Annotated in this window: 52 protein-coding genes and 1 pseudogene (1 of these 53 running past the window's edge); 30 read left to right on the top strand and 23 right to left on the bottom strand. The window is 68.7% G+C overall.

Going from position 1 to position 47400, the window contains the following annotated elements:
• Window positions 1–23: 23 nt before the first annotated feature.
• The 3 genes from HC031_RS19870 to rox all read right to left on the bottom strand — a co-directional run bounded on the left by HC031_RS19870 (window position 24) and on the right by rox (window position 3430).
• Entirely contained in the window at window positions 24–809 is a 786-nt protein-coding gene (locus HC031_RS19870) for a PhzF family phenazine biosynthesis protein (RefSeq protein WP_167926854.1), read from the bottom strand.
• A 162-nt stretch (window positions 810–971) separates the two neighbouring features.
• Window positions 972–1796 carry an IS5 family transposase gene (locus HC031_RS19865; RefSeq protein ID WP_167926853.1) on the bottom strand — a complete coding sequence of 275 codons (825 nt, stop codon included), beginning with the start codon at window positions 1794–1796 and terminating at the stop codon, window positions 972–974.
• A gap of 203 nt (window positions 1797–1999) precedes the next feature.
• Window positions 2000–3430, bottom strand: coding sequence for a rifampin monooxygenase (gene rox, locus HC031_RS19860; RefSeq protein WP_167926852.1), 1431 nt, complete (start codon window positions 3428–3430; stop codon window positions 2000–2002).
• A gap of 315 nt (window positions 3431–3745) precedes the next feature.
• Here rox and HC031_RS34825 point away from each other — a divergent pair, with 315 nt between their 5' ends.
• The 3 genes from HC031_RS34825 (at window position 3746) to HC031_RS33970 (ending at window position 5005) form a co-directional block, all read left to right on the top strand.
• The gene (locus tag HC031_RS34825; RefSeq protein WP_167926851.1) at window positions 3746–3901 is read left to right on the top strand and encodes a BTAD domain-containing putative transcriptional regulator; all 156 of its coding nucleotides are present in this window, start codon (window positions 3746–3748) and stop codon (window positions 3899–3901) included.
• 251 nt (window positions 3902–4152) lie between these two features.
• Entirely contained in the window at window positions 4153–4638 is a 486-nt protein-coding gene (locus HC031_RS19850) for a hypothetical protein (RefSeq protein WP_167926850.1), read from the top strand.
• Window positions 4639–4882: 244 nt separating this feature from the next.
• Window positions 4883–5005, top strand: coding sequence for a hypothetical protein (locus HC031_RS33970; protein WP_277349733.1), 123 nt, complete (start codon window positions 4883–4885; stop codon window positions 5003–5005).
• A 40-nt stretch (window positions 5006–5045) separates the two neighbouring features.
• Here HC031_RS33970 and HC031_RS19845 read toward each other — a convergent pair whose 3' ends face one another.
• From HC031_RS19845 to HC031_RS19835, 3 genes are all read right to left on the bottom strand, one after another.
• Window positions 5046–6239 carry a DUF4190 domain-containing protein gene (locus HC031_RS19845; RefSeq protein WP_167926849.1) on the bottom strand — a complete coding sequence of 398 codons (1194 nt, stop codon included), beginning with the start codon at window positions 6237–6239 and terminating at the stop codon, window positions 5046–5048.
• 241 nt (window positions 6240–6480) lie between these two features.
• Window positions 6481–7695 (bottom strand): globin domain-containing protein, encoded by a 1215-nt coding sequence (locus tag HC031_RS19840; protein ID WP_338090747.1) that lies wholly within the window; start codon window positions 7693–7695, stop codon window positions 6481–6483.
• A gap of 45 nt (window positions 7696–7740) precedes the next feature.
• The gene (locus tag HC031_RS19835; protein WP_167926848.1) at window positions 7741–8598 is read right to left on the bottom strand and encodes a DUF2249 domain-containing protein; all 858 of its coding nucleotides are present in this window, start codon (window positions 8596–8598) and stop codon (window positions 7741–7743) included.
• A gap of 20 nt (window positions 8599–8618) precedes the next feature.
• Here HC031_RS19835 and HC031_RS19830 point away from each other — a divergent pair, with 20 nt between their 5' ends.
• Window positions 8619–9386 carry a helix-turn-helix transcriptional regulator gene (locus HC031_RS19830; protein ID WP_167926847.1) on the top strand — a complete coding sequence of 256 codons (768 nt, stop codon included), beginning with the start codon at window positions 8619–8621 and terminating at the stop codon, window positions 9384–9386.
• Window positions 9383–10162 (top strand): YwiC-like family protein, encoded by a 780-nt coding sequence (locus tag HC031_RS19825; RefSeq protein ID WP_338090746.1) that lies wholly within the window; start codon window positions 9383–9385, stop codon window positions 10160–10162. The genes HC031_RS19830 and HC031_RS19825 overlap by 4 nt, the downstream gene beginning before the upstream one ends.
• Window positions 10163–10199: 37 nt before the next feature.
• Here the strand turns inward: HC031_RS19825 and HC031_RS19820 are convergent, their stop codons facing one another.
• From HC031_RS19820 to HC031_RS33245, 4 genes are all read right to left on the bottom strand, one after another.
• Window positions 10200–11408, bottom strand: a complete 1209-nt coding sequence (locus HC031_RS19820) for a globin domain-containing protein (RefSeq protein WP_167926846.1) — start codon at window positions 11406–11408, stop codon at window positions 10200–10202.
• A gap of 334 nt (window positions 11409–11742) precedes the next feature.
• Complete coding sequence (locus tag HC031_RS19815; protein ID WP_167926845.1) at window positions 11743–13248, bottom strand: flavin monoamine oxidase family protein; 1506 nt, start codon at window positions 13246–13248, stop codon at window positions 11743–11745.
• A 226-nt stretch (window positions 13249–13474) separates the two neighbouring features.
• Window positions 13475–14431, bottom strand: a complete 957-nt coding sequence (locus HC031_RS19810; RefSeq protein ID WP_167926844.1) for an SIS domain-containing protein — start codon at window positions 14429–14431, stop codon at window positions 13475–13477.
• 13 nt (window positions 14432–14444) lie between these two features.
• Window positions 14445–15545 (bottom strand): aminoglycoside phosphotransferase, encoded by a 1101-nt coding sequence (locus HC031_RS33245; protein WP_167926843.1) that lies wholly within the window; start codon window positions 15543–15545, stop codon window positions 14445–14447.
• Window positions 15546–15657: 112 nt separating this feature from the next.
• On the opposite strand from HC031_RS33245, the gene HC031_RS19800 reads away from it, so the two are divergent.
• From HC031_RS19800 to HC031_RS19785, 4 genes are read left to right on the top strand one after another with little or no spacing between them, the layout of a single operon-like run.
• On the top strand, window positions 15658–16770 hold the full coding sequence (locus HC031_RS19800) for an extracellular solute-binding protein (protein ID WP_205862967.1): 1113 nt from the start codon (window positions 15658–15660) through the stop codon (window positions 16768–16770).
• Complete coding sequence (locus tag HC031_RS19795; RefSeq protein WP_167926842.1) at window positions 16771–17661, top strand: ABC transporter permease; 891 nt, start codon at window positions 16771–16773, stop codon at window positions 17659–17661. It begins immediately after the preceding gene.
• On the top strand, window positions 17654–18424 hold the full coding sequence (locus HC031_RS19790; RefSeq protein ID WP_167926841.1) for an ABC transporter permease subunit: 771 nt from the start codon (window positions 17654–17656) through the stop codon (window positions 18422–18424). The genes HC031_RS19795 and HC031_RS19790 overlap by 8 nt, the downstream gene beginning before the upstream one ends.
• Complete coding sequence (locus tag HC031_RS19785) at window positions 18421–19464, top strand: ABC transporter ATP-binding protein (RefSeq protein ID WP_167926840.1); 1044 nt, start codon at window positions 18421–18423, stop codon at window positions 19462–19464. The genes HC031_RS19790 and HC031_RS19785 overlap by 4 nt, the downstream gene beginning before the upstream one ends.
• Window positions 19465–19516: 52 nt before the next feature.
• Here HC031_RS19785 and HC031_RS19780 read toward each other — a convergent pair whose 3' ends face one another.
• The gene (locus tag HC031_RS19780) at window positions 19517–20167 is read right to left on the bottom strand and encodes a TetR/AcrR family transcriptional regulator (RefSeq protein ID WP_167926839.1); all 651 of its coding nucleotides are present in this window, start codon (window positions 20165–20167) and stop codon (window positions 19517–19519) included.
• 117 nt (window positions 20168–20284) lie between these two features.
• Here HC031_RS19780 and HC031_RS19775 point away from each other — a divergent pair, with 117 nt between their 5' ends.
• The 3 genes from HC031_RS19775 to HC031_RS19765 are packed head-to-tail and all read left to right on the top strand — an operon-like array spanning window position 20285 to window position 24444.
• Window positions 20285–21583: a glycosyltransferase gene (locus HC031_RS19775; RefSeq protein ID WP_167926838.1), complete on the top strand. Its 1299-nt coding sequence runs from the start codon at window positions 20285–20287 to the stop codon at window positions 21581–21583.
• The gene (locus tag HC031_RS19770; RefSeq protein ID WP_205862966.1) at window positions 21580–23028 is read left to right on the top strand and encodes an NAD(P)/FAD-dependent oxidoreductase; all 1449 of its coding nucleotides are present in this window, start codon (window positions 21580–21582) and stop codon (window positions 23026–23028) included. The genes HC031_RS19775 and HC031_RS19770 overlap by 4 nt, the downstream gene beginning before the upstream one ends.
• A gap of 9 nt (window positions 23029–23037) precedes the next feature.
• The gene (locus tag HC031_RS19765) at window positions 23038–24444 is read left to right on the top strand and encodes an aminobutyraldehyde dehydrogenase (RefSeq protein WP_167926837.1); all 1407 of its coding nucleotides are present in this window, start codon (window positions 23038–23040) and stop codon (window positions 24442–24444) included.
• Between the two features lie 608 nt (window positions 24445–25052).
• Here HC031_RS19765 and HC031_RS19760 read toward each other — a convergent pair.
• From HC031_RS19760 to HC031_RS19745, 4 genes are all read right to left on the bottom strand, one after another.
• Window positions 25053–25604, bottom strand: a complete 552-nt coding sequence (locus tag HC031_RS19760; RefSeq protein ID WP_167926836.1) for a HEAT repeat domain-containing protein — start codon at window positions 25602–25604, stop codon at window positions 25053–25055.
• 246 nt (window positions 25605–25850) lie between these two features.
• Window positions 25851–26207: a hypothetical protein gene (locus HC031_RS19755; protein WP_167926835.1), complete on the bottom strand. Its 357-nt coding sequence runs from the start codon at window positions 26205–26207 to the stop codon at window positions 25851–25853.
• 231 nt (window positions 26208–26438) lie between these two features.
• On the bottom strand, window positions 26439–26825 hold the full coding sequence (locus tag HC031_RS19750; RefSeq protein ID WP_167926834.1) for a hypothetical protein: 387 nt from the start codon (window positions 26823–26825) through the stop codon (window positions 26439–26441).
• Between the two features lie 45 nt (window positions 26826–26870).
• Window positions 26871–27287 carry a DUF2207 domain-containing protein gene (locus HC031_RS19745; protein WP_167926833.1) on the bottom strand — a complete coding sequence of 139 codons (417 nt, stop codon included), beginning with the start codon at window positions 27285–27287 and terminating at the stop codon, window positions 26871–26873.
• Between the two features lie 10 nt (window positions 27288–27297).
• On the opposite strand from HC031_RS19745, the gene HC031_RS19740 reads away from it, so the two are divergent.
• The 11 genes from HC031_RS19740 to HC031_RS19690 all read left to right on the top strand — a co-directional run bounded on the left by HC031_RS19740 (window position 27298) and on the right by HC031_RS19690 (window position 34431).
• On the top strand, window positions 27298–27525 hold the full coding sequence (locus HC031_RS19740) for a hypothetical protein (RefSeq protein ID WP_167926832.1): 228 nt from the start codon (window positions 27298–27300) through the stop codon (window positions 27523–27525).
• A 211-nt stretch (window positions 27526–27736) separates the two neighbouring features.
• On the top strand, window positions 27737–28255 hold the full coding sequence (locus tag HC031_RS34820; protein WP_167926869.1) for a tyrosine-type recombinase/integrase: 519 nt from the start codon (window positions 27737–27739) through the stop codon (window positions 28253–28255).
• Between the two features lie 317 nt (window positions 28256–28572).
• Entirely contained in the window at window positions 28573–29250 is a 678-nt protein-coding gene (locus HC031_RS19730) for a TetR/AcrR family transcriptional regulator (RefSeq protein ID WP_167926831.1), read from the top strand.
• Window positions 29247–29918: a hemerythrin domain-containing protein gene (locus HC031_RS19725; protein WP_167926830.1), complete on the top strand. Its 672-nt coding sequence runs from the start codon at window positions 29247–29249 to the stop codon at window positions 29916–29918. Before HC031_RS19730 ends, HC031_RS19725 begins: the two co-directional genes overlap by 4 nt.
• On the top strand, window positions 29915–30412 hold the full coding sequence (locus HC031_RS19720) for an SRPBCC family protein (RefSeq protein ID WP_167926829.1): 498 nt from the start codon (window positions 29915–29917) through the stop codon (window positions 30410–30412). Before HC031_RS19725 ends, HC031_RS19720 begins: the two co-directional genes overlap by 4 nt.
• A 363-nt stretch (window positions 30413–30775) precedes the next feature.
• The gene (locus tag HC031_RS19715; RefSeq protein ID WP_167926828.1) at window positions 30776–31129 is read left to right on the top strand and encodes a hypothetical protein; all 354 of its coding nucleotides are present in this window, start codon (window positions 30776–30778) and stop codon (window positions 31127–31129) included.
• An 18-nt stretch (window positions 31130–31147) separates the two neighbouring features.
• Window positions 31148–31873 (top strand): hypothetical protein, encoded by a 726-nt coding sequence (locus HC031_RS19710; RefSeq protein WP_167926827.1) that lies wholly within the window; start codon window positions 31148–31150, stop codon window positions 31871–31873.
• 13 nt (window positions 31874–31886) lie between these two features.
• The gene (locus HC031_RS19705) at window positions 31887–33140 is read left to right on the top strand and encodes a hypothetical protein (protein WP_167926826.1); all 1254 of its coding nucleotides are present in this window, start codon (window positions 31887–31889) and stop codon (window positions 33138–33140) included.
• Window positions 33124–33786: a hypothetical protein gene (locus HC031_RS19700; protein WP_167926825.1), complete on the top strand. Its 663-nt coding sequence runs from the start codon at window positions 33124–33126 to the stop codon at window positions 33784–33786. Before HC031_RS19705 ends, HC031_RS19700 begins: the two co-directional genes overlap by 17 nt.
• Window positions 33787–33823: 37 nt before the next feature.
• Window positions 33824–34120, top strand: a complete 297-nt coding sequence (locus tag HC031_RS19695) for a WXG100 family type VII secretion target (protein ID WP_338090745.1) — start codon at window positions 33824–33826, stop codon at window positions 34118–34120.
• A 20-nt stretch (window positions 34121–34140) separates the two neighbouring features.
• Window positions 34141–34431: a WXG100 family type VII secretion target gene (locus tag HC031_RS19690; RefSeq protein ID WP_167926823.1), complete on the top strand. Its 291-nt coding sequence runs from the start codon at window positions 34141–34143 to the stop codon at window positions 34429–34431.
• A 395-nt stretch (window positions 34432–34826) separates the two neighbouring features.
• On the opposite strand, the gene HC031_RS33240 is transcribed toward HC031_RS19690, so the two are convergent.
• The 4 genes from HC031_RS33240 to HC031_RS19670 form a co-directional block, all read right to left on the bottom strand.
• Window positions 34827–35678, bottom strand: coding sequence for a cytochrome P450 family protein (locus tag HC031_RS33240; protein ID WP_338090744.1), 852 nt, complete (start codon window positions 35676–35678; stop codon window positions 34827–34829).
• A gap of 359 nt (window positions 35679–36037) precedes the next feature.
• The gene (locus HC031_RS19680) at window positions 36038–37396 is read right to left on the bottom strand and encodes an MAB_1171c family putative transporter (RefSeq protein ID WP_167926821.1); all 1359 of its coding nucleotides are present in this window, start codon (window positions 37394–37396) and stop codon (window positions 36038–36040) included.
• Entirely contained in the window at window positions 37389–37994 is a 606-nt protein-coding gene (locus tag HC031_RS19675) for a hypothetical protein (RefSeq protein ID WP_167926820.1), read from the bottom strand. Before HC031_RS19675 ends, HC031_RS19680 begins: the two co-directional genes overlap by 8 nt.
• A 7-nt stretch (window positions 37995–38001) precedes the next feature.
• Window positions 38002–38538: a hypothetical protein gene (locus HC031_RS19670; RefSeq protein ID WP_167926819.1), complete on the bottom strand. Its 537-nt coding sequence runs from the start codon at window positions 38536–38538 to the stop codon at window positions 38002–38004.
• Window positions 38539–39358: 820 nt separating this feature from the next.
• Here HC031_RS19670 and HC031_RS19665 point away from each other — a divergent pair.
• Window positions 39359–40027, top strand: coding sequence for a GGDEF domain-containing protein (locus tag HC031_RS19665; RefSeq protein ID WP_167926818.1), 669 nt, complete (start codon window positions 39359–39361; stop codon window positions 40025–40027).
• Window positions 40028–40232: 205 nt separating this feature from the next.
• A complete protein-coding gene (locus HC031_RS19660) occupies window positions 40233–40979 on the top strand; it encodes an AfsR/SARP family transcriptional regulator (protein ID WP_277349732.1) in 747 nt (248 codons plus the stop codon).
• 64 nt (window positions 40980–41043) lie between these two features.
• On the opposite strand, the gene HC031_RS19655 is transcribed toward HC031_RS19660, so the two are convergent.
• The 4 genes and pseudogenes from HC031_RS19655 to tvaA form a co-directional block, all read right to left on the bottom strand.
• On the bottom strand, window positions 41044–41469 hold the full coding sequence (locus tag HC031_RS19655; RefSeq protein WP_240942716.1) for an enediyne antibiotic chromoprotein: 426 nt from the start codon (window positions 41467–41469) through the stop codon (window positions 41044–41046).
• 110 nt (window positions 41470–41579) lie between these two features.
• Window positions 41580–42434, bottom strand: a complete 855-nt coding sequence (locus tag HC031_RS19650) for a hypothetical protein (protein WP_167926815.1) — start codon at window positions 42432–42434, stop codon at window positions 41580–41582.
• Between the two features lie 87 nt (window positions 42435–42521).
• The gene (locus HC031_RS33235; RefSeq protein WP_240942697.1) at window positions 42522–42893 is read right to left on the bottom strand and encodes a hypothetical protein; all 372 of its coding nucleotides are present in this window, start codon (window positions 42891–42893) and stop codon (window positions 42522–42524) included.
• A gap of 118 nt (window positions 42894–43011) precedes the next feature.
• Window positions 43012–43149: pseudogene (tvaA, locus tag HC031_RS34815) on the bottom strand (thioviridamide family RiPP peptide); the annotation flags it as partial.
• A 545-nt stretch (window positions 43150–43694) separates the two neighbouring features.
• Here tvaA and HC031_RS19640 point away from each other — a divergent pair.
• The 5 genes in view from HC031_RS19640 to HC031_RS19620 are tightly spaced (at most 37 nt apart) and all read left to right on the top strand, a layout consistent with a single transcriptional unit that may run on beyond the window.
• Window positions 43695–44147: a helix-turn-helix domain-containing protein gene (locus HC031_RS19640; protein WP_167926813.1), complete on the top strand. Its 453-nt coding sequence runs from the start codon at window positions 43695–43697 to the stop codon at window positions 44145–44147.
• Window positions 44148–44156: 9 nt separating this feature from the next.
• On the top strand, window positions 44157–44690 hold the full coding sequence (locus HC031_RS19635; RefSeq protein WP_240942696.1) for a hypothetical protein: 534 nt from the start codon (window positions 44157–44159) through the stop codon (window positions 44688–44690).
• The gene (locus HC031_RS19630) at window positions 44687–45799 is read left to right on the top strand and encodes an MAB_1171c family putative transporter (RefSeq protein WP_167926812.1); all 1113 of its coding nucleotides are present in this window, start codon (window positions 44687–44689) and stop codon (window positions 45797–45799) included. The genes HC031_RS19635 and HC031_RS19630 overlap by 4 nt, the downstream gene beginning before the upstream one ends.
• 28 nt (window positions 45800–45827) lie before the next feature.
• Window positions 45828–46301: a PNPOx family protein gene (locus HC031_RS19625; protein WP_167926811.1), complete on the top strand. Its 474-nt coding sequence runs from the start codon at window positions 45828–45830 to the stop codon at window positions 46299–46301.
• A 37-nt stretch (window positions 46302–46338) separates the two neighbouring features.
• A protein-coding gene (locus HC031_RS19620) for an amidohydrolase family protein (protein WP_167926810.1) crosses the window boundary here: on the top strand, window positions 46339–47400 show its 5' portion. 156 nt of this gene lie beyond the right edge of the window; the window shows 1062 of its 1218 coding nt (coding positions 1–1062); the start codon lies at window positions 46339–46341; its stop codon lies beyond the right edge, outside the window.

Here is a 47400-nt window from a genome sequence, read left to right as displayed (position 1 = left end):
TGGACGCGCGACCGGCCGGGGGGTCAGAGCTCGATGTGGCCCTCGAGGTAGAACGCGCACGAGCCGTGCAGCTGCACCCGGTCGCCGACGAGCCGGCAGGCCAGCTCACCGCCGCGCCGCGACGCCTGGTACGCGAAGAAGGTGTCCTTGCCCGTCCGTGCCGCCCAGAACGGCACGAGCGCGCAGTGCGCTCCGCCGGTCACCGGGTCCTCGGGGATGCCCTTCGCCGGTGCGAAGTACCGGCTGACGAAGTCGTGCATGCCGTCGCCGGCGGCGGTCACCACGACTCCGGTCCGGTCCAGACGGGCGATCGCGGCGAGGTCCGGTTGGAGGGACCGGACGTCGTCGGCCCCGGAAAGCAGGGCGAGGTAGTTGTTCCCGTCGATCGCTGTCTCCACCGGTGTGACGCCGAGCGCGGCCGACAACGCCAGCGGCGGCGGCACGGCGCGCACCGTGCGAACGGGCAGTTCCATCCGATACGCGGTGTCCTCGCGGTCGACCGTCAGCGGCCCACTGGCGGTGTCGAACACGACGCTGTCGCGGCCGGGCTCCAGCCGCTCGACGACAACGGCGCCCGCCGCCAGCGTCGCGTGCCCGCACAATGGCACTTCCACTGTCGGCGTGAACCAACGCAGCCGGTACCGCCCCTCGGACGGCACGACGAACGCCGTCTCGGCGAGGTTGTTCTCCGCGGCCACGGCCTGCAATAGAGCGTCATCAAGAAACCGGTCCAGCACCACCACGGCGGCCGGGTTGCCGGCGAAGCGGCGAGTGGTGAAGGCGTCGAGCTGGAAGATCGGGACCCGCATGGCCGCATGGTACGGACGCGACATCCGCGGGCCCGCGACGGTCGCCGTCCGCCCCGGCGATGCGGGACCGAGTGATCGGTGCCTCCCCGGCTCACACCCACGCCACCGGCGCACTGGGCCACCGGTTCACTCATGCCGCATTCCGCTCGACGATCCCCCCGGTCACGCTGCGAGCGGGAGTGCACGCTGGGCACGTACTCGTGACAGGTGGCGCAGGGTGGTCGCGATGCAGGCGACCTGGAGCCAGCCGGTTGCCGAGGTGGTGGTGTTCTCGAACGACTTCGCAAGACGGCGGGAGCGTCCGAGGCGGCCGTGGGCGACCTCGACGCGCCAGGCGTGCCGGATGGGTCGCAACACCAGCTGCTTGTCGTCCCACCCGACTCGGCGCAGCTCGAGGTCGTGGTGCCTGCCGAGCGTGCGGGCAGTGGCCGCGCTGACGCCCCGGTCCACCAGGACCAGTTCAAGCCGCCCGGTGACGCCCTGACGAGTCAGGTGCGCCAGCATCAGCTCACTGGCCCGGTTCTCATGGGTGGAGGCCGGCACGACCAGCGCACCCACAGGCAGCCCGGTCACGTCGACCGCCACGACGCGCTTGGCGCCTTTGGTGTGGCCGTAGGGGCCGCCGCGGTCGTGGAAGGTGAACCCGCCGTTGGACGCCCCGCGGGCGAGGTGAGTGTCGATGACCACCATCGACGGCGTCGGCTCGGCGCGGCCATCCGCCTCCCGTGCCGCCTTGTGCAGCACCGTCAACGCTCGCGTCCAGGTGCCGTTGCGCGACCAGCGGCGGAACTGCGACCACACCCGCGTCCAGGGCTTGAACGACTCGGGCAGGAACCGCCACCGGCAGCCGGTGTGGGAGATGTAGAGCATCGCGTCCACCATGCTCCGCAGGTCGGGTGCGTGCCTGGGTCCCCGCTTGCCCGGCGCGTTGAACACCGGTTCCAGCAGCGCCCACTGCTCGTCCGCCAGGTCACTGGCGTACGTCATGCCGCACACGGTGCCGACCAAGCCGACGTCGGCAGTCACACCCAAATGGGACACACCCAGTGAGTCCATCAGCGACAGCCGAGCCGCCAGAGACGGTAAGCGCTGCCTCAGCGTTTATGGGATCCGCCACGACCGCAACACGATGCCGACTCGTTCCACCCAAGGTGGATCGCCGTCACGGCAAGCTCTGCCACCTGGACCGGTCAGAGACGACGAGCGGCGCCGAACCACTTGGGCAGCTGGCTGAGCAGATTCTGCTGATCTTCACCGATCCACGCCACGTGGCCGTCCGGCCGCAGCAGCGCAGCGGGCACGTCCAGTTCCTCGCTGACGTCGACGACGTGGTCGACCCGATCCGCCCAGCCCGCCACCGAAAGCCGGCCGGTCTGGTCGAGCAGCAGTCCGCGTCCGCCGTGCATCAGCTCGTACAGACGCCCCTGCTTCAGCCGCACGTCCCGCAACCGCCGGCCGAGCAGGTCATGCCCCTCGCCGAAGTCGTAGCGGACTCCAATCGCGGTGATCTTTTCGATCAGGTACCGGTTCACGTCCTCGAAGTCCATCAGCTCCGACACGAGGCGGCGCACTGCCTGGGGACCCGGCTCAGTGGACATCAGCTCCATCTGCGCGCGGGTGTTGTTCAGCACGTCGGCGGCCACCGGGTGCCGTTCGGTGTGGTAGCTGTCCAGCAGACCCTCCGGGGCCCAGCCGCCGACCTCGGCGGCCAGTTTCCAGCCGAGGTTGAACGCGTCCTGGATGCCGAGGTTGAGGCCCTGCCCGCCGGTCGGCGGGTGGATGTGCGCCGCGTCGCCGGCCAGCAGCACCCGGCCGACCCGGTAGCGCTCGGCCTGCCGGGTGGCATCGCCGAAGCGGGAAAGCCAACGCGGGGAGTGCACGCCGAAGTCGGTGCCGGCGATCACCCGCAGCTGCTGTTTGAACTCCTCGATGGTCGGTGGGACCGTGCGGTCCTCGGCCACCCCCTCGGCGGGCACGACGACGCGGTACACCCCCTCCCCGAAGGGCCCGACGCCGAACCGCTTCTGGGTCTTACGGACTTCGGCCACCACGGCGGCCACCGTTTCCGGTGGCGCGGCCACCTCCATCTCGCCCAGCAGCGTCTCGACCCTGGTGGGCTCACCGGGGAAGCCGACGCCGAGCAGCTTGCGCACCGTGCTGCGGCCGCCGTCGCAGCCGACGAGGTAGCGCGAGCGCAGCCGCGTGCCGCCGGCCAGCTCGGCGGTCACCCCGTGGTCGTCCTGGCTCAGCCCGACCAGCTCGCAGCCACGCCGGATCTCGGCGCCGAGCTCGGTGGCGTGCTCGGCCAGCAGGCGATCGGTGGTGGTCTGCGGGATGCCGAGGACGTAGGGGTGCGCGGTGTCCAGCCTGCCGGGTGCGGGCTTGTCCATGCCGGCGAAGAAGCCACCGACCGGGTACTGCCGGCCGAGCGCGAGGAACCGCTCCAGCAGACCGCGCTGGTCCATCACCTCGATGCTGCGCACGTGCAGACCGAGCGCACGGACATACCTGGTCGGCTCCGCCTCCTTCTCCAGCACGACGGTATTTACGCCGTGCAACCGCAACTCACTCGCCAGCATCAAGCCCGTCGGTCCGCCGCCGACAACGATCACGTCAATCATGAAAACCCCCAACGTTTCTCGGCCAGCCGCTCCGCGCAGTCCAGCGGTACGCACCCCCGCACCTGCGCGCCGGGTGCCCGCAACCGCACCGCGAGCCCCACCGACGGTTCAACGTCCCGTGTGATCCATACGAGATTTCCCATAGGTTCTGGGCTCGGCCGACGATTCTGCGCCACGACCCGGGCCTTGCCGCAAGACCCCCGGTGCGGTATATGTTGAGAGTGGCAGGGAGTAGGTCCTCTCCTTGCCTTTGTTGTCCGCTTTGGACGGACATTCTCCGCTGGAAGCAGTGACGCGCCGCGTACGGGGACGCCGGTGGTCCGGGAGGATCTCGCGCGGGCCTGCGGATGCAGCCGCAGAACGAAGAGGTTCTTCGCGGATCGCGAGGCACTCAAGGCCTACCAGAGGACGCGGCACACGCTCCGCCGTGAACTCGGCGTCGATCCACACCCGACGCCGTACCAGCGGTAGCCTGCCGATTCCTGCACGGGAATGGTGCGAACGGTGGTGCCGGCGAGTTTGGCCGGCTCGCTGATCCGTAGCATCGGCCGATCTTCCTGCCCGCCCCACGTCTGCGCCATCGTAGTTTGCTGCAGGGCCATTCGCGGTGGTCCTCCCGCAGCCCACAAATATCATCACGGCGGCGATCTTGGCCCGAGTCGCTCTACCCACCTTTGTGCCGAGAGTATGCCGCCCACCCCATGTTTGTAAGGAGCCCCCAAATGCGACGTCTCATCACAGGTGTAGCCTGCGTAGGCGTTCTCCTGCTGGCAGCCTGCGGTAATTCTTCCCAGAGTGGGTCCAGCTCCCACGACGCCGCTACCACGACTCCGACCGCCACTGCCGCGGCGAGTCCAACCACTGACCTGGCCGCGAACACCTCGCAAGTGTGCGATGCCGTAAAGCAGCTCAACACCGACTACCCCGCAAAGTTCACGACCCTGTTCAACCAGATCCTGCAGCTGGCAGCGCAGGGCGCCGACGAGGCGAGCGGGCAGAAGTATGTAGACCAGATGAACGCGCTAACCAAGGAATGGGCCAATAGCCTGCAATCAGAGGCAGCCAGGGCGAGCAACCCCGAGCTACAGAAGACGGTCAATAGCCTCGCCGCGGAAGTAACCAAACTGGAGTCCGGTGACGCCAGCATGAATGACATGAACAACACCGTCCAGAGCGGCAACGCCAACTTGGCCAAGGTCTGCAGCTGAATATCGCCTCTTCCGTTATCGCACACGTCGACGATCCGCCTTGGCGGGAAACCTTGCGCCTGGGCACTGGATCCGGTGAGCCAGCGTGGACCGCAACAGTGGGCACGGACCCAGCCGGATGGCTCGCCACACCGCCCCGTCCCCGCACCGGTGCCAGGATCCTCGACACACGGCCGGGGTCCAGGGTGGCCGAAGGCCATCGGCGTAGCCGACGCGAAGCGCCCTGGACCCGGGGCGGGGTGGCGTGAACGATCAGGCACCCACCCGGATACAGCACCCGGTCCACGCCTCCACCCTGCGGCATTTGCGCGCGCATCTGGGCCCGGCCGCCCCGCTCGCCGCGCTCGAAGAGCCGGACTCCGCCTAGCCGACGACAGCGCTCGTCCCGCGGGCACGGCGCCGGGGAGCTACGGCCGGTGGGCCGGCTCCCCCTGGGTGGTGGACAGACCGAGCGCACGGCGCACCGCCAGCACATCGTCGCGCCCGACGGCCTGGTATGCCCGCACCGCCAGAGCCTGGACCTCCGCGTCGGTCGCGGCAGCGCCGACCTGGTGCCACAGCCCGATGGCCGCATCCTGGTCGGCGACGAGCCGGTCCACCGCCGGCTGCACCGCGCTCGACCAGGGCGCCGAGATCAGCGTCGCCCGCTCCGCAACCTGCGCCGACGCCACCCAGACGGCGAGGGTACGCACCTTCGACCATGACCCGGTCGACACCGCATCGCCCATCTCGGCTATCTCGATGTTGTACTGGTTGACGGCCCGCAGGTACCGCTGCTGCTCCATGGTCAGCGTGGTGTCGTCCTCCCGTAGCGACCTCGTCACCGACTGCTGCTCGGAGGCGAGGAAGCACGTGACGTCGTGCAGACCCAGCCGCCACCTGGACTCGAGCGGGAAGTACCAGCGCACGCCGGTTTCGGCCGGCAGCGACAGCAGGTCGAACACGTACGAGTGCAGTTGCTCGTCGCACAGCCCCTTGGCCCGCTGGCCGAGCGCGTCGCTGCCGGGGTACTCGGCCTCGTCGCCGGCGGACACCAGTCCTATCACCTCGGCGTTGTGCGACTGCGTACACGGGACCACGGTGACCCGGGCCGACGCGGTACTCGTGCCGTCGGTGAACGGGCCGTGCCGAAAGCAGTCACCGGCCCTGAGCGTGAAGATCCCCACGACGCCGGGCCGGGTCACAGCACGCGCCGCGTTCCGGTCGCTCCGGATGGCGGTGGCCACGCCGATGACGACCACGAGTGCGATGACCAGTAGCCACACCCCGGCCAGCGTCAGACCAGCGATGGCGAGGCCCTTGCCCCGCTGTCCGGTCTTTCTGATCTTGACCAGGGCGACGACACCGAACACGACGCTGAGTAGCACGCCGCCGACCAGGCCGAGCACGAACGAGGCGATCGCGAAGCCGTTCCAGTCGGTGCGCCGGACCGGCGGCTGGGGGCCGTACGCCCAGTACCCCGCCGGCGGAGCACCCAGGGTCGGCGCCGCAGCCTGCGCAGCCGGAGCACCCGGGACCGGCACCATCGGCGGCGCGATCGGGGCTCCCTCCCCCGGCTCACCGGCCGGCTCGGGGCCGGACACCGGTTCCTCGACGGTCACGCGCACCCTCCCGGCAGATCCATGACGATCAACAAGATCGGCAGACTAGCGCCAATGCCAGGACGGGACAGTCAATCTAACGGCTGATCTTGGCTGTTGGGTTGGTCAGTTGTCGGCCGGGGCGAGTCGCGTCACCGACGCGGCCGGTGCCAGTGACGGCTGAACCGTGGCCGGGGATCCCGATCCGGGGCCGCGACGCCGCCGGCCGGGCGCCCGATATCCGGCCACTCCGGGCCTGTGCTCAATTGTGGTCGTGGCGCAGCATCCCGGGACCGAACACCTCGTACGCGATGTTCTCGGCCGGGACGCCGCGGGCGACGAGTCCGCGGCGGACGCCCGCCATGAAGGCCACCGGTCCGCACAGGTGCGCCCGGACCCCGGGAACCAGCGGGATGAGATCCGGGTCGACCAGGCCGGCCTTGACCTGCGCGCCGGGCAGCCCACAGTCCGAGACGACCTCTTCGTACCAGAGCTGGACCGCGATCTCGGGCAGCTCGTCGATCAGCCGCCCCAGCTCGTCGCGCAGGGCGTGGGCGGACTCGGTACGGTCAGCGTGTACCAGGGTCACCTGCCGCTGCGGTGCGGTCGCGGCGAGATGGTCCAGCGCCGACATCGCCGGGGTGAGCCCGATTCCCGCGCTGACCAGCAGCAGCGGGCCGTCGCCTGAGACCGCGTTCACCTCGCCGAACGGCGGGCTGAGCCGCAGCGTGTCCCCGACCGCGACCCGTTCGTGCAGGTAGGTGGAGACCGCACCGGCGGGGGCGTCGGGGGTGCTGCGGACGCGCTTGACGGTGATCCGCAGGCTGTTCGTGCCGGGGCGACCGGACAGGCTGTACTGGCGGATCTGCTGGTCGTGCGGGCCGCGGTCGACGGCGACCGACACGTACTGTCCAGGGGTGAAGGCCGGCACCGGGCCACCGTCGGCGGGTGCGAGGGTGAGCGAGACGATGTCGGGGGTCTCTTCGATGCGACCGGTTACCCGCCAGCTGCGCCACACGTTGACCTCGGGGCCGACGCCGGCGCTGTGGTAGAGCCGCCCTTCGCGGGCGATCAGCTCGCAGGCCATCAGCCAGTACACCTCGTCCCAGGCGGCGGCGATCTCCGGCGTGACGGCGTCGCCGAGGACCTCGGCCACGGCGGCGAGCAGGTGGCGCCCGACGATCGTGTACTGGGCCGGGGTGATGCCCAGCGAGGCGTGCTTGTGGGAGATCCGGTCGAGGATGGCGTTCCACGGCAGGTCGGTGGCACCGGTGAGGTGCTCGGCGTACGCGACGACGGACGCGGCGAGTGCCTGCCGCTGCGCACCAGTGGCCTGGTTGCCCCGGTTGAACAGATTGAGCAGCTGCGGGTGGGCGGCGAACATACGGTCGTAGAAGGTGCCGGTCACCTCATCGCCGTGCGCCGTCACCAGCGGCAGCGTGGCGGCAATGATTGATGCTGACGACGCCGAGAGCACGTGTGTCTCCTCAGATCTGGTAGGGCTTGCAGCGTGGTGCGCAGGTCAGCCGGGCATGACTACCCGTTCCAGCCGTACCCGCCAGAGCTCCGGGCCGGACTGCAGCCACTGCGTCTCGATCTGGCCGGGCAGGTGGGCGTCGACCTGTGCCAGTACCGGTCGCGGCGCGTGGTCGGCGACCAGGACCACCGCCTCGCCGGGCGCGAGGGACTTCACGGTGGACAGCACCAGTGCGTGCCGCTCGTTGTGTGGCGCCTGTCGTACGTCGAGGAGGGCGTCGACGCCGAGCGGCTGAACCGGGGCGGAGCCGGCGGCGCGGTCGCCACCTCCTCCACAGCCGCAGCCTCCGCAGCCGCAGCCTCCGCCTTGATCGACCGATGCCGGAGCGTCGGGAGCATGCCTGTGCGGAGCGTGCGCGGCGCCGAGCAGGTCGTGCATGCCCGCCAGCAGATCGGCCAGTGCCACCTCGGGCGCGTTGACCAGCAGCGGCAGGATCAGGTCGTTCTCCTTGGCCAGGTGCGTGGCGAACAGCGCCGTGAGGGCGCGCGCGGCGCTCGCCGCCCGGATCAGCGAGCCGCTGGCGGCGATCTCGTCCACGAGTGCGGTGATCGCGCGATGCTCGCCGAGCATCCCCTCGACCAGCAGCGCACCGGCCGGACGTCCGGCGGCGGCCGGGTACAGCGTGTCCTCCTCGGCGAGCGCGTGCGGCACAAGGTCGCGCCGCAGGTAGGCCACCAGGTCTTGGCGGGCCTGCGCCGCCTCGGGCAGAGACTGGTTGTCAACCAGTCGCAGCAGGGACTCGGCGTGCTGGTCGAGTTCGTACGCGAGCTGGGCGTGGTGGCGCCGCACGGCTGCCGCGGCCGCCCGGTCACGGTCTGCGGCCTCGGGGACAGGGTGTGACATGGAAGCCCTCCCTAGTTTTGATGGCGAATACCGTTATAACCTTGTCTACCGTGAGTACGCCACGGCACGGCCCTTTCAGTGGCCCACCAGACACTTCCCGCCACCGGGCCCTGGCCGCGGCCAGCCGGGTGCGCATGCTGCACCTGGTCCGCCGCTCCGAGTCCGGGCTCACCGCCGCCGAGGTGGCCGACGCGACAGGGCTGCACCCGAGCACCGTGCGCGCGCACCTGGACCAGCTCGTCGACTCCGGCCTGCTGGTGCGCCGACGCCAGTCCGACGGATCACCCGGCCGGCCCGCCTGGCACTACCACCCTGCGCCCCGGACCGAGGATGGGAACGAGCCCGCGGCCGGCGCCGGCCTGGCCTACCGCGGCCTGGCCGCCGCCCTGATCGGGCACCTGGCCCGGGTCGAGGACGACCCGCACACCGCCGGCATACGCGCCGGCCGCGACTGGGGGCGCGCGCTGGCCGCCCCACTGGGTCGCGCCGCGCCCGTCGATGGGCTGGTCCGGGTGCTCGACGGCCTTGGCTTCACGCCTGCGGTGGCACAGCGGGACGACTCCGACTCGGCCGTACTGCACCTGCACACCTGCCCGTTCCTGGAACTAGCCGAGACCAATCCGGACGTCGTGTGCGGCGTACACCTCGGCGTCATCGGCGGCGCGCTCGGCGCCCTCGGCGCATCGACCTCCGATACCGACCTGGAACCGTTCGCCGCGCCCGGCGCCTGCGTGGTCCGGGTCCGGGCCGGCACCCCCGCCCCACGCGACGAGCGGCCGGACCGGTGACCGGCGGGCGCACCGTCCCGGTCGAAACCCCGGTGCGCCCCGTCCGGCAGCCCGGGAAGGGCACGCGCCGGCGACGCTTCGTCCCGCCGCAGCACGGCGCGTGGGCGATGCTCGCGGTGCCGTACCTCGCCGGGCTGATCGCGGCCGGCTACCGGTGGCCCGACGCGCCGCTGCTCGTCGCCTGGGTCGCCGGGTACCTGCTGTCCTACTACGTGTTCCAGGCGGTCAAGTCCCGCCGGGTCAGCCGGTACCGCGACCAGTTGGTGCTGTACGCCGCCGTGGTCGCGCCGCTGGCGGCGGTCGTGGTCATCGTGCGCCCCCGGGTACTGCTCTACGCCCCGGCCTACGCCGCGCTGTTCGCCGCCAACGCCTGGTACGCCGCCAGGCGTCGGGAACGGGCGTTCGTCAACGACGTCGCTTCGGTGCTGCAGAGCTGCCTGATGGTGTTCGTCGTCGGCGCTGTCGCCGGCGCCCGGCCGGCCGCGCTGCTCGGGGTGTTCGCGCTGTGCCTCGCGTACTTCCTGGGCACCGTCTACTACGTCAAAACCATCATCCGAGAGCGCGGCAACCCCGCGTACCTGCGCCTGTCCGTCGGCTATCACGTCCTCGCGTTCGCGGTCGCCGCCTGGTTCGGACCGTGGAGCGCCGCGCTGTTCGCCTGGCTGCTGGCCCGCGCCGCGCTCCTCCCCCGGCTCGGCTGGACGCCGAAACGGACCGGCGTGGTGGAGATTGTGAACTGCGTGCTGCTGTTGCTGGTCGTGGTAACGCTGCGGTAGCGCGGACACCGCGCAGCGATGCCCGGCGGCGGGCGGGCTACTCGACGTCGGCCTGCCACAGGTCCGGACCGAACACCTCGTACTGGATGTCCCGGGCCGGCACACCCCGCTCGATGAGCGCGCTGCGGACCGCAGACATGAACGGCAGCGGGCCGCACAGGTAGTAGGCGGCGTTGTCGGGCAGCGTGACCTGCGAGACGTCCATCAGGCCGGCGAAGACCCCGGCCACCGGCAGGCGGGTCTCCGCGCCGTGTTCGTACCAGACGTACAGCGAGGCGTCGGGCAGCGCGGCGATGTCGGCGACGATCTGGTGGCGCAGCGCGAAGGAGTCCTCGTCGGCGTCGGCGTGCAGCAGCATGATCTGCAGATGCGAGCCAGCGGTGACCAGGTGCGAGAGCATGCCGGCCATCGGGGTGATCCCGATGCCGGCGCTGGCGAACACCACCGGGCACCCGGCGTCGTAGAGCACGACGTCGCCGAACGGCAGCGACATCGTCAGCACGTCGCCCACGTTGACGGCATTGTGCAGCAGCGTGGACACCTCCCCGTCGGGCTTGCCGTCACCGTGCACCCACTTGACCGTGAATTGACGGTGCTCGCCGTCGTCGGCGCGGGTCAGGCTGTACTGGCGCGGCTGGCGCACACCGTCGGGCATCGGCATCTGCACGGTGACGTACTGGCCGGGCAGCGACGTCTTCACCAGGCGGTCGTCGATGCGTTTGACGACGAACGTCACCACCTCCGGAGTCTCGGTGATCTTCTGTTCGACCTCCCATTGCCGCCACACCGTCTCGGGGGTGACGCCGCGCGCGCTGTACAGCCCGCGCTCCTGGTTGATCAGCGCGTAGGCCATCAGCCAGTACACCTCGTCCCACGCAGCCGCCACCTCCGGGGTCACCGCGTCGCCGAGCACGTCGGCGATGGCCCACATCAGGTGGTCGTGGACGATCTGGTACTGGTCGGGCCGGATACCCAGGGACGCGTGCTTGTGCCCGATGCGGGACAGCAGCCGGTCGGGCAGCCGGCCCGGCCTATTGATCAGATTGCTGGCGAACGCTGCCACTGAGCCGGCCAGCGCCTGCTGCTGGGCGCCGCTTACCTGGTTGCCGCGGTTGAAGATCCCGTCCAGCAACTCCGGGTGCGCGGTGAACATGTGCCGGTAGAACCGCTCCGCGATCTCCTTGATGTTGTCGGCCACGACCGGCAGCGTCGCCTCGACGATCGGCCGGGATCTGTCGGAGAGCATGGCGGCTCCTCGCCCAGAGGTGACTCGATCGCTCGCCGCGCCCGCCGCATCCGCCTCCGGACCCCGTTGCTCCGCCACGCGAGCGACTTTCGAACCCGAACCCGCTCAGGCGAGGCCCGGTGCCCGTCCAGGCGACGCCATGGCCCGACGAGTGCGCGGATTCCGGTACCTCACCTCCAACTCTAGATCCCAGCGCACGCACGTCCAGACGGCAACGAAGCCCAGGAGACGGACCGGCGGCGCGGCGGTCGGAGCGTCGAGCGTGTCCGCGGGCGGTGCTGCCGCCCCGGGGTAGTCGGCGGCGAGGCAGCACCGCGTTGCGCAGACGCTCGTCCTACGGTCCGGTGACCTCCTTGGCGGCGCGCTCACCGGATTCGACCGCACCGTTGAGGAAACCGAAGTAGTCGATTGAGGTGTGCTCCCCGGCGAAGTGGACGTTGCCTTCGCGGGCGGCCTCGATGCCGAAGAAGCCGGTGTACTGGCCCGGTCTGGGGCACGAGTAGGCGCCCTTGGTCCAGGGGTTGAGCGGCCAGGCGTCCCGGTAGGCCTTGCCGTTGTAGGCGGCGGTGACACCGGGGAAGATGGGCTCCAACTGGTTGAGGAACGCCGTCACCTGCCCGGCCGGCGCCGCGCCGAACGCCGCGCCGGTCCACGCCTTGGTTTGACTGCCGCCCGGGAACTCGCAGATCACGCCGGTGCTGGTCGGCTGGTTGACCGCGTCGTCCCAGGCGCACTGGAAGCCGGAGACGTTGGTGTAGGCGACGCCGCCGTAGCCCTGGGCCACCCAGGGCCGGCTGGTGAACTGAACGTGGATCTTCGCGTTGCTGCCCAGGTCGAACTGGTTGATGGAACGCATCTTCACCGTCGAGAACCCGGCCTTGGACAGGTCGCACTCGCGCAGCATCGTGAACGGCAGGGCGAGGATCACCTTGTCGGAGGTCACGTCGGTGTACTTGTTGCCGGCCTGGAACGTGCACGTCACCGAGCCGTTGGCGTTGGCCTTGACCGCCACCAGCTTGCGGTCCAGGGTCACGGTGCCGGCCGGCAGTTGGCCGACCATGGCGGTCAGCAGCTGGTCGTTGCCGCCGATGATCGTGTACTTCTCGTCGTCCCCGGGGAGCGGGGCCAACGAGTTCTGCCCGTTCCAGGCGAGCAGGTAGATGAGGTTCAGCGCGGACTGCTGGTCCGGGTCCATACCGTACTCGGCGACGACGTTGCTCTGCATCAGCTTGGCGAAGCGGCTCGACAGTCCACCGGGGATGTTCGCGTCCAGCCATTGATTGACGGTCTGGTTGTCCAGCTGCAGACCCGCCGCGGTGTAGCTGTTGTAGGTCTGCGGGTACGGGGCCGCCTGCTGAGCCGCCTTGAAAGCCGCGTACACCTGGCCCCAGTCGGCGTTCGCGGCACTGTACGGGTAGTCCGCGCCGTCGATCCAGTACTTGTCCCCGCCGGGTGGCTGGTTGCCGCCGTTCGCCACGCGCAGGCTGAGCCCGAGGTTGTTGGCGAGGTTCCGGATCGTGTTGTGCTCGGTGTTGATGAACGCGCCGCCGTGCTCGACGACGACGCCGTCGTCGAAGAAGCCGCGCAGGCTGTAGCAGCGGCCACCGATCCGGGAGCTGCCTTCGTAGACCGATGCCCGGATTCCCTTGACCTGGTAGAGCCAGTGCGCGGCGCGGATGCCGGCGAGCCCCGCCCCCACGATCGTCACCGACGGCGGCGGGGTGGGCGCGGCGGCCGCGGCGGCCGGCCGGGCGACGCTGGCGGCTGAGGTGACGGCCGCCGCGCCGACGACGGCGGCGCCGCCGAGAAGCGTGCGGCGGGACACGCCCGCGGCGTGCATGTCGATGACTTCGTCGACCGGGATCCCGGTCCGTTCGGATTCAGCGTGTGCGGCGAGTACGGCTCGTAGACGGCTGGTGAGTTGTGTTCGACCTCTGGGACCCATGACTGACCTCCGGTCGCGAACGCCTCAGCTGGCGTGCTCGCATTTAAATCTGAGTTCAGTTAGTCAGTCAAGGATGTCACTTTTCCAGTGACATTGGTTGACATCCGAGCTGATCTCTGTTTCAGATGCTGGCCGCCCACCACCGGGCGGCCACGAGCTCGGCGACCAGCGTCTCGGTCAACAGGCGCACGCCCGGGTCGTCGTCGCCGGGATAGCGGATCACCGCCGCGGCGCCGGCCACCTCGGCACCGACCGCGAGCACGGTGGCCCCGCGCGCCGACAACCAGTCCAGCGCCGGCGGGTCGTACCGGGACCCGGGGAAGAGCAGCGCGCGGTAGTCGAGCGTCTTGGTGAGGTACACGTCGACGTGCGACCAGTCGCCCGTCTCGCATCCGTCGGCGGGGCGGCGCGGCCCCTCGCGGACCATCAACGCCGACTGCCACGCGGAGGAGAGCCGCTCCACCGGCGCGAGGGCGTACAGCCCGTGCGGGCCGTCCAGGAGGTCACTGGCCCGCGGCAGCCACTCGTCGCGACGGGCGAGCAGATCCTCCGTGGCATCGGCGGCGCGCCGCGCGAGGCCCGCGCCGTCGCGCGGCGCTCCGGTCAGCCGATCCACCAGATCCAGCAGGAGCAGCAGCGTGTGCTGGAAGGTCCGGCACGCCACCCCGCCCTCCTCGGTCCCGGCGTGCATCGGCACCACGAGGTCGGCGACGTCCGCCAGCGGCGAATCCGGTGAATTCGTCAGGGCGACGAGCCGCCCCGACCCCTGGTACCGGGTCGCGGCGTCGAGGGTCTCCTGGCTGTTCCCGGTCGCCGAGATGGCGACCACCAGGGTCCGCGGTCCGGCGGGATAGGAGTTCGCGGCCGAGGCGTATTCGGCCACCGCGTCGACGCCCGCCGCGCGCAGCCGCAGCGCCGCCATCTCGGCCGCGTAACGCGAGCTGCCCATCCCGAGCAACAGCACCCGCTCGACCGGCTCGCGCAACCCGCGCCACACGTCGCCGGTGAGGGTCGAGGCCAGGCGTCGCAGCGACGCGGGTTTGGCTTCCAGATCGGCCAGGAACAGGCGCGGGTCCACGAGGCTCCTTGCTCTAGTCGTACCAGGAACGCAGTACGCCCATCGGGGCGTACCGCCAGCGGGGCAGAAAACGGGCTGCGTAGCACAGCTCGCGGCATTCCTGCTCGACCTCGAAGGGCCGCAGCAGCCGCTCGTCGAACAGGTGCGCCATGCCGCGCTCGTCGAGGGTGCGGCGATACGCCACGAGAAGGTCGTCGACGGCGCGCTGACACCAGTCGGCCACGGCTGTCCGGTGCCGGTACCCGGTCCGCCGGTTGGCGATCTGCCCGACGTGCAGCAGGCTTGTCCGCAACTGGGCCACATCGCGGGCAGCCGGCTCGGTTAGGGGCCCGCCGTCGGGCGTCGCGAGGGTCGGGTTTCCATCGAAGTCGGTCACCGCGAGCCCACCTCGCCACCGCAGGATCTGTCCCACGTGCAGGTCACCGTGCGGTTGGATGACGTACGCCCGATCCACCTCCCGGGACCGCCCGATATCGGCCGCGAGCCGGTGCGCCCGGGCGGTGAACCAGCGCGCGTCCTCGTCGTCGACGTCGGCCACGAGCCGGTGCGCCTGTTCGAAGACGGCCAGGCCGTCGCCTGCCCAGGTCGGGTGTACGACCTCGGTGACCGGCACCGGGATGGTCCCCGACGGCGTGGCCAGGGCGCAGTGCAGCTCGGCGGCCAGCACCCCGATGTCGCCGGCATGATCGTCCGGCGGTCCCCCGTCGAGCTGGCCGAGCAGCGCGTCGACACACCAGTCCCATCCGTCGGAGGCGTCCGGCAGGAATCCGGTCACGACGGCCGCGAGGCCGCCGTCGGGTCCGTCGTGGTAGACCGCCGCGTACGGCGTCGGCGTGCGGGTGAAGCCGGCGGCCGCCAGATGTGCCAACAGGTCGGGCGCCCGATCGGGTGACCGCCCGCCGGCCGCGGGGCGCATCCACTTCACCACGACGCGCTCGCCCACCACGACCGAGGTGTTCGTCTGGTCGACGGTGATCATCCGTTCCTCGAGCGGACCCGAGGCGAGCGGCACGAAGCGGCGCACCCGTAGGCCCGCCACTGCGCCGCCGGTGGCGAGAGCCTCGACGAGCGCGGCGGAGGCACCGGGCCGGACCCGGTCATTAGTTGAATCCAAATTCAGTGTCCGACCTAAAATATCGGCTGCAAGTGGCTATTTGAGTCTTGCGTATGTTGACGCTCGTTGCAACACTCCGGATCACTGTCCCGACTCCCGACAGGAGCACGGAGTGTTGCTGTTCAGCAGTAGCCGACGCGCCGCCGGCCCGGCAATCATCGCCGCGGGCCTCGTTCTCGCCATGACGGCATGTGGCGGTGGCGGCGCCGACGGCCGCGCCGCCGGCCCGGACACCCTCGACCCGAACGCGGATCTGAGCAAGCAGAAACTCACCGTTTCCAACTGGGACGGCTACATGCCGGAGGATCTGCCCGAGAAGTTCAAGGCGGCGAAGGGGCCGACGGTCACCGTCACCAAGCACGCCACGAACGAAGAGATCATGGCGAAGCTGACGGCGGGCGGCGACAGCCACATCGACGTCGCCTTCGTTTCCGGGCAGTTCGCCCAGGCGCTCAACGAGCAGGGCCTGCTCGAACCGATCCACGCCGATCTGGTGCCCAACCTCAAGAACCTCTACCCCGAAGCCGGGCAACTGGCCTTCGACAAGGGCAACAAGTTCTCCGTGCCGTACACCTGGGGCACGACCGGCCTGTGCTACCGCACGGACCTGACCGGCTACACCCCCGACAGCTGGGAAGACCTGCTCACGCCGAAGCCGCAGCTGGCCAAGAAGGTGACCATGATGGCCACCGAGCGGTGGCTCATGCTCCCGGCCGAGAAGTCGCTCGGCTTCTCGGCGAACACCACGGACGCGAAGCAGCTGGAGCAGGTGAAGCAGAAGCTGCTCGCGGCGAAGAAGACCCTGCTGGCCTACGACGACACGACGTTCGGCGACCGGCTCAAGTCCGGCGAGGCGGCCCTGGTCGAAGCGTGGGACGGCTGGTGCCCGACCGATGACCCGAAGATCAAGTTCGTGGTGCCCAAGGAGGGCAGCGACCTCTGGGTGGACACGATGGTGATCTTGAAGACGTCGAAGAACAAAGAGGCCGCCCACGCCTTCATCAACTACATCCTCGACGCCGACAACCACTCCTGGGCCGCCGACAACATCCTCTACAAGGTGCCGAACGCGGCCGCCATGGCCAAGGTCGACGCCAAGGTGCTGGAGACCCACCCGCAGTTGAAGATGGCCCCGGCCGATCTGCTGAAGAACGAGGTACCGGTCGACCTCGGCGACGCCGCGCCGACCTACACCCGCATCGCGACCGAGGTGTCGGCCGGGTAGATGAGCGCCACTCGCACACCCCCGCGCGCCGCCCGACGGGAACGCCTCGTCGGGCGGCTGGCCACCCTGGGACCCGGGCTGGGCTACCTGACCGTGTTCATGCTCGTGCCGCTCGCGCTCGTCCTCGGCTACACCCTGTTCCACCGTGGCCGATTCGGCGGGATCGTGTACGAGGCATCGGCCGACAACTACACCCGGGTCGCCGACGGGCTCTACCTCGGCGTCATCTGGACCTCGGTGAAGATCGCCGGTATCACCACACTGCTGGCGCTGCTGCTCGGCTACCCCACCGCGTACCTCATCGCGCAGCTCCCCCGCGCCTGGCGCACGGTCGCGCTCGTCCTCGTGGTCCTGCCGTTCTGGACCAACTTCCTCATCCGCACCTATGCGTGGATCATCCTGCTCAACAGCGAGGGCATCATCAATCGGGCCCTGACCGGGCTCGGAATCATCCAACGGCCGCTGGAGCTGCTCTACACCCAGGGTGCCGTCGTCGGCGGACTGCTCTACGCCTACCTGCCGCTCATGGTGCTGCCGCTGTACTCCGCGATCGAACGCCTCGACCCGCAACTGCGCGAGGCCTCGGCGAATCTGGGCGCCCGCCCGGCTCGCACCTTCTGGTCGGTGACCCTGCCGCTCACCCTGCCCGGCGCGCTGACCGGCTGCGTGTTCGTGTTCGTGCCGAGCCTCGGCAACTTCGTCATCCCCGAGCTGCTCGGCGGCGGGCGGACGGTGATGGTCGGCAACCTCATCCGCGACCAGTTCCTCAAGGCGCGCGACTGGCCGTTCGGCTCCACCCTCGCGCTCATCGTCATCGCGCTGCTTGTCCTGCTGCTCATGGCGCAGGCGTGGGCGGCGCGCCGGCTCACCGACGGGACGGACCGTGCGTAGATCGAACTGGCTGTACGTCCCCGCGGGCCTGACGTACCTGTTCCTGTACCTGCCGATCGCGGTCCTCGTGGTGATGTCCTTCAACGCCGCCGACACCCCGTACCGGTTGGACGGGTTCGGCACCGCCTGGTACGGCAAGCTGTTCGCCGACCGGGCGGTACGCGAGGGGCTGGTCAACACGCTGATCGTCGCGGCCGGCGCGACCGCCCTGTCGACGGTCCTCGGCACCCTGCTCGCGGTCGGCCTCGCCCGCTACACCCGGTCGAAACTGCTCGACGCCATCGCGGTGGCACCCGCGGTGCTCCCTGACATCGTGCTCGCCATCGGCCTGCTCGCCTTCTACACCGCCGTGCAGTTCACGCTCGGCCGGCACTCCATCCTCCTGGCGCACGCCGTATTCGGCACGGCGTTCGTCGCGGCCGTGGTACGCACCCGCCTGGCACACGTTGACGGGTCCCTGGAGGAAGCCTCCCGTGACCTCGGCGCCACGCCGCTTTCGACCTTCGCCCGGATCACCCTGCCGTCGCTCGCGCCGGGCATCATCGCCGGTGCGCTGCTGGCCTTCTCGCTGTCCATCGACGAGTTCGTCATCGCGTTCTTCACCACCGGTCCGGACAACCCGACCCTCCCCATCGTGATCTATTCGATGGTGCGTTTCGGCGTCACACCCGAGATCAATGCCCTGGCCACCCTCCTGTTGGCGGTCAGCTTCACGTTCGTGCTCATTGCCCAGCGCCTGTCTCGCCTCACGGAGTCCATATGACCGAGCCCCTGGTCCGCATCGAGGCCGTCAGCCGGCGCTTCGGCGAGATCCGCGCGCTGGAGCAGGTGAGCCTCGAGATCCGCCAAGGCGAGTTCTTCGCCCTGCTGGGCCCCAGTGGCTGCGGCAAGACGACCCTGTTGCGGATCCTCGCCGGCTTCGAGCACCCCGACAGCGGATCGGTGACCCTCGACGACGCCGACCTGCTCGCCGTCCCACCGCACCGGCGACCGGTGAACCTCATGTTCCAGTCGTACGCCCTCTTCCCGCACATGAACGTGGCGAAGAACATCGCGTATGGGCTGGAGCGCGAGCATCTGCCGAAGGCGGAGATCCGCGAACGCGTGGACGCGGTGCTCGCCACCATCGGCCTCACCGGGCTGGCCCGCCGCCGGCCGAACCAACTCTCCGGTGGCCAGCGGCAGCGCGTCGCGCTGGCTCGGGCGATCGTGAAGCGGCCGCGGCTGCTGCTGCTCGACGAGCCCCTCTCGGCCCTGGACAAGAAGGTGCGCGCCGAGATGCAGCTGGAGCTCAAGCGGTTGCAGCACGAGGTGGGGATCACCTTCGTCGTCGTCACCCACGACCAGGAGGAGGCGATGTCGCTGGCCGACCGGGTCGCGGTGCTCAGTGAGGGTCGGGTGCGCCAGATCGATGCACCGGTGCCCCTGTACGAGCGTCCCGCCGACCTGTTCGTGGCGGACTTCATCGGAGCCAACAACCTGGTCACCGGCATGGTCGGCGCGGACGGCCTGCAGGTGCCCGGCGTCGGCGTGCTGCCCTGCCCGGTACCGGCAGCCGCCGTGGGGCGGGCGGCAACCCTCGCGGTACGCCCCGAGCGGGTACGGCTGGGCACCGAGGGCGGGTTGGCCGGCGTGGTACGCGACGTGACCTTCTTCGGCGGGACCACGCGCGTGGCGGTGGACGTCACCGGACTCGACCGGCCGCTGCTGGCCACGGTCGCCGGCGCCACCGCGGTCGCGCTCGGCGACAAGACCCGGGTGGACTGGTCGGCGTCCGACGCCATGCTGCTCGGGAACGACTGACGCCGTCGTGGCCCTACGCCGTGGACCTGCGTCGTGGGTCTAGGTCGTGGTCCTAGGTCGTGGTCCGCCGGGCGCGCCGGGGTTTGGCCGCCTCCGCCGGCACGTCCAGCGGATTTCCGGTGACCAGGCGCGCGTACGACAGGATCAGCTCGATCGCCTCGGCGGTGTGCAGGGTCGGGTGGCGGGCCACGATCCGGTAGCCGTACGCATCCTCGAGCGCCACCAGGTTGCGCGCGATGGTCTGCGAATCCGCGGCGAGCGTGAACGCGCCCTGGACCACGCCGAGTTCGAGGATCGTCTGGTACATCGAGACCTGCCGGTCGTAGAGCGTGGTCAGCAGGGCGGCGTAGACCCGGTTGCGACCGGCTGCCCCGCCGAGCTCGCAGAGCAGGCGTACGTCGGCGTCCTCGGCGTCCGTGGGCAGTCCGGAGCGGATGGTCACCACCAGCTTCCGCACCGGATCGGCGATGTTGGCGATCTTCTTCACGCGCAGTTCGTAGAAGCGCTCCATGCCCGCGTGGTGCGCTTCCAGCAGCAGATCCTGCAGATCCGGATAGTGGTACAGGACCGCGCCCGAGGTGAGGCCGGCCTGTTCGGCCACCTGGTTCAGCAGTACCGAATCGGTCCCGTGCTGGACCATTGCCCGGCGAGCGGCCTCGATGAGGTCCTGGCGGCGTTCGGCACGGGACTTACGAGAGGTCATGCGGCACCGATCCGGGGTAGGACGTCAACACTTTCGCCACCACCATAGTGCCTGCATATTGACTCCGAACCGGTGGCCTTGTTGAATTTCGATTCAACAACCACACCGGGAGAGGCGATGTCCCAGCTGACAGTCCTGTTCATGCCCGAGAGCGCGTACGGCCCCACGAACAACTGCATCGGCATCGGCGACGTGCTGCGCCGACGCGGGCACCGGGTGGTGTTCGCGGCCGAGGCGTCGTGGCGGGGGAAGCTCACCGCGCTCGGCTTCGAAGAAGACCTCGTCGACCTCGCCCCACCGGCGGAGAACGCCGAGGAACAGGACGCCGGCCAGTTCTGGAAGGACTTCATCCGCGACACCGCCCCCGAATTCCGCAAGCCGACGATCGAGCAGCTCGAGACCTGGGTCAAACCGGTGTGGGTCGAGCTCATCAACGGCGCCAAGTACTGCCAGCCCAGGCTGCTGGAGATCATCGATCGGGTACGGCCGGACGTCATCGTCGAGGACAACGTCGTCGCCTTCCCTGCCCTCAACACCGCCGGGGTGCCCTTCGTCCGGATCGTCTCCTGCAACCCGCTTGAAATCAAGGGCCCGGACATCGCGCCGGTCTTCTCCGGCTACCCCGCCGACGACCGCTCCGGGTGGGCGGCGTTCCGGGCCGAGTACGACCGCGTCCACCGTCCGATGTGGGAGGAGTTCGACGGCTGGGTGCGCGAGCAGGGCGCGCCGGGGCTGCCCGACCTCGAGTTCATCCACGAGGGCGACCTCAATCTGTATGTCTACCCGGGAATCGCCGACTACACCGACGCGCGGCCGCTCGGCCCGACGTGGCAGCGGCTCGAATCATCGGTACGGGAAACCGACGGCGAGTTCGCCCTGCCCGAGCAGCTCGCCGGCCGGGACGGCGCGCTGATCTACTTCAGCCTCGGATCGCTCGGCTCCGCCGACGTCGAGCTGATGCGCCGGGCCATCGACTCGCTGGCCAAGACACCGCACCGCTACATCGTCTCCAAGGGCCCGCTGCACGCCGAGATCGAGCTGGCGGACAACATGTGGGGTGCGGAGTTCCTGCCGCAGACGAAGATCATCCCGCTGGTCGACCTGGTCATCACACACGGCGGCAACAACACCACCACCGAGGCGTTCCACTTCGGAAAGCCGATGATCGTGCTGCCGCTGTTCTGGGACCAGTACGACAACGCACAGCGGGTCGACGAACTCGGCTTCGGGGTACGCCTCGACCCGTACCGCTTCACCGACGAGCAGATGCACGGTGCGATCGAGCGCCTGCTGGCCGACGACGACCTGCGCAGCCGGCTGGCGGCGCACGGATCGGCGATCCGGGATGCCGACGGTCTGCGGCAGGCGGCCGACGCGATCGAGCGGCTGGCCGGCACGGCCGAGGCCGGTCGTTGACGAACTGGAACGCCCCCGCGCCCCGCACCGGCCCGTCCTCGGCGGTGCAGGCGAAGGCGCGGCAGGCCCTCGCCGACGCGGCGCCGACCATCTTCTGGACCGACCGCCCCGACGGGCCGCAGCCTCGGGCGCGGCTCACCGGAGCACGCGACACGGACCTCGTGGTCATCGGCGGCGGATTCACCGGGCTGTGGACGGCCATCCTGGCCAAGCAGGCCGATCCCGCCGCCGACGTGGTCCTGCTGGAGGCCCGGCGGATCGCCTTCGGCGCGTCCGGGCGCAACGGTGGCTTCATCTCCGACTCACTCACCCACGGCCTGTCCCACGGGATCGCGCGCTGGCCGGGCGAGATGGCGACACTCGTCCGGCTCGGCCGCGAGAACCTCGCCGCGATCGCCGACACCGCGCGGCACCATGGCATCGACGCGGGCCTGCGACTGTGCGGCAAGACGACCGTCGCGGTCGCCCCCCACCAGATCGCCGAACTCGCCGCCCTGGCCGACCTGCACCGGTCGTACGGCGACGACGCCACGCTGCTCGACAGCGACCAGGTACGCGCGGACGTGGCATCGCCGACCTACCTCGGCGGCCTACGGTTGCGGGGCACCGGCGGCCTGGTCGACCCCGCCCGGCTGGCCTGGGGGCTGGCAAGGGTCGCCGAATCGCTCGGGGTGACGATCCACGAGGACACCCGGGTCACCGGTTTCGACCGGTCCCGCGGCGGTGTCGTGGTGCGTACCCCCGACGGGCGGATCTCCTGCCACCGGGTCGTCATCGGGACCAACGCCTATCCCCCACCGCTGCGGCGGCTGCGGCACTGGATCCTTCCGGTCTACGACTATGTGCTCGTCACCGAGCCACTGACCGACGCGCAGCGGGCGGAGCTGCGGTGGCCGGATGCGCAGGGTCTCACCGACGCCGGCAACCAGTTCCACTACTACCGACTCACGGCCGACAACCGCATCCTGTTCGGCGGCTACGACGCCATCTACCGGTTCGGCAACCGGGTGGACGAGGCGCTCGAACAGCGCGACGCCACCCACCGCCTGCTCGCCCAGCACTTCGCGGAGACCTTCCCGCAGCTCGACGGGGTACGGTTCACCCACCGCTGGGGTGGCGTGATCGACTCCACCACCCGGTTCACCCCGATGTTCGGCACCACCCGGGACCGCCGGATCGCGTACGCCGTCGGCTACACCGGTCTCGGCGTGGCCGCCTCCCGGTTCGGTGCGCAGGTGGCCCTGGACCTGCTCGCCGGACGCGAGACCGAACGGACCCGGCTGCAGATGGTACGGCGACGGCCGGTGCCCTTCCCGCCGGAACCACTGCGGTTCCCGGTGGTGGAGCTGACCCGCCGCGCGCTCGCCACGGCGGACGCGCGGGGCGGGCGCCGCGGCCCGTGGCTGCGGCTACTTGATCGATTCGGCGTCGGCTTCAACAGCTGAGGAGCGCACGTGGCACTACTGACCAACCCCGCGACCGGCGCCACCATCGGCGAGATCCCCGACACGCCGGCCGGGGATGTCTCCGACAAGGTGGCGAAGGCGCGGGCCGCCTTCGAACAGTGGCGCGAGGCCACCCCGGCCGAACGGTCACGGGTCCTGCTGCGCCTGGCCGACCTCGTCGAACGCGACGCCGAGGAGCTGACCCGCCTCGAGGTCGAGGAGACCGGCAAGCCGGCGCCGGTCATGCGCGACGGCGAGTTGCCGTTCGGCGTGGACAACCTGCGCTTCTTCGCCGGTGCGGCGCGATCCCTGGACGGGACCGGCGCGGGCACCCTGTCCGCCGGATACACATCAATGCTCGTGCGCCGACCCATCGGCGTCGTCGGCTCCATCGCGCCATGGAACTTCCCGCTCATCATGGCAATCTGGAAGATCGGTCCGGCCCTGGCCGCCGGCAATGCGGTGGTCATCAAACCCGCGCCCCAGACACCCCGCACGACGCTGGCGCTGGCGCGCCTCATCGAGGAGGCCGGAGCACCGACCGGCCTCGTCCAGGTGGTCACCGGCGGCGCCGACGTGGGGGCCGCCCTGGTCGAGGATCCGGGCGTGGACATGGTCAGCCTCACCGGGTCGACACGCACAGGGCGAGAGGTGATGCGCGGCGCCGTGGCGGGCCTCAAACGCGTACACCTCGAGCTCGGCGGGAAGGCCCCAGCCATCGTCTTCGACGACGCGGACCTGTCCGAGATGGCCGCCGGCGTCGCGATGGGCGCCACGTACAACACCGGCCAGGACTGCACCGCCGCCACCCGGGTCTACGTCCAGCGACCGGCCTACCAGGACGCGGTCGGGGCGCTCGAAGCCGCTATGGCGAAGATCCGCACCGGCGATCCCTGGTCAGCCGAGACCGACATCGGCCCCCTGATCTCGGCCGACCACCGGGACCGCGTGGCCGGCTTCGTGGCCCGGGCGGTGACCGACGGCGCAACCGTCGCGCTCGGCGGCGCGCCCGCCGACGGGCCCGGCTTCTTCTTCCCTCCCACCCTGATCCTCGACGCCAAGCAGGACAGCGAGATCGTGCAGGGGGAGGTCTTCGGACCCGCCGTCGTGGTGCTTCCCTTCGATGACGAAGAAGAGGCGGTACGGTTGGCCAACGACACCCCGTACGGCCTGGCGTCGTCGGTGTGGAGCCGCGACGTCGCCCGCGCGCTGCGGATCAGTCATCGGCTCGATGCCGGTGTGACCTGGGTCAACGACCACCTGCCGATCGCGTCCGAGGCGCCGCACGGCGGAGTCAAGGGCTCCGGATTCGGCAAGGATCTGAGCCAGGAGGCGGTCGCCGAGTACTCCGTCACCCGGCATCTCATGATCAAACATGCGGCACCCGCCGCCCGCGACTCCTTCCGCCCGGCCTGACGCACAACTGTCGATTCGACGCACGTCGGTGATGGTGACCGCCGTTATCGCCGAGGGCCTTCATCAGCCGGCCCGACCTGCGTTATCCCGAAGGCCCGACAGGTCAGATTCGCGGCCCGCAGCATGATCGCTGCCGGCGCAGTCGGTCCGGCCCGCCTGTCGGGTGACCGCCGTCAGGGACCGGGCCGGACCGCAGTCAGTCGTCCAGCAACGAGAAGGGGGCATATTTCATCGGGGGATATGCCCCCTGAGCTGCGTCGGGACGGCCGGATTCGAACCGGCTACCCGACCCTTTGACCCCTAGCTCGGTCGAGGTCTCCGGACGACCGACGTGTTTGGACAAATGCGCAGGTCAGGGCGCTGGTGCTCGTTGGTCTGCGCGGGCGTGAGACGGCGGTTTCGGCAAGATCGCCTCCCGGATTTCCCCCCCAGCGTGGATCATGGACCCCGCTCCCCCGGCTGGTGGCTCCCCGTCGCGCAGGTTTCGCCCTGCCGGGCTGCGGCCGCCTTGGGGACGCGGCGGAAGGCCGAGGGCTGGACGCCGGCATCCCAGAGCGCCCGGGTCCAGGGCTGGAATCCCTCGCAGTCGGAGGCAAGGGTCTGATCCCTCACCGTTCGCGGAACCGCTGGCTCACCCGGGACGGTGGTTCACCGTTGCGGACCTTCGCCAGGTGGTACGCCGCCAGGTCCCGAACGACGACGTTGTCTGAGTGGGACAGTGACTCCAGCGCGGCGACGGCCGCGTCGGTGCGGATGTCGCTGAGCGCCCACATACATTTGCGGGACAACGCGCGGTTTTCGTCGTACTCGAGGTATGGCAGATCCAGTTCGGCGGCGCGGCGCAGCGCAGGCACGGCCGCCGGGTCCGCCAACTCTTGGAGATACCTTGCGACGTCCTCGTGCTTGTGGTGCCAGTCGGCTATCAGCAGGTCACACAGCACCGGGACGCGCTCGGGGCCGAGCTGGTCAAAGCTGATCATCAAGCCGAGGCCGGCTTCGACGCCGTCTGCATCGTGGCGGCGCATAGCGCCGGCCAGGAGTTCGGGCAAGAACTCCCTGTCTGCCCGTGGATCTACACCGAGGGCTGCCACCATATCTGCCTTGGACTTTCGCCCAAGTAGGAAGTCCCACACGGCCGTGTACTGGGACTTGCTCAGCATTCCCGCCCCGCTCCCCTGCCTGATCTCGATGCGCCGCGCCGATCATGCCAGTCGGCGGCACAGTCTCGCGACCGCCGGGAGTTGGGCCCGGTCCGGTTCGTTACGCCTGCCAACCGGGCAACGGCGCTCGACTGAGGGCCATATATACCGACCCGTAGGCGCTCTGAAGTTGCCACCAGGCTCCAGGCGCCCGACCTCCTCGTTCCGAACTACGGGCAACGTGGTCGCGTGAGGCCCCGTAGGAGGTCAGACGGACTGTTGCGGTTCCTCGTGGTCTCGCGCCGTGCGATCGTTTGCTGTACGTCGCTGCTGTACCTCGCCTCGTGGTGGCAGGTAACCAGCCTGGTTGCGCGAGCGCCCCAGCAGACGGACGAGCAAGACGGCTGGAGCGATCAGCACGACGATCAACCACTGGAGCCCTACGACAATGTGGACCAGGAAGGCTATCGCTTCGTAGTCGCCTACCTGGGTATGGCCGGCGGTCGGGTCGGAAATCGAAGTGCCCTGCTCCGGGAGCCAGCGTGGAACGCGTGGCCGCCACGCCAACCACAGGGACTGCCGGTGGTTAGTGCCGTCGTCCACCTCAGGTGGGGTCTCGGTCATGCTCGTAAGCACCCCCTCTCGACTGCCATCCCGATGCTTTCACGGAAGTCAAGCGAGGCTCAGCGCCGCGTGTGCACGTTGAGCTTGGGAATCAGGTTGATCTCGACGCGTGCAACCGTTTCACCGAGCGCGGATCTACAGAAAGTGACGATGCGCCCCGATTGGATGGCTGGTGTTGACCGCTGCTTACCACTACGTCGGGCACGGGATGAGGGGCCGCGTGCAGTTTGGTTACGGCTTCCGAGCAAGAGCGATGGTTAGTGACACCTGCAAGGCAGCACCGGTGGTGATGATGACCGCCGTAAGCCCCAGGACGACGGTACGGAACAGCCAGCTCAACATCAGGAACCCTTGCAATCCCAGCATGAGCATCCCCGCGCCCAAGAGGATCTGCGCGAGTCCGAGCAGCCGAACCTTGCCTCCCCGATGGTGATTAACGCGTCGGTAGCCGACGGCCACGGGCCGGCCCGATATGGCGATGAACGCACCCAATAGCACGATGACCAGAGCGAGGCAGACGATGGCCGTTCCCATGACACGGAGGCTCAGGCTGTCGGCGATCACGCTCTTGCCATTGGCGATCGCGTTCTCGCCGGGGCCCGCAAGGTTGATCACCATGTGTCCTCGCTGCTAGAAGGGGCCGGTGCGCTGACTGTAGGTACGTCAGCACCCGATAACAAGATCTATCCGAGTCGACGTCGCCGTCAGGAGGAACGACGTGGCGGCCGTATGACCGGAGTGCGGGTGCGGACCCGACCATGTTGGCTCGCCGCGCCGCCCCGGAGCGGGCCGGCCCGAGCCGCAACTGCTTGAATGAACAGCTTGGGTCAGAGGGTCCGCACCTGCTGGTGCCGGCCCGGTCGCCACGATTTGCCTGTCCCAGGCGTTGGATGCGGCGCCTGCCGCCCGCAACCACGCCAAGCTGGACAACAATGCGAGTACGGCACCGCTGCGTAGGTAGGCCAGCTCGGCGCTCGACGACTCGATGCCCGTCTGCGTGATGCCGGCCGTGGCGGCGTACCACCAGATCAGCATCGCGCAGGCAATGATCGTTGCCAGGTCGGCGAAGTCGACGGACATGATCCTCAGTGTGCGGAAGGCATGCCACCTGCTTGGACGGCACTGGTGCGAGCTAGGGCAGGCGGTCCAGCAGGGCGCGGCCCTGGTCGAGGGCGACCTCGACCAGGCGACGGTCGCCGATGGCGCTGAGCACGCCAAGATCGTGGAGGACACCGTCGGCGAGGGCGTCGGTGGTATGGGAGCCGATGCCTCCACTCGGTTGCTGGAAGGCTCGAGCCCGGACCACGTGACCCTGTGACACTAATTCGCTCGATAGCCGTTGGGGTGCCAGTGGTGCTCGAAGACCTGAACGGTGTTGCCGTCCTGCTCGAAGACGTGGGCCAGACGCCAACCACGGACATACATGTCATTGAGGTGCCGCTGCCATGTCTGCATCCGAATGGATCCCTTATTGACCTCGGTAACAAAGTGCTGGTCGGGACTAGGGCAGTGGGGCACACTCATCCAAAATTTCTACCGGAACGCCACGCCGCCCCGCAATACGCCGCGGATACACGGCGGGTTTCACTGATCGCTCAACAGGCGATCGGCCGGACGGAAGCAGGGGGCGACGTTCCCCGACACCTGCGCCCGGCTGCCCTCGACGCCGGGATACGCGATCTGCGGCTCTTCCAGGTGAGCTCCACCGCCACCGCGACCGCCAGGGCGCCAACCTCACCTTTCGGCTCGTCTTCGCCACCACCGCCGGCACCGCCCTCGACCGGCACAACGTTCTGCGCGCCTTCCGCCCGATCGTCCGGAGAGCCGGACTCGACCCCAACGAGTGGACCCCGCGCGAACTGCGCCACAGCTTCGTGTCCCTGCTCTCCGACAAGGGCATGCGCAGCGAGGACATCACCGACCTCCGTGGCCACTCGGGCATGACCGTCACCGAGAGCGCCTACCGGCACCATCTACGGCCGGTGCTCCTGAGCCGCGCGATCGCCATGGATGAGATCTTGGGCGTCGAGCCGGAGCCAGGTGCTTAGTCACCCCGTTTGTCACCCTGCTACGACGAGAGGGCACATCCGACGATCAGATATGCCCCTCTGAGCAGCGTCGAGATGGCCGGATTTGAACCGAGGATTCCTTGACCCCCAGGACGTTGGGATGCCGATCGTGCGGCATCGCGCACAACGCGTGGTCCCCAATTGGTCCCTGGCCGGCGCGCAACGCTACCAAATCGACGGATGCCCAAGGTCATCCGAATAGGACGCTCGATTGACCCGAACCGACGACGTGCAGATACATACCGCGATCATCAAATTCGCTACAGTCCCACTGTGATCAATCAAGGGGCCACTGGATGAGTGGGCGCGTTCAGGTCATCCCCACCGGCCGTCAGCGTTACCACTCAGCGCTACGACAAGCGCAGGCGCGGGCAACCCGGGCGGCAGTGCTCGACGCCGCGACCCGCCTGTTCGCAATCGAGGGCTTCGTGCGCACCACCATGCAGGCCATCGCCACCGAGGCCGGCGTTGCGGTGGAGACGGTGTACGCCCAGGGGAGCAAAACGGCACTGCTACTAACGTGCGTGGACCGGACCCTGACTGGCGACGACGACGACCTGCCGTTGATCGAGCGGACGCCCTTCGTCAACGCCCTGACCGCCGGCTCCCAAACGGAGATCGTCGAGGCGTTCGTCCGGCTCCTGATCGAAATCGCGGAGCGCGCGGGCGGCCTGCTGGTGGCTTTCGAGCACGCCGCAGCCGCCGACGCCAAGATCGCTGCGCTGTGGGAACAGGCCGAGCAACGCCGCCGCCAGGACTACCGCCGCCTGGTCGAGGCCCTCGCAACGGCCGGTCCGCTAGGGCAGGGCTGGGGGGTCGAGACCGCCACCGACGCGCTCTGGGCCACCGTCAACCCGCGACTGGCCCACGTGATGCTGCACCAGCTCACCTGGACCCCGGACCGCCTTCTGAACTGGATTGTCGGCGCGGTCGCCGCGATCCTGCCATCCACCACCGACAGGAGCAGCAGATGACCGCAACGACGCCGGAGCAGGTCGACACCCGCGACATGCTCGTCATCCATACGGCCTTACGCCGCGAGTACCGCCTGGCACCCGCGCTCGTGCGCACCGTGGCCCCACGCGACACGACCCGGGCCTGTGACGTCAGTGAACACCTCGAGTTCCTCAATGGCATGCTGCACCACCACCACAGCGGAGAGGACCGACTACTGTGGCCGAAGCTCCTGGAGCGGGTCCCCGCCGAGGTCGCCCCGACGGTGGAACTGATGGAACAGCAGCACCACGGCATCCACGACGCCATGGAGCAGGTCAACGCCGCGATGGCGCGCTGGCGCGAGCACGCCACCACGGCGGACCGCGATCAACTCGCCGATTCCCTCGATCGCCTCAACGCCCGCCTAACCGAGCATCTTGCCGCTGAGGAGGAGCACATCCTCCCGCTGGCCGCACGCTCACTGACACCGGCGGAATGGGGACAACTCGGCGAGGAAGGCATGGCCGGCGTACCCAAAAACCAGCGTGCGTTGGTCTTCGGCATGCTCATGTACGAAGGTGACCCGCAGGTCATCGCGGAGATGCTCGCCCACGCCCCGCGCCTGCTCCGCTTCGTCCTGCCTACCCTCGCCCGCCGGGCCTACGGCCGCTACGCCCGCCGTGTCCACGGCACGCCGACGCCGTGACCGCCCGGCCCTGGCGCACCGGCGGGTCGGTCAGCATCCACATCGAGGCGACGCCCGACGAGGTCTACGCGCACATCAGCGACGTCACCCGCATCGGCGAGCGCAGCCCTGAGTGCCACTCCGCCGAGTGGCTCGACGCCGCCACTCCGGGCACGGTCGGCGCCCGCTTCCGCGGACACAACCGGTCCGGACCCGCCGCCAGATGGTCCCGCACCTGCGAAGTCATCGATGCTGTTCCCGGGCGATCGTTCGCCTTCCGCACGCTGCCGCAACGCGATCCCACCCGACGCGATTCAACGATCTGGGCATACCAGCTCCAGCCGGGCGGCACCGGCACCCAGCTCACGCACTCATACGAGATCACCATGATGCCGCTGCAGCCGTTGCGCGCCCTCTACGGAATCCTTCAGCCACAACACCGAGATATGCGCCCGCAGATGCTGCAATCCCTGCAGACGCTGAAGGCGCTCCTCGAACACCACAGTCATCACTGACGTCAGAAGAGGGTTATGCGGTGAGAAAACTCCGTTAGGACACGTCCAGGGTGGCCGGGCGGCGTACAGCGGGCTGTCTCGTGGGCGGCTAACCTCTGCCCGTCAGGTCCGGGACCGGGGAGGAAACGTGCGGCGGATCCTACCGCTGATCGGTGCGCTGGTGGCTATCTCGGCGCTTACGGGTGTGGCCGCCAACGACCGGTCTGCCGATATTTGACACGGAAGCGGTCATCTCGCTTGCTCTCTGCCGTTTCGACCCAATGGATAAGGCTCAGCTGACGCTCAAGATCGGTGGGACACCGTGGATGGCGGCGCTCTGCTACCGTGCGCCGTTGCGGAAGGCATGAGTTGGGCGGAGCCGGTATGGTCGATTTCTTCCGGGTGGAGCTGGACACGCTGAGCCAGTACATAACCACCTTGCAGGACGCGCATCAGCAGCTCGCCGACCTGCCCAGGCTACTGTCCGGCAACGACAACCAGCTGGGCAACGACAAGCTCAACGCCGCAGCGGAGGAGTTCCAGAAGAGCTGGGATTACGGCGCGAAGCAGCTCGGCGAAGCGGTCACCGAGACCACCGACGCGGTCAAGAACGTACAGCAGGCATACTCCGGGGCGGACGGCGCTGTCGCCGACGCGGTGTCCACATTGCAGCAGCCGTTGGATGCGATGGACCAGGCCGCGAACCAGCTCAACGGCACCGGCGCGGGCCGCGGGTAGCAGATCTCGGAGGTTTCGATGACACCGACGGACCCGATCCGGCCGGATGCCGCGCTGGCCGATCCGAACCTGCACGTGGCGCTGGCGGAGCGGCTGCCCGCGCTTGAGAGCGCGGCGGCGATGGGCGGTCCGAAGGACAAGGCAGCGCTCGAATACGCCCTCGACGCCTGGTCGTTGTTGGCCGCGTACCCGTGGCAGCGCCTCAACTACCGCTATGGCCGGTGGCAGTCCGAGGTCACGGCCTGGAAGGCGCTGCTCACGTTTGAGCTGTGGGAGTCGTACCACTGGGAGCGCAACACGGAGTCGTTCCAGGTGCTGGACCCGTACACCGGGGTCCGGCTGGGCGAGTTCTACGCACAGGCGGCCTTGCGGAAGTTCACGTGGGGTGGCCAGCCGTACATGCAGCCGGATGTGCTCGCCATGCCGGGCGGGACCCTCGAGTTCGCCGGTAACCCGGCCTCGATCGGGGTGTACCGGCCGGTCGGCGGAGGCGCGGACACCATCAGGCTGTCGTGGTGCCCGTGGCTGAACAGCGGGACGCTGCGCGAGGGCATCGCGGCGCTGCGGTCTGGCAGCGCCGACCGGCTGCCACCGCCATACCAGTCCATCGATCTCGACCTGCTCGACAAGTACCGCGCGTGGTTCGTAGACGAGCCGGACAAGCCCCAGCGCAAGGCGCCCTGGGCGTATGAAGCGCGGACCTACCGGCCGGGCGGCCCGGCGCGGTTCGGCCGGCCCCGGTAGGAGAGGACAGCAGATGGGTTCCACCACGGCGTACCCGAACCTGGGTTTCGACCCTTGCCCGGGCTCGCTGGAGAGCGTGTCGACGTTGCAGCAGCGGATCGCAAGCGCCGCGGCGTCCATGCGGCAGGCCAATGATCTGATGAACCGCCTGCGCAACGACAACTCCGGGGTCTGGCAGGGGGCAGCCGGCGAGGCGTTCCGGTCACATTTGAACGCCACGCTCATCGACGACCTGGGCCGGGCCAACCAATCGCTGAACAAGGCCGTCGAGACACTGCAAGGCTGGGGTTCCAGCCTATCCGGCTACAAGCAGCGGGCGGATGCGCTGGAGCAGCAGGCCGCGCAGGCGCAGCAGAAGGTAACCGCGGCCCAGGCCCGGCAGCGGAAGGCGGCGAGCAGTCCCGACCTGAACCTGGCCGGACAGCACTTCGCCACCGACGCCGCGCTGCACAGCGCCCAGCAGCGGCTGGACAACGCCGCGCTGGCGCTGCGCAATGCCAACAGCGACCTGGACGCCGCCCAGGAGGCGCTCGACCACATCCGCAAACAGGCCCGTGAACTGCACGCCGAGTGGGACCAGAGATCCAGTAAGGCGGCCGGTGAGCTGCGGGATGCCGCCGAGTTCACCCCGCACCAGCCGGGACTGCTCAGCCGGATCGGCAACAGTCTCTCGCATGCGGTGTCAGGAGTGGGTGACTGGGTCAAGAACCACCTCTCCGACATTCACGCCGTGCTCAGTACCGTCTCGGCCATCGCCGGCCTGGTCGCGCTGTGTACGCCACCGCCGATCGACGCGGTGGCGTTTGGCGTTGCACTGGTCGCCGGAGCCGGCGCACTGGCCACGACAATCGCCGACCCCAAAATCCGCAAGGATCTCGGCGAGATGTTGCACGGTCACTTTGCCGGCAACTGGGGTGCGGCGATGCAGCTCGGCGGCGACGTGATCGGCATGGTGCCTGGCGTCGGCGCGGCGGGGAAGGCCATCAAGGCCGGTGACGTCCTCGCCGAAGGCGCCCGTGGATTCCCGAAGATCGTCGACATTGCCAGCAATGCCGCGCATGACCCGGGCATCCTCATGAAGACGGTCGACAAGCATGTCCCAGGTGTTCAGCGTGCTCTGGTGGAGACAAAGCTACTCACGCCGCGCACGGCCGAGATCGCAGAGGCGCGCGCGGACATGCTCAACTTCCTCCACAAGACCTACAGTACGGGCAAGGCGACGGTCACCACCGTCTGGAGCGAGGCGACCGGTGGAAACCACAACTGAGCCGGAACCCGCCAGCGTATGGCTGTCCATCCCGGACGGCTACGCGGCCCTGCCGCTGGAGAACATCTCGGATACCATCGCCGCCACCGGACAGCTCGTCGCGGAGCTGGGCACCCCGCAACAGCGCCAGGCCAGCGACGACGTGCTCGGTTCACTGAACGCTTTCCTGGAGACGCTGGCCGAACGCCGCGCTGTTTACTGCGGCATCGGGCGGCATTTGTCGGCGATCAACGGTCAGCTCATCACCTCGTCGCTGGTCGTGACGTTGCTGGAGTTCCCGGGACAGCGCAACCCGCGCCTGGTGCTCAAGGACCTGCTCCAGGGCAAGGTGGACGCGGGCGAAGGCGGCCAGCCCGACCTGGTCGACTTGCCGAACGGCCCGGCACTGTTCTTCGAACGCACCCTGATGCTGCCGACGCCAGCCGTCCCGCAACAGCACGTCCTGACCGAGGGCACCGAGTCGCCGGTATGGCAGCTGGAAGCGTTCGTGCCGTCGCCGGATGGAGACAAGCTGGCCACAATCGAGGTGTCGACGCCGTTTGCCGAACACGGGCCGCAATACCGCACCATGACCGTCACTATGGCCGCTGGCGTCCGCTTCAGACCGCCGGTGGGGCGCGACCCGCTCTCCGCTCTGCTGGGCTAGCTCCAATTCTGTCGGCGTTTCGCAGTCAGACGCTGCGGTGATGGCCCAGACCGCGAACAAGTTCCGATCGACCAACAGCGAGCTTGCCAACATGCTCACGCGGCTGATGAACGAGCTGGAGAGCCTGCGTGCGGGCTGGAAGGGCCGGGGCGCCCAGGCGTTCGACAACGCCCGGCTGCAGTGGGGCCAGGACATGTCGACGCTGCACCGCGCGCTCGACGAGACGGCCCAGGCCATCGAGAAGGCGGGGACCTTCTACTCGTCGTCGGATGCCGAGTCCGCCAACCGCCTGAACGCGTTCCAGGGCGGCGCCACCGTCAAGCTGCCGCTGTAGGCAAGGGGAGGGTTTCCACCATGGCAGAGCTCCTGGTTCAATTCGGCCAGCTGCAGGCGGCCGCCGGGCACATCGATTCCGCGATCAGCGCGCTGCACACCCAGCTCGACGACCTCGGCTCGGCCGCGAAGCCGCTGGTCGCGACGTGGAACGGCGCCGCTCAGGACGCCTACCAGCAGCGTCAGCAGCAGTGGACGCGCGCGGCGCAGGACCTGACGAACATCCTGCAGAACATCAAGAAGGCCCTCGAGGAGTCCACGCAGGAGTACATCCAGACCGAGAAGACCAACACGAGTCTCTTCGCGGGCTGAAACTTCCGCAGGACAGAGGGCGGCCGGGTGAGCCTCACCGGGCCGCCCTCCGCCATAGCGGCTCACCTGTGTGAGGAGCTGCCGAGATGAACTCACCGCCAACAGGTGTATGTCAGCTTCGGCCGCTGACGGCGGCGCTGGTCCAAACGGCCGTACGGTCTGCCGTAGACGGAACAGCGGGTCTGACACGGCGGACCCCCACAAACCAAAGTCGGGATTCCCCTGAGCGGTCGGCTGCTTTTCCGGACCGCTCGCGTCGGCCGACCTGGTCACCGCCGCCACGAGCCGTTCACGCTCCCCCATGCTGGCGACCGACGGGGCCGGGCACCGCATCGCCGATCGGGTTGCTGGTTGCCGTCCTGGATACAGGCTCACGCCGGGCGACCCCATCTACCTCAGCTCCGCGCATCCAGCAGCACCGGGAGTGCCTGGAGTGCCCGGCTTCGGAAGGACGGGCGCCATTGAAGTTCGTCGGCGGACACCGCCAGCTTGATGGCCGGGAATCGCCGGACAACGGTGCCGATGGCGATCTCGATTTCCATGCGCGCGAGAGGGGCGCCGAGGCAGTAGTGGATGCCGTGGCCGAGGGTCAGGTGGGGGTTGTCCGCGCGCTGTGGGTCAAAGTCCTCTGGTTCGGTGAATCGGTCCGGGTCGCGGTTGGCCGCCGCTACCGCGAGGAGCACTGTTTCGCCTTTGGGTACCGTCACGCCGCCGATGGTGATGTCCTCGGTGGGGAACCGTCGGATCGCCACGGGTGATGGTGGCTCGAAGCGGAGTATTTCCTCGACGGCGCTCGTGACGTGTTGTGGTTCGGCCCTTAGGTTGGCGAGTGCGTCGGGGTGACGCAGCAGGGTTAGCAGGCCGTTGCCGATGGTGTGGACGGAGTTCTCGTAGCCGGCGAAGAGGATGAGGAAGGCCAGGGAGGTCAGTTCGTCTTCCGATAGCCGGTCGTCCTCGTCGCGTGCTGCGATCATCGCCGACAGCAGGTCGTGGCCGGGTTCGGCGCGCCTGGCGGCGACCAGGTCGGCGAGGAAGGTGTGGATGGCGCCGACGGCCTTGGCCGCGGCGCGCGGGTCGTCCGGAGGTGGGGCGATCATGGCGTCGGTCCAGGAGCGGAAGTCGGGGCGGTTCGCCTCGGGCACGCCGATTAGTTCGCAGATGACGGCCACGGGCAGTGGTCCGGCGAGGTCGGCGATCAGGTCCGCGCGGCCGGTCGGAGCGACGGTGTCGAGCAGGTTGTCCGCCACGTGCTGGACCCAGGGTCGTAGTCGGTCAATGCGGCGAGCGGTGAACGCCTGGCCTACTAGCCTGCGGATGCGGGTGTGGTCGGGAGGATCCATGTTGAGCAGGTTCGCGTCGAGCGCGGGCGGTAGGGAGAAGCCGCGCCATCCTCCGGTGGCGTTGGCCTTACTCAAAGACAGTCGAGGGTCGGCCAGGGCGGCACGAACGTCGGCGTAGCGGGTGACCAGCCAGACCGCGGAACCGTCCGGCAGGGTCATCCGGTGCGCCGGCCCGGTCTGCCGCAGCCGGGCGTAAAAGGGGTAGGGGTCGGCAAGGAAGTCGCTCGTCACGGGCAGCGACGCGGAGCCGGCCTGGGATTGCACGTCTACATCCGTCCCGTCATGTCGATGTCTATTGTCGCCCCGGCCCCGGGTGGGGTGGGGCAGGTCGCGAACGCCTGCGACACACTGGTCAGCCAGGCGACGTGGCCGACGAAGTCCTGCTGCCGGGCGCGGCCGCCTGGCTTGCGCGCAACGGCATTGTGCTGGCGGCGCTGGGAGTGGGCGGCTTCCCAGGCTGCCGGCCAGGTCCCGGCCCAGGTATCCCAGCGTTGTCGTCGGGTCAGCTCGGTGGCTGTCGCGGTCCCTTGCGCGTCAATTCGTGCGCGGCGTTCCTGTTCGAAGCGGTACAGGGCCGCTCGGATTTGCGCGGCGACGGCTGGCGCCGCTTGTTGACCGTCGGCGGAGTCGCCGCCGTCCGTGGAGGACGCCGCTACGACGTCGATGCCAGGGTCGAGGTAGGGCCGCAACTGGCGGAGTCCATCACCGATTTCGATGACGCGTCGGTGTAGGCGCTCGTCGAGGCGGCGAAGGACGAACCGGGGTGCGCGTCCGCCGCGGCCCAACCGTGCGTCCATCACCACCTCGGGCATCGTGCGCCGCACCGCATCCCACAGCGGGTAGAGCTCGCGGTACGAGCGCTGTCGTTGCGCCCAGGTCCGGGCGGCGGACAAGCGGGGCCCCAGCGCAGGCAGGGTCAGCCCCACCACGATCAGAAACGCGCCAACCGAGGATGTGATCGGGACGAGGAATTCCCAGGACTGGGGATCGACGCCGAGCTGCGCTCCGACCAATGTCGCGGCCCGGATAACGCAGTACACCAGGCCGAGCCCGGCGCCGATCGCGGCCGCTCGTAGTCCCCTACTCAGCCAGGAGCGGCCAGCGTCGCGGGCGTGCGGCAGGCACAGGCGGACGATGTCGATGACGCCGACCGCCACCATCAGCAGGTAGAACGCCAGGTACAGCGCGTAGGCGGGATCGCCGGCGTACGCGGCCGCCGCCGCGCGGATCCGCTCCGGACCTGGGTGAACGCCGAAGAACAGCACGGCCATCACCGCAAGCACGGCCAGCACGGCCAGCACGGCCAGCAGGCGCCATCGTGCGCGCCGCCACCCGTGGCGTCGGTCGTGCGTCCAGAAAATGATCAAACACTGGATGGTGCCGGAGAAGGCGATGACGCCGCTTTGCGATAGGAGCAGCGAGAAGTTGGGGACGTTCAGTGTGTGATCGATGGCGCCCCACACCCGTGGCGTCGAGACCGTGAACACCAGCCCCATGAGGCCGAAGGCGCCACAGACGACATACAGGGCCGGATCGCGAGCATCGCGCCTGACGCCGCGGACCAGGCGATAGAGCAGTGCCGTCCACGCAGCTGCGGCGGCGAGCGGGTAGAGGACGTCATTCACGCGCGGCTCCGTCGCCGAGTGCCCGCTCGATATTTCGGATCACGTGGGCGGCCTGCGCCGGGACGTCCCAAGTCTGCTCAGCGGGCCATGGATTGAGGTGGCCGAACATTTCGGTGCCCAGCACCTCGGCTTCCCGTTCGGGGACGCCGTCGTAGCAGGTCCGCGCCAGCGTGCGTTCCACGGGTGCGGTGAGCGCCTGCTCCACCGCCCACGGCTCGATGGTGGGAAGTATCCGCTGGGTCGCGTCAGTGTCGGTCAGCGGCGTGAGGTGGTGGCCGAGCAGCAAATGGGCCAGCTCATGGCAGGCGATACCGTCCTGCAGCCAGGGTTGGGCGAGCGCGTCGACGAACACGCCGAGGACGTTCGGCGTCACGACGACGACCCCGCTTGGGAGGTCTGGTGGCATCTCCACTCGACGTAACTGGATCGGGCTCCCCAGATGCGACCCCACGATCTGGCACAGCCTGTCGATAGTCAGTCGTCGCGGCAGCCGGAGATCTTTAACGATCCTGGCGTAGCGACGCCGCCTTGCTACTTCGCCCACCTGTTCGCCGTCCCGTTGCTCGGTGATCCCCCATTGCCAGGTTGCGACCGTCATGCGCGTGTCACGTGTTGTGCTCCGGTTGATCCGAAGCCGGGCTCAGGCCCTCCATCTCCAACAACTGCTGGAAGATAGCGGTCATCGCCTGCTGACTGCGGTCAGATAGACCGCTATCCGACAACACGTCCCGCAGGAGTACCTTCTGTACGCCCAGGCGGCGCATGTGGTCCAGCCGCTCCAGGTCCCGTTCCACATCGCGCGACCTCGACGGACCGGGCTCGTCACCGGTCAGGTACCAGGTCGGCACCCCGAAGGCAATCGCCAACGCCTTGAGGTGACTGAGACGTGGGTCGGTCGACTTGCCTTGACGCAGTTCGCCGATGTAGGCGCCGCTGATCGTGACCTGCTCCCCGACGATGCGGCAGATCCGCTCCGACGTCTCGCCCGGGCCGTTGATCCGGTCGGCGATCTCGCTGTTGTAGTACTCGCGCCCCGGCCTGCCGCGACCTACCGCGTCTGGGGCGGGCCGGAGCATCGCGAACAGGTAGTTGAGCCTGTCGGCAAGGGAGCCCCGAGGGCTTCGGGGAAGATCCAGAGCCATAGCAGTTCCTCGCACCCACGCCTTGACGGGGCCCGCTGCTCGAGGCCCGACAGCTACCGTCGCCGAGTCTAGGCGGCCATAGATCATTACAACAGCTGTTGAGCAACGCCAGATGTCGGATACCAGCATCAGCCCAGTTAAGAAGCAGACATTAGGTAATGAAATCGTCGGAATATACCACCATAGCAGTGCAGGATATGCACGCAATGTCATGCCACCACTGCGAAGAGTGGTGATCGACCTGCCCTTTACGGCAAACTCATTAAACGCGCGTTGCACCAACCTGTCTCGCGCGCGTAACATCGCCTCTCATCAATGGTAACCGTCCCAGCCGATCGCGGGCGTACGCCGCCGCACGCGGATATGAGTGGCGGCAATGCCCGAGGAGTGCATATAACGATGCCGTCACTCATACGCAAACAGGGCTGAGTAACACCTCTCGCAGACACGTAGCCAATGACCGACGGCCCGTCACCGGGCACCACAGGCGAGCCGATAGTCAAGAACGGCGGACCGAATCCAGGACGCCGTCAAAACCGCGACATCTAAAGCGTGGCAGCACATCACAGGCGGAGGTACCACCCGACAAGCACGCTGCGAGCCGACCTGAACTCGCAGCCCTTTTAACAAATTCGAGAATCGGGGTGCGCGTGTGCTTCATGGAGGACAATTTCGCTCGTTTCCAACGAGCAGCGAGGATCACTCCTTACGCCGCGAGACGAGAGCGGACCTCACACTGCAGTTACGGTCTTTGCCATACAACCAAGCCCCCGCCGTTCATTCAGCCGTCAACCACAGTCAGCTACGAGCAACGATCGCCATGACAGTGGGCGACGACAGACCTGTTGAGCACTGTGCATCGTGCGGCCAGCCTCTAGGTTATTGGGTAACCGACAAGCTCACTGGCCTACTGGATCGGTGGGGCTGGGACAGCGAAGCAGAGCAAGCCCTTCAGGCAGCCCGCCGCGACGGACGAGCAGCAGCACTGGCGATCATCGACCTGGACAACTTCAAGCAGGTGAACGGATCCTTCGGCCATCTCGTTGGTGACGAACTCCTACGTGCTGCCGCTGCGGTTGTTCGCCTCGTCGCACGAGACGGAGACGTGGTGGGTAGATACGGCGGCCACGGAGGAGACGAGTTTCTCGCCCTATTGCCGAACACTGATCGTGCAGGTGCCGTGACGGTGGCAGAGCAAATCCGTGAAGGGATTCAGAACGCCCGAATCCCCGTCGTCGGGGGCAGCAGAGGGACGGACACCTTCGTTGCTCGTACCGCGTCAATTGGGGTTGCCGGTGGCTCACTTGTTCACGGCATCACTGTCTTCGAACTCATGAGCCAAGCCGACACGGCCTTGCGAGCAGCGAAGAACGCCGGCCGTAACCGTGTGTGTCACGCCGACCAGCTGCTCAGCCAGAACGCCATACCCAACGCCAGGCGCGAACGAGAGAGCCCAGGTCATGATCATGACCTCAGTCGCGGCCGTTGACGTACGACCAACCGACCAGCGTCGTCGTGCTTGCAGAACAAATGACATCGCCCGATTTCAGCCCGTTCTTTCAGGATGAGGCAATAGGAAACGCGCCACCTCGCCCACCGCGCCACGCTGTCGATCGGCTCATTCGCACGGCCTTAACTCATCGCTCTCGCCGCGCAGCACGCCCGAGACCGCAGAAACGTCCACGGGGGTACACATGAAGGTTTCCTTGTTGGGACCGCTCGCAGTCAGTGTCGGCAGGAAGCCCGTTCGCCTACAGCGGCCCCGACAGCGAGCAATGATGGCAATCCTTGCGCTTTACGCCAACAGGACCGTGCGCACGGACACCATCATCGACATGATCTGGGGATGCTCGCCACCACCGGCGGCGCGCAACCAGGTGCAGGTCCAGGTCTCGCACATCCGCAAGACACTGCGCACCGCCGGCGCCGCCGATGTCGTGGAGACCCAACCGGACGGATACTTGCTCCGCCTCGAGCCGGCAGCGTGCGACTTCACTGTCTTCACCGCGCTCGAGTCGGTAGGCGAGATGGCTCGCAAGGAACATCGCTACCGCGCCGCCTCAGAAGCGTTTCGACTGGCGCTCCGCGCCTGGAGTGGACCTGCACTCGCCGAGCGCCGACTCGCGGTGTTCCAGCGATGGGTCGATCTCGAGATCGGCCTTGACCGACATGCACGCCTTCTACCAGAGCTGTTCCAAGCTGTCCGAGCCGAACCGCTGGACGAGGATCTCTGCCTGCGCCTCATGGCTTGCCTACAGCGGTCAGGGCGGATCGCCGACGCACTCAAGACCTACCGACGGACGCGGCAGACGCTGCGCCGTGAGCTTGGCATCGATCCGCACCCGACGCTACAGTCCGCCGAGGCGGCCATCCTGCGCGGAGACCTCATCGAACATCCTAACTGGAGCTTCCTCGAACTCGAACCGTCACTGTTGTCCTAATCCCCGCCGCTAGCGTCCCCCGAACCGAGCGGATGGTTCCGTGGCGCGGGCAGTACGGCTTACCTCAGCCGAAGCTGATCACCGCCTCGGCGTGTTCGTTGGTGACCGGGTCGAGCGCCACGAAACTGCACTGAACCGCCGCGCAGTCGACGCTGCGCGCCACGCCGTCCCCACCGACGCCAGCGAACGTCCGGTACGCCGGCAACGACACCTGGAGCCGCCCGTCGCCGTCGACCGAGGCGTGCCGGTACTCGGTGCTATGGCATGCCGGTCCACTCTGACCGCACTCAACTACGTACACGTCATGACCCGGTTGGAACCCGCTGGCAGAGACCGTGACGGTCTGCCGGTCGGCCAAACCGCTGGATGGAGCCACCGTCAACCCGGTGTCGGCGAATGCGGGCGCGCCGACTCCGGCGGTGCATCCTGCACCAATCGCGACGACAGCGAGCACTCGTTTCACGCCGCGACCAGGCCACGCTCGTACCATCTGCACAACCACCTCTCCGTTCCGACCGGTACGCCTCACCGGCGACCAGCATCTGGACATGCGTCATCTCGTCAGCCGGCTTGACGAGTGCCGGCCGAGTAGAAGCTGGATCAGCGCCGACCGCCGCGTGGGTCGGACGGTTCCCGCGACGCGACGCGCGGTGCGACGGCTTCCCTCAGCAGCCGCACGGCGTCCGCTGGGTCATCGGCATCAAACCGCAGCCGCCGTACGGTGTGGCGGCCCCTTCTGCCGAGGTCGACCTCGTGCGGTTCGGCGAGGTCGACCAGTACGGTGCTTGTCCCCATGAGCGAGACCGACAACGTCTCGTCGTCGGTCTCGACGGTCTTCCGGTGTGTTCCCGTGGTGTTCTCCACTGCGGTGGCGATCTTCTCCGTGGGCACCGCCAGGTCGGTGAAGGGGCCGAACCGCAGCCGGAGAACCCGCGGTCCGATCGTGTGCGGGTAGACCGACAACGAGGCGACGAAGCTGACCACCCACAGCAGGCCATAGATTCCCAACGCCAACAGCACCCAGCGCACAACCGGCCAGGGCACGAACGCTTCGACCACCGCGACCTCGGCAAGCGACAGGCCCGCGAGCACGATCAACAGCCCGCGCAGTCGCCTACCGTAGGGCAGCGCGCTGTCGCCGGGGCTGACCCTGGTACGCCGTCGCACGACCGACAGCAGGCTGCCGAACACCCGCAGCTCCTGGCGGATCAGCATCGCGACCACGGGTGGCAGCGCGGCGTCCAGCGCAGCCGACATCGCCGGTGCCCGGTCGGCGCCCGACCGGCGGGCCTTCCGGTAGGCGGCCCGCATGGTGACCACCTCACCGACCACGACACCAAGCAGGGCAATCTCGATGAGCACCACCGCAACCGCGGCGTCGGCGAGGCTGACCACGCCTCCCACCACCAACACAAGCTCGGTGGCCACCACGAGGAACGGCACCCATCGCAGCACGCGTCCACGTCTCTTGCCGGCCATAGCCCACCCATTCCGATCGCTCCGGCTACCGTACGGATCTCAGCCTGAAGGTGTGACGTGGCGTCAGGGCAAGTCGGATCGGGCGGCCGGCTGCTCTCCCATGCGGGCGCGGGGAGCGATCGCACTCACCGTCTCGATCACGCGCCGTTGTGCGAGCGAATAGGAGTGCAGGTGGTCGGCGAACACCCGGCTCGCCGCCTCGGCCGTGGCGATATCGGTGGCCCCGTGCGTCTCGCCGAGCCAGCCGGGGTACAGCGCGACGAGATCGCCGACCAGCCGCTGCACCTCCTGCTCGTCGGCCGGGGCAGCGGCAAGTTGCTGGAAGCGGTGCATGACGTCCATGGCGGCCGCGAGCTTCGCCGGCTCCGCGCGGAGCCGCGTGTACAGCCGCACGAAGTTCGCCGTGGCGTCCGGAGCCAACGCAAGCAGCAGCATGGTCGCCTCCTTCTCCTGAGCGAGCAGTTCCGGATCGACTCCAGCCGCCGCCAGGTCCTTGAAGTAGACGGCTATCGCGGGCGGTAGGTCCGGGTCCAGCGACTGGGAAGGCGATCGACGCGGCGGCCGCCATGACGGTGCCCTGGGCTTCCTCGTCCGGCGCGATACCGGCCTTCTCCTCGAGGAACTTCTGCAGCTCCTCCGAGTCGATGCCGGTCAGACCGGCAAGAGCCTTGTCAGCGTCCTCAAGAGACATTTCTATACCTCCTCGGTATGTGCCGACGGGCGCGCGCGTTCGTCCATCGGCTGACGAAGTCGGTCGGCGGACGTGCCGACCAACCGATCAGCAGCCTGACGGACACCACTGAACAGTCGCTTAACGGCGGTTCGTTAGGGCCGGACAGGGCGCGCGGCGTCAGCGGGGTGTTGACGCACGTGATAGCTGCGCGTCGGGCCTGCCCCTGCGCCAGGGCCGTTGGATGAGTACGCGGCCGGCTTTGACGGATTGTTCGCCTCCCTCACCCAGCGGCGCCGCTGCACGTGGCGGCCTACACCCCTGCCTGGCCGGCTGCCGGGCGGCCCCACCGAACCGCCTTCGCTACCAAACCGGGGATCGCCGGGTCTTTCGCGACTCGCGTGAATCCTTCCCGTTGGACATCTTCTTTGGTGCCTGAACTGAGCGGTTGCCCAGAGCAGCAAAGTCGGACAGCCGACCAAGCTTCCACTGTCATACATCGACGTCCCTGATAGTGTCTTCACGAGTGGAAGGTCGCACAGCATGGGCGCGCCGGAGGGAAACCGATGGCGATACAGGCGGGGCGGAGCCTAGGCGAGAAACTGAACTACCTGTTCGCGACGATGAAGCCTCGCGGCGGGCAGAAGTACAGCAACGAGCAGGTCGCCGCCGCGATTCGCAAGACCGGTGTGACGATCTCGCAGAGCTACGTCTGGCAGCTGCGTCGAGGCATGAAGGACAACCCGACCCTTCGTCATCTTCAGGCGCTCGCCGACTTCTTCGGCGTGCCCGCTGCGTACTTCTTCGACGACGAGGTGACCGGGCGGGTCGAGGAGCAGCTCGAGCGTCTCCGGATCGAGCAGGCACGCGTCAACGAGACCAACGCCGGTCGGGACGTGCGGCTTATGGCGATGCGGGCCGGTGAGCTTTCCGCCGAGCGACGCCGGCAAGTGATGGATCTGCTCGACGTGATCTATCGGCTCGAGCAGGCCGAGCGCGACGGCTCGGCGCCGACGTGACGAGCGCGCATGGATGCGGGGATTGACGTGCGGGAGCGCGAGTTGCGGCGGCGGTGCAGGCGGGAGCTACGGACGCTGGACATCCAACCGCCGCTGCGGGTCGATGTCCTTTGCGCACGGCTCGGGGAACGCCGTGGCCGGCCGATCCGGCTGCTGCCCTACCCGTTGCCGGTGCCGGGGCCGTTCGGCTTGTGGATCGCTAGCGCATCCGCCGACTACATCCTCTACCAGCGGGAGACCAGCAGGACTCACCAGGACCACATCGTTCTGCACGAGGTGGGCCACATTCTCGCCGATCACCAAAGCGACGACACCGACGACGAGTTCTGGCGGCAGATGTTTCCCAACCTCTCTCTCGACGCGGTGCGGCGGGCGCTGCGCCGCACCTCCTATGACGAGGAGCACGAACGGGAAGCCGAACTGGTGGCCACGATCATCCTGGAGTGGGCGTCCGTGCTGGATCGGGTCGCTCCGAAGTTGGCCGACGATCCGTCGCTGCGGCGGGTGCAGACCGCGCTGAGCGACCGACGGGGCTGGCTATGACGGCCGTCAACGTCCTGGTCGCCCTCATCTTCGTCACCGCCGTCGGCTGGACGCTCCGTCAGGTCAGCAGGGCGCCGCACGACCGGCCGCTGCGTGCGGTGACGCTCTGCCTGGTGTCCGCTGCCGTCGCCTATCCGATCGGCCTGCCGAAGGGGCAGGCGGTGATCGACGGCGCTGTCGGCGTCGGCGCAGCCAAGCTGGCTCAGAACATCCTGCTGCTGTGCACCGTGTACTGGCTGATGTGTTTCTACCTGTACTCGGCCGCGGATTCGCGTCGCGGGCAGCGACGCGCCCGCTGGGAGGCGCTGCCCCTGCTGACGACAGCGGTGGTCATCACCGTCGCGACGGTGCTCACCCCACCCGGCGTCCGTGACCGCACCTACGCAACCGCCGACATGCGGGTTCCCGAGCTCGCGGTGTTCTACCTGACTGCCGGGCTGTACCTGGTGTACGCGTTGGCGATGGCATTGCGCTGGACCTGGCGGTACGCCCGCAGCTCGCGGCGTCCGCACTCGGTCGGGTTGCGGCTCGCCGCGTTAGCGATGGCGGGCATGGTTCTGGCCGGTTCGGCTCGCGCGGTGTTCGTGGTGGTCCGCTGGCGCGGCGGCACGGTGCCGCCGGAATTGCTGGTCGCGGCGTCGCTCGCCGTCACGGTCGCCGTCCCGCTGTTCCTGGTCGGGGTGACGTATCCGGGGGTCGCCACCCGCATCGTGGCAGGGCGGGTGTGGTGGCAGCATCGCCGGACGTACCAGCGTCTCTACCCGCTGTGGGCCCTGCTGCACGAGGCGTTTCCGCAGGACGCGCTGTCGCGGGTGCCGTCCAGCCGGTGGCGGGACGCGCTGCGGCTGCGTGGCGTGCACCGGGGGTACTACCGGCGGCTCATCGAGTGCAGGGACGGGCTCGTGCATATCAGCCCGTACCTTGCCGAGGCCAGTGCACCCGGCGAGGCGGCGCAACTGGCCGCGCATCTGCGCGCCGCGCTCCGCCGGTACCAGGCCGGGGAGCCCGCCCCGGCGGGCGCAGTGCCCGTCGCGGTACCGGCCGAGGATGGGATCGACGCCGATGCCGAACAGCTCGTGGCGCTGTCAGAGGCGCTGCGCCAAGGCTGAGACCACTACCGAACCAAGATGGAGAGCCGTGACCGAACCGCGCCGCACAGATCCGACCACGATGACCCGCGAGGAGATGCGGGCCTTCAACACCGCGATGGTGGACCGGATCCGGGCCGCCGAGCCGCAGCCGTACGCCGAGGAGTGCTACGTGCTGCGCGTGGTCCACGTGTGCGGTCGCCACTCCGGGCAGCTGCGGACCTTCCCGATCGCGGTGACCCAGCTGGACTGCCGGCGGTACCTCTGCGCGCCGCACCGTGGCCGCGACTGGGTGCGTAACCTCCTCGCCGCCGGGAACTGTCGGGTCGAACGCGACCCGGTGCCCGATCACCGGGCCGTGCTCGTCGACGGCGACGAAGCAGCCCCCGTCGTCGCCGCCTACCTGCGCAAGCTGGACCGGCCCACCAACCAGTGGCCGTTCCGGCCCGACGCACCGGTGTCCGAGATTCGACAGCACACCGACCAACTGGCGATCTTCCGGCTCGAGCCGGAAGCCGACTGACCACGTGAAACTACGGGTAGACAGGGAGGGACAGGGCATGGAGCTGCTGATCTGCGCGGGTCAGGCACTGCTCGGACCGGCTGGACAGCGGATCAAGGACGGCGCGGTGCTGATCCGCGACGACACGATCGTCGCCGTCGGCACCGAACCGGAGGTACTCGCGACCGCCGCGCCCGACGTCGCAGTACTCTCCTTTCCAGACGGTACCGTGCTACCGGGATTGATCGACGGACACGTCCACCTCGCCTTCGACGCAAGCTCCGACCCTGTCGGTGCCCTGCACGCCAGCAGCGACACCGACCTGCTGCTGGGCATGGCCGGCCGGGCACGACAGCTACTGGACAGCGGAGTGACCACCGTGCGGGATCTGGGCGACCGCCACGGGCTGGCCATACAGCTCGGCCGGGCGATCGAGTCCGGCACCCTGCCCGGCCCACGCGTCCTCGCCGCCGGCATGCCGCTGACCTCACCCGGCGGGCACTGCGGGTTCCTCGGTGGCGAGGTCGACGGCGAGGACGCGATCCGCGACCTGGTCCGCCGCAACGCCAGCGCCGGCGCCGCGGTGGTCAAGGTAATGGTGACCGGCGGCGGGCTCACCAAGAGCGGGCCGCCGATCTGGGCGACCCAGTTCAGCGCGGCCGAACTCGCCGTGGTGGTCGAGGAGGCACGAGCGGCGGGCCTCCCTGTCGCCGCGCACGCCCACGGCACCGACGGGATCGCAGCCGCCGTCACCGCCGGCGTCGACACCATCGAGCACTGCACCTGGATGGCCGACGGCGGCTTCGACGTCCGGGAAGATCTCGCCATCGAGATGGCGGCCAAGGGGATCCGGGTCTGCCCGGCGGCCAGCCCGAACTGGCGCAGGTTTGCGGAACGGTTCGGCACCGAACGTGCCAAGGTGATGTTCGACCGGTACCGCTGGCTGCACGATCACGGCGTCGGTCTGCTGGCCGGCACCGACGCCGGGGTGCCGCACGCGGTCTTCGACAACCCGGTGGGCAGTCTGGAGTTCTTCGAGTACCTGGGCTTCTCCCGAGAGCATGTGATCGAACTGACGACGGTGTCTACCGCCGAGGCACTCGGGATCGCGGCGGAGACC

Source organism: Planosporangium thailandense (assembly GCF_011947195.1).
In the GTDB taxonomy this organism is placed as follows: domain Bacteria; phylum Actinomycetota; class Actinomycetes; order Mycobacteriales; family Micromonosporaceae; genus Planosporangium; species Planosporangium thailandense.
The sequence above is the reverse complement of the archived record's forward strand: the minus strand, read 5'-3'. Positions and strand labels throughout refer to the sequence as shown.

Bases quoted from the DNA above. Each gene is read 5' to 3' on its own strand.
- HC031_RS19785 (WP_167926840.1), top strand. From the start codon at position 18,421: ATGACCGAGCCCCTGGTCCGCATCGAGGCCGTCAGCCGGCGCTTCGGC.
- HC031_RS19815 (WP_167926845.1), bottom strand. From the start codon at position 13,248: ATGCACGCCGCGGGCGTGTCCCGCCGCACGCTTCTCGGCGGCGCCGCC.
- HC031_RS19640 (WP_167926813.1), top strand. From the start codon at position 43,695: ATGGCGATACAGGCGGGGCGGAGCCTAGGCGAGAAACTGAACTACCTG.
- HC031_RS19820 (WP_167926846.1), bottom strand. From the start codon at position 11,408: ATGCTCTCCGACAGATCCCGGCCGATCGTCGAGGCGACGCTGCCGGTC.
- HC031_RS19835 (WP_167926848.1), bottom strand. From the start codon at position 8,598: ATGTCACACCCTGTCCCCGAGGCCGCAGACCGTGACCGGGCGGCCGCG.
- HC031_RS19630 (WP_167926812.1), top strand. From the start codon at position 44,687: ATGACGGCCGTCAACGTCCTGGTCGCCCTCATCTTCGTCACCGCCGTC.
- HC031_RS19745 (WP_167926833.1), bottom strand. From the start codon at position 27,287: ATGTCCGTCGACTTCGCCGACCTGGCAACGATCATTGCCTGCGCGATG.
- HC031_RS19850 (WP_167926850.1), top strand. From the start codon at position 4,153: ATGCGACGTCTCATCACAGGTGTAGCCTGCGTAGGCGTTCTCCTGCTG.
- HC031_RS19660 (WP_277349732.1), top strand. From the start codon at position 40,233: ATGAAGGTTTCCTTGTTGGGACCGCTCGCAGTCAGTGTCGGCAGGAAG.
- HC031_RS19715 (WP_167926828.1), top strand. From the start codon at position 30,776: ATGGTCGATTTCTTCCGGGTGGAGCTGGACACGCTGAGCCAGTACATA.
- HC031_RS19750 (WP_167926834.1), bottom strand. From the start codon at position 26,825: ATGGTGATCAACCTTGCGGGCCCCGGCGAGAACGCGATCGCCAATGGC.
- HC031_RS19705 (WP_167926826.1), top strand. From the start codon at position 31,887: ATGGGTTCCACCACGGCGTACCCGAACCTGGGTTTCGACCCTTGCCCG.
- HC031_RS19775 (WP_167926838.1), top strand. From the start codon at position 20,285: ATGTCCCAGCTGACAGTCCTGTTCATGCCCGAGAGCGCGTACGGCCCC.
- HC031_RS19730 (WP_167926831.1), top strand. From the start codon at position 28,573: ATGAGTGGGCGCGTTCAGGTCATCCCCACCGGCCGTCAGCGTTACCAC.
- HC031_RS19710 (WP_167926827.1), top strand. From the start codon at position 31,148: ATGACACCGACGGACCCGATCCGGCCGGATGCCGCGCTGGCCGATCCG.
- HC031_RS19665 (WP_167926818.1), top strand. From the start codon at position 39,359: ATGACAGTGGGCGACGACAGACCTGTTGAGCACTGTGCATCGTGCGGC.
- HC031_RS19725 (WP_167926830.1), top strand. From the start codon at position 29,247: ATGACCGCAACGACGCCGGAGCAGGTCGACACCCGCGACATGCTCGTC.
- HC031_RS19865 (WP_167926853.1), bottom strand. From the start codon at position 1,796: ATGACGTACGCCAGTGACCTGGCGGACGAGCAGTGGGCGCTGCTGGAA.
- HC031_RS19670 (WP_167926819.1), bottom strand. From the start codon at position 38,538: ATGGCTCTGGATCTTCCCCGAAGCCCTCGGGGCTCCCTTGCCGACAGG.
- HC031_RS19675 (WP_167926820.1), bottom strand. From the start codon at position 37,994: ATGACGGTCGCAACCTGGCAATGGGGGATCACCGAGCAACGGGACGGC.
- HC031_RS19690 (WP_167926823.1), top strand. From the start codon at position 34,141: ATGGCAGAGCTCCTGGTTCAATTCGGCCAGCTGCAGGCGGCCGCCGGG.
- HC031_RS19780 (WP_167926839.1), bottom strand. From the start codon at position 20,167: ATGACCTCTCGTAAGTCCCGTGCCGAACGCCGCCAGGACCTCATCGAG.
- HC031_RS19755 (WP_167926835.1), bottom strand. From the start codon at position 26,207: ATGACCGAGACCCCACCTGAGGTGGACGACGGCACTAACCACCGGCAG.
- HC031_RS19870 (WP_167926854.1), bottom strand. From the start codon at position 809: ATGCGGGTCCCGATCTTCCAGCTCGACGCCTTCACCACTCGCCGCTTC.
- HC031_RS19635 (WP_240942696.1), top strand. From the start codon at position 44,157: ATGGATGCGGGGATTGACGTGCGGGAGCGCGAGTTGCGGCGGCGGTGC.
- HC031_RS19830 (WP_167926847.1), top strand. From the start codon at position 8,619: ATGGCGAATACCGTTATAACCTTGTCTACCGTGAGTACGCCACGGCAC.
- HC031_RS33235 (WP_240942697.1), bottom strand. From the start codon at position 42,893: ATGCTGCTGCTTGCGTTGGCTCCGGACGCCACGGCGAACTTCGTGCGG.
- HC031_RS19760 (WP_167926836.1), bottom strand. From the start codon at position 25,604: ATGCTGAGCAAGTCCCAGTACACGGCCGTGTGGGACTTCCTACTTGGG.
- HC031_RS19795 (WP_167926842.1), top strand. From the start codon at position 16,771: ATGAGCGCCACTCGCACACCCCCGCGCGCCGCCCGACGGGAACGCCTC.
- HC031_RS19655 (WP_240942716.1), bottom strand. From the start codon at position 41,469: ATGGTACGAGCGTGGCCTGGTCGCGGCGTGAAACGAGTGCTCGCTGTC.
- rox (WP_167926852.1), bottom strand. From the start codon at position 3,430: ATGATTGACGTGATCGTTGTCGGCGGCGGACCGACGGGCTTGATGCTG.